General features: G+C 71.5%; 53 protein-coding genes (1 of these 53 only partly in view). 16 read left to right on the top strand and 37 right to left on the bottom strand.

Translation table 11 applies throughout. The features are described from left to right. The 11 genes in view from EFK50_RS08950 to EFK50_RS08900 are tightly spaced (at most 25 nt apart) and all read right to left on the bottom strand, a layout consistent with a single transcriptional unit that may run on beyond the window. Positions 1-53: the beginning of a class I adenylate-forming enzyme family protein gene (locus EFK50_RS08950; protein ID WP_221177337.1), read on the bottom strand. Its footprint begins 1,495 nt before the window's first position; the window shows 53 of its 1,548 coding nt (coding positions 1-53); it begins with the start codon at positions 51-53; its stop codon lies off the left edge, out of view. Beyond that, on the bottom strand, positions 50-1,573 hold the full coding sequence (locus EFK50_RS08945) for a class I adenylate-forming enzyme family protein (RefSeq protein ID WP_123227242.1): 1,524 nt from the start codon (positions 1,571-1,573) through the stop codon (positions 50-52). The genes EFK50_RS08950 and EFK50_RS08945 overlap by 4 nt, the downstream gene beginning before the upstream one ends. Beyond that, the gene (locus EFK50_RS08940; protein WP_123227241.1) at positions 1,573-2,082 is read right to left on the bottom strand and encodes a VOC family protein; all 510 of its coding nucleotides are present in this window, start codon (positions 2,080-2,082) and stop codon (positions 1,573-1,575) included. The genes EFK50_RS08945 and EFK50_RS08940 overlap by 1 nt, the downstream gene beginning before the upstream one ends. 25 nt (positions 2,083-2,107) lie before the next feature. Continuing rightward, entirely contained in the window at positions 2,108-3,022 is a 915-nt protein-coding gene (locus tag EFK50_RS08935; RefSeq protein WP_123227240.1) for an SDR family NAD(P)-dependent oxidoreductase, read from the bottom strand. Then, positions 3,019-4,203 (bottom strand): acetyl-CoA acetyltransferase, encoded by a 1,185-nt coding sequence (locus tag EFK50_RS08930; protein ID WP_123227239.1) that lies wholly within the window; start codon positions 4,201-4,203, stop codon positions 3,019-3,021. The genes EFK50_RS08935 and EFK50_RS08930 overlap by 4 nt, the downstream gene beginning before the upstream one ends. Continuing rightward, the gene (locus EFK50_RS08925; RefSeq protein WP_123227238.1) at positions 4,203-5,618 is read right to left on the bottom strand and encodes a zinc ribbon domain-containing protein; all 1,416 of its coding nucleotides are present in this window, start codon (positions 5,616-5,618) and stop codon (positions 4,203-4,205) included. Before EFK50_RS08925 ends, EFK50_RS08930 begins: the two co-directional genes overlap by 1 nt. 17 nt (positions 5,619-5,635) lie before the next feature. Further along, the gene (locus EFK50_RS08920) at positions 5,636-6,427 is read right to left on the bottom strand and encodes an ABC transporter ATP-binding protein (protein ID WP_123227237.1); all 792 of its coding nucleotides are present in this window, start codon (positions 6,425-6,427) and stop codon (positions 5,636-5,638) included. Further along, complete coding sequence (locus EFK50_RS08915) at positions 6,424-7,326, bottom strand: ABC transporter permease (protein ID WP_123227236.1); 903 nt, start codon at positions 7,324-7,326, stop codon at positions 6,424-6,426. The genes EFK50_RS08920 and EFK50_RS08915 overlap by 4 nt, the downstream gene beginning before the upstream one ends. A gap of 6 nt (positions 7,327-7,332) precedes the next feature. Then, positions 7,333-8,256, bottom strand: a complete 924-nt coding sequence (locus tag EFK50_RS08910; RefSeq protein WP_123227235.1) for an ABC transporter permease — start codon at positions 8,254-8,256, stop codon at positions 7,333-7,335. Beyond that, positions 8,253-9,098 (bottom strand): ABC transporter ATP-binding protein, encoded by an 846-nt coding sequence (locus tag EFK50_RS08905; protein ID WP_123227234.1) that lies wholly within the window; start codon positions 9,096-9,098, stop codon positions 8,253-8,255. Before EFK50_RS08905 ends, EFK50_RS08910 begins: the two co-directional genes overlap by 4 nt. Positions 9,099-9,100: 2 nt before the next feature. Then, positions 9,101-10,621: an ABC transporter substrate-binding protein gene (locus tag EFK50_RS08900; RefSeq protein ID WP_123227233.1), complete on the bottom strand. Its 1,521-nt coding sequence runs from the start codon at positions 10,619-10,621 to the stop codon at positions 9,101-9,103. Between the two features lie 189 nt (positions 10,622-10,810). Between EFK50_RS08900 and EFK50_RS08895 the strand changes: the two genes are divergently transcribed. Next, positions 10,811-11,539: a sulfite exporter TauE/SafE family protein gene (locus tag EFK50_RS08895; RefSeq protein WP_183407742.1), complete on the top strand. Its 729-nt coding sequence runs from the start codon at positions 10,811-10,813 to the stop codon at positions 11,537-11,539. On the opposite strand, the gene EFK50_RS08890 is transcribed toward EFK50_RS08895, so the two are convergent. After that, the gene (locus EFK50_RS08890) at positions 11,529-12,383 is read right to left on the bottom strand and encodes an alpha/beta fold hydrolase (RefSeq protein WP_123227231.1); all 855 of its coding nucleotides are present in this window, start codon (positions 12,381-12,383) and stop codon (positions 11,529-11,531) included. The genes EFK50_RS08895 and EFK50_RS08890 overlap by 11 nt on opposite strands. Positions 12,384-12,470: 87 nt before the next feature. Between EFK50_RS08890 and EFK50_RS08885 the strand changes: the two genes are divergently transcribed. The 3 genes from EFK50_RS08885 to EFK50_RS08875 are packed head-to-tail and all read left to right on the top strand — an operon-like array spanning position 12,471 to position 14,511. After that, a complete protein-coding gene (locus tag EFK50_RS08885) occupies positions 12,471-13,202 on the top strand; it encodes an enoyl-CoA hydratase/isomerase family protein (protein WP_183407741.1) in 732 nt (243 codons plus the stop codon). Next, entirely contained in the window at positions 13,199-13,999 is an 801-nt protein-coding gene (locus EFK50_RS08880; protein WP_123227229.1) for a VOC family protein, read from the top strand. The genes EFK50_RS08885 and EFK50_RS08880 overlap by 4 nt, the downstream gene beginning before the upstream one ends. After that, entirely contained in the window at positions 13,996-14,511 is a 516-nt protein-coding gene (locus EFK50_RS08875; RefSeq protein WP_123227228.1) for a flavin reductase family protein, read from the top strand. Before EFK50_RS08880 ends, EFK50_RS08875 begins: the two co-directional genes overlap by 4 nt. Before the next feature lie 37 nt (positions 14,512-14,548). On the opposite strand, the gene EFK50_RS08870 is transcribed toward EFK50_RS08875, so the two are convergent. The 5 genes from EFK50_RS08870 to EFK50_RS08850 form a co-directional block, all read right to left on the bottom strand. After that, complete coding sequence (locus EFK50_RS08870; protein WP_123227227.1) at positions 14,549-15,178, bottom strand: TetR/AcrR family transcriptional regulator; 630 nt, start codon at positions 15,176-15,178, stop codon at positions 14,549-14,551. 41 nt (positions 15,179-15,219) lie between these two features. After that, positions 15,220-15,684 carry a MaoC family dehydratase gene (locus tag EFK50_RS08865; RefSeq protein ID WP_221177336.1) on the bottom strand — a complete coding sequence of 155 codons (465 nt, stop codon included), beginning with the start codon at positions 15,682-15,684 and terminating at the stop codon, positions 15,220-15,222. A 68-nt stretch (positions 15,685-15,752) separates the two neighbouring features. Then, on the bottom strand, positions 15,753-16,511 hold the full coding sequence (locus EFK50_RS08860; protein ID WP_123227225.1) for an enoyl-CoA hydratase/isomerase family protein: 759 nt from the start codon (positions 16,509-16,511) through the stop codon (positions 15,753-15,755). Further along, positions 16,508-17,464, bottom strand: a complete 957-nt coding sequence (locus tag EFK50_RS08855; protein WP_123227224.1) for a zinc-binding dehydrogenase — start codon at positions 17,462-17,464, stop codon at positions 16,508-16,510. The genes EFK50_RS08860 and EFK50_RS08855 overlap by 4 nt, the downstream gene beginning before the upstream one ends. Further along, on the bottom strand, positions 17,461-18,207 hold the full coding sequence (locus tag EFK50_RS08850) for a nitroreductase family protein (RefSeq protein WP_123227223.1): 747 nt from the start codon (positions 18,205-18,207) through the stop codon (positions 17,461-17,463). Before EFK50_RS08850 ends, EFK50_RS08855 begins: the two co-directional genes overlap by 4 nt. A gap of 82 nt (positions 18,208-18,289) precedes the next feature. On the opposite strand from EFK50_RS08850, the gene EFK50_RS08845 reads away from it, so the two are divergent. The 3 genes from EFK50_RS08845 (at position 18,290) to EFK50_RS08835 (ending at position 20,625) form a co-directional block, all read left to right on the top strand. Next, complete coding sequence (locus tag EFK50_RS08845; protein ID WP_123227222.1) at positions 18,290-18,469, top strand: hypothetical protein; 180 nt, start codon at positions 18,290-18,292, stop codon at positions 18,467-18,469. Continuing rightward, positions 18,462-19,835, top strand: coding sequence for an amidase (locus tag EFK50_RS08840; protein ID WP_123227221.1), 1,374 nt, complete (start codon positions 18,462-18,464; stop codon positions 19,833-19,835). The genes EFK50_RS08845 and EFK50_RS08840 overlap by 8 nt, the downstream gene beginning before the upstream one ends. Before the next feature lie 91 nt (positions 19,836-19,926). Then, entirely contained in the window at positions 19,927-20,625 is a 699-nt protein-coding gene (locus tag EFK50_RS08835; RefSeq protein ID WP_183407740.1) for a GntR family transcriptional regulator, read from the top strand. Here the strand turns inward: EFK50_RS08835 and EFK50_RS08830 are convergent. Further along, complete coding sequence (locus EFK50_RS08830; RefSeq protein WP_123227219.1) at positions 20,570-21,613, bottom strand: L-2-amino-thiazoline-4-carboxylic acid hydrolase; 1,044 nt, start codon at positions 21,611-21,613, stop codon at positions 20,570-20,572. The two genes, EFK50_RS08835 and EFK50_RS08830, sit on opposite strands and share 56 nt — an antisense overlap. 7 nt (positions 21,614-21,620) lie before the next feature. After that, positions 21,621-22,682: an aromatic ring-hydroxylating oxygenase subunit alpha gene (locus EFK50_RS08825; RefSeq protein WP_123227218.1), complete on the bottom strand. Its 1,062-nt coding sequence runs from the start codon at positions 22,680-22,682 to the stop codon at positions 21,621-21,623. A 159-nt stretch (positions 22,683-22,841) separates the two neighbouring features. On the opposite strand from EFK50_RS08825, the gene EFK50_RS08820 reads away from it, so the two are divergent. Further along, positions 22,842-23,573, top strand: a complete 732-nt coding sequence (locus EFK50_RS08820; RefSeq protein WP_123227217.1) for a GntR family transcriptional regulator — start codon at positions 22,842-22,844, stop codon at positions 23,571-23,573. Between the two features lie 4 nt (positions 23,574-23,577). Here EFK50_RS08820 and EFK50_RS08815 read toward each other — a convergent pair whose 3' ends face one another. The 9 genes from EFK50_RS08815 to EFK50_RS08775 all read right to left on the bottom strand — a co-directional run bounded on the left by EFK50_RS08815 (position 23,578) and on the right by EFK50_RS08775 (position 33,838). Beyond that, positions 23,578-24,339, bottom strand: a complete 762-nt coding sequence (locus tag EFK50_RS08815; RefSeq protein WP_123227216.1) for an amino acid ABC transporter ATP-binding protein — start codon at positions 24,337-24,339, stop codon at positions 23,578-23,580. Next, positions 24,336-25,220, bottom strand: a complete 885-nt coding sequence (locus tag EFK50_RS08810; protein ID WP_123227215.1) for an amino acid ABC transporter permease — start codon at positions 25,218-25,220, stop codon at positions 24,336-24,338. The genes EFK50_RS08815 and EFK50_RS08810 overlap by 4 nt, the downstream gene beginning before the upstream one ends. A 35-nt stretch (positions 25,221-25,255) precedes the next feature. Then, positions 25,256-26,101: an ABC transporter substrate-binding protein gene (locus tag EFK50_RS08805; protein ID WP_183407739.1), complete on the bottom strand. Its 846-nt coding sequence runs from the start codon at positions 26,099-26,101 to the stop codon at positions 25,256-25,258. A 244-nt stretch (positions 26,102-26,345) separates the two neighbouring features. After that, positions 26,346-27,638 carry an FAD-dependent oxidoreductase gene (locus EFK50_RS08800; RefSeq protein ID WP_123227213.1) on the bottom strand — a complete coding sequence of 431 codons (1,293 nt, stop codon included), beginning with the start codon at positions 27,636-27,638 and terminating at the stop codon, positions 26,346-26,348. A gap of 107 nt (positions 27,639-27,745) precedes the next feature. Beyond that, a complete protein-coding gene (locus EFK50_RS08795) occupies positions 27,746-29,089 on the bottom strand; it encodes an MmgE/PrpD family protein (RefSeq protein ID WP_123227212.1) in 1,344 nt (447 codons plus the stop codon). Positions 29,090-29,100: 11 nt separating this feature from the next. Next, positions 29,101-29,850 carry an ABC transporter ATP-binding protein gene (locus EFK50_RS08790; protein WP_123227211.1) on the bottom strand — a complete coding sequence of 250 codons (750 nt, stop codon included), beginning with the start codon at positions 29,848-29,850 and terminating at the stop codon, positions 29,101-29,103. After that, positions 29,831-31,702 (bottom strand): branched-chain amino acid ABC transporter ATP-binding protein/permease, encoded by a 1,872-nt coding sequence (locus tag EFK50_RS08785; protein ID WP_123227210.1) that lies wholly within the window; start codon positions 31,700-31,702, stop codon positions 29,831-29,833. Before EFK50_RS08785 ends, EFK50_RS08790 begins: the two co-directional genes overlap by 20 nt. Further along, positions 31,702-32,604 (bottom strand): branched-chain amino acid ABC transporter permease, encoded by a 903-nt coding sequence (locus EFK50_RS08780; protein ID WP_123227209.1) that lies wholly within the window; start codon positions 32,602-32,604, stop codon positions 31,702-31,704. The genes EFK50_RS08785 and EFK50_RS08780 overlap by 1 nt, the downstream gene beginning before the upstream one ends. 34 nt (positions 32,605-32,638) lie before the next feature. Further along, positions 32,639-33,838 (bottom strand): branched-chain amino acid ABC transporter substrate-binding protein, encoded by a 1,200-nt coding sequence (locus EFK50_RS08775; protein ID WP_123227208.1) that lies wholly within the window; start codon positions 33,836-33,838, stop codon positions 32,639-32,641. 218 nt (positions 33,839-34,056) lie between these two features. On the opposite strand from EFK50_RS08775, the gene EFK50_RS08770 reads away from it, so the two are divergent. Further along, positions 34,057-34,782 (top strand): GntR family transcriptional regulator, encoded by a 726-nt coding sequence (locus EFK50_RS08770; RefSeq protein ID WP_183407738.1) that lies wholly within the window; start codon positions 34,057-34,059, stop codon positions 34,780-34,782. Here EFK50_RS08770 and EFK50_RS08765 read toward each other — a convergent pair. The 4 genes from EFK50_RS08765 to fdxA are packed head-to-tail and all read right to left on the bottom strand — an operon-like array spanning position 34,754 to position 38,854. Next, on the bottom strand, positions 34,754-36,019 hold the full coding sequence (locus tag EFK50_RS08765; protein ID WP_123227206.1) for an amidohydrolase: 1,266 nt from the start codon (positions 36,017-36,019) through the stop codon (positions 34,754-34,756). The genes EFK50_RS08770 and EFK50_RS08765 overlap by 29 nt on opposite strands. Positions 36,020-36,021: 2 nt before the next feature. After that, positions 36,022-37,218, bottom strand: coding sequence for an amidohydrolase family protein (locus EFK50_RS08760; protein WP_123227205.1), 1,197 nt, complete (start codon positions 37,216-37,218; stop codon positions 36,022-36,024). 25 nt (positions 37,219-37,243) lie between these two features. Further along, positions 37,244-38,479 carry a Gfo/Idh/MocA family protein gene (locus tag EFK50_RS08755; RefSeq protein WP_148046105.1) on the bottom strand — a complete coding sequence of 412 codons (1,236 nt, stop codon included), beginning with the start codon at positions 38,477-38,479 and terminating at the stop codon, positions 37,244-37,246. A gap of 30 nt (positions 38,480-38,509) precedes the next feature. Then, positions 38,510-38,854, bottom strand: coding sequence for a ferredoxin (gene fdxA / locus EFK50_RS08750; RefSeq protein WP_123227203.1), 345 nt, complete (start codon positions 38,852-38,854; stop codon positions 38,510-38,512). A 105-nt stretch (positions 38,855-38,959) separates the two neighbouring features. Between fdxA and EFK50_RS08745 the strand changes: the two genes are divergently transcribed. The 4 genes from EFK50_RS08745 (at position 38,960) to EFK50_RS08730 (ending at position 43,462) form a co-directional block, all read left to right on the top strand. Further along, positions 38,960-39,904, top strand: coding sequence for an EamA family transporter (locus tag EFK50_RS08745; protein WP_183407737.1), 945 nt, complete (start codon positions 38,960-38,962; stop codon positions 39,902-39,904). A gap of 71 nt (positions 39,905-39,975) precedes the next feature. Continuing rightward, positions 39,976-41,106 carry an NAD(P)/FAD-dependent oxidoreductase gene (locus EFK50_RS08740; RefSeq protein ID WP_123227201.1) on the top strand — a complete coding sequence of 377 codons (1,131 nt, stop codon included), beginning with the start codon at positions 39,976-39,978 and terminating at the stop codon, positions 41,104-41,106. Positions 41,107-41,123: 17 nt separating this feature from the next. Continuing rightward, the gene (locus tag EFK50_RS08735; RefSeq protein WP_221177335.1) at positions 41,124-42,290 is read left to right on the top strand and encodes a CaiB/BaiF CoA transferase family protein; all 1,167 of its coding nucleotides are present in this window, start codon (positions 41,124-41,126) and stop codon (positions 42,288-42,290) included. After that, entirely contained in the window at positions 42,287-43,462 is a 1,176-nt protein-coding gene (locus EFK50_RS08730) for an acyl-CoA dehydrogenase family protein (RefSeq protein WP_123227200.1), read from the top strand. Before EFK50_RS08735 ends, EFK50_RS08730 begins: the two co-directional genes overlap by 4 nt. Positions 43,463-43,466: 4 nt before the next feature. Here EFK50_RS08730 and EFK50_RS08725 read toward each other — a convergent pair whose 3' ends face one another. From EFK50_RS08725 to gabT, 4 genes are read right to left on the bottom strand one after another with little or no spacing between them, the layout of a single operon-like run. After that, the gene (locus EFK50_RS08725) at positions 43,467-43,769 is read right to left on the bottom strand and encodes a WhiB family transcriptional regulator (protein WP_123227199.1); all 303 of its coding nucleotides are present in this window, start codon (positions 43,767-43,769) and stop codon (positions 43,467-43,469) included. Further along, positions 43,766-45,244 (bottom strand): NAD-dependent succinate-semialdehyde dehydrogenase, encoded by a 1,479-nt coding sequence (locus EFK50_RS08720; protein WP_425454379.1) that lies wholly within the window; start codon positions 45,242-45,244, stop codon positions 43,766-43,768. Before EFK50_RS08720 ends, EFK50_RS08725 begins: the two co-directional genes overlap by 4 nt. Before the next feature lie 9 nt (positions 45,245-45,253). After that, positions 45,254-46,525, bottom strand: coding sequence for a Glu/Leu/Phe/Val family dehydrogenase (locus EFK50_RS08715; RefSeq protein WP_123227198.1), 1,272 nt, complete (start codon positions 46,523-46,525; stop codon positions 45,254-45,256). Further along, positions 46,522-47,850, bottom strand: a complete 1,329-nt coding sequence (gene gabT / locus EFK50_RS08710; protein ID WP_123228589.1) for a 4-aminobutyrate--2-oxoglutarate transaminase — start codon at positions 47,848-47,850, stop codon at positions 46,522-46,524. Before gabT ends, EFK50_RS08715 begins: the two co-directional genes overlap by 4 nt. 70 nt (positions 47,851-47,920) lie before the next feature. Here gabT and EFK50_RS08705 point away from each other — a divergent pair, with 70 nt between their 5' ends. Both EFK50_RS08705 and EFK50_RS08700 read left to right on the top strand, forming a co-directional pair. After that, positions 47,921-48,820, top strand: a complete 900-nt coding sequence (locus EFK50_RS08705) for a LysR family transcriptional regulator (protein ID WP_183407736.1) — start codon at positions 47,921-47,923, stop codon at positions 48,818-48,820. Between the two features lie 93 nt (positions 48,821-48,913). Beyond that, positions 48,914-51,421: an Ig-like domain-containing protein gene (locus EFK50_RS08700; RefSeq protein ID WP_123227196.1), complete on the top strand. Its 2,508-nt coding sequence runs from the start codon at positions 48,914-48,916 to the stop codon at positions 51,419-51,421. Here the strand turns inward: EFK50_RS08700 and EFK50_RS08695 are convergent. Continuing rightward, positions 51,418-53,847, bottom strand: coding sequence for a helix-turn-helix domain-containing protein (locus EFK50_RS08695; protein WP_123227195.1), 2,430 nt, complete (start codon positions 53,845-53,847; stop codon positions 51,418-51,420). The genes EFK50_RS08700 and EFK50_RS08695 overlap by 4 nt on opposite strands. Positions 53,848-54,104: 257 nt before the next feature. Here EFK50_RS08695 and EFK50_RS08690 point away from each other — a divergent pair, with 257 nt between their 5' ends. Next, positions 54,105-55,316 carry a pyridoxal phosphate-dependent aminotransferase gene (locus tag EFK50_RS08690; RefSeq protein WP_123227194.1) on the top strand — a complete coding sequence of 404 codons (1,212 nt, stop codon included), beginning with the start codon at positions 54,105-54,107 and terminating at the stop codon, positions 55,314-55,316. Positions 55,317-55,437: the final 121 nt, after the last annotated feature.

Raw genomic sequence — 55,437 nt, 5'->3', positions numbered from 1 at the left:
CGCACCGCGTTCAGGGTGATCATCCGGGCCAGGTTCGCGGTCGGCGCACTCACGCGGTGACCTCCTGCTCCCGCAGCCGCTTCTTGAGCACCTTGCCGGAGTCGTTGCGCGGCAGCGCCTCGACCACGTCGATGTGCTTGGGCACCTTGTACTTGGCGAGGTTCGCGATGCAGTGCTCGCGGAGGTCCTCGGCGGTCGCGGCACCGGGGTCGCGCAGGATCACGAAAGCCTTCGGCACCTCGTCCCACTGCGCGTCCGGTACGCCGATCACGGCCACCTCGGCGACCTGCGGGTGCTGGGCGATCACCCGCTCGACCTCGGCGCTGGCGATGTTCTCGCCACCCGACTTGATCAGGTCGGTACGACGGTCCACGAACCAGAGGTAGCCGTCCTCGTCGATCCGGGCGACGTCGCCGGTGAGGAACCAGCCGTCCCGCCGGGTGCGCTTGTTGGCCTCGTCGTCGTTCCAGTACCCCGGCGAGATCTTCTCGCCGCGGACGATCAGCTCGCCCTCGGCGCCGGGCCGGACCTCGCGGAAGTCCTCGTCGACGATGCGCAGGTGCACCCCGGGGAACGGCGCGCCGAGCGCGCCCATCTTCGACTCCTCGTGCGCGGCGTCCATGTAGCAGACCCCGTTGCACAGCTCGGTCATCCCGAAGGTGTCGACCAGCCGCACGTGCGGCAGCAGCGCCTTGACCTGGCGGCGCACGCTCGGTGCGACCCCGGCGAAGAGCAGGTACCGCAGCGTGCTCAGGTCCGGGGCGGGGTCGAGCTCCATCATCGCGAACAGGATCTGGGCGGCGAGCACCATCCCGGTGATCCGCTCCTCGGTCGCGATCCGGGCGATGTCCTCGGCCTTGAAGGTCGGGGTCAGCACCATCGTCGCGCCGGCGACGAACACCGCCAGACCGGGCGCCTCCAGCCCGCTGACGTGGAAGAGCGGCGCCGAGACCAGGATCCTGTCCTCCTGGGTCAGCTCGAGCTCGAGCACCTGGGCGCGGTGGTTCGCGGTCAGGTTGCCGCAGGTGTGGATGACGCCCTTCGGGTGCGCGGTCGTGCCCGAGGTGTAGAGCAGCCGGTGGATGTCGTCCGCGTCCTTCTCCGCATCCGGGACGCGGACACCGGCGGGCTGCCGGTCCAGCAGGTCGGCCAGCCGCTCGGCGCCGGCGATGACGTCGTCGCCGTTCGCGACCGCGATCCTCAGTCCGGTGCCGGCCATCAGCTGGCCCGCCTGCTCGCTGAACTGGTCGTCGTACAGCAGGCAGCTGATCCCGGCCTGCTCGATCACGTAGGTCTGCTCGTTGGTGTGCAGCCGCCAGTTCAGCGGCACCGAGATCGCACCGATCCGGCTCAGCGCCAGCAGCTCCAGCACGTACGTCGCCGAGTTGCCGCCGAGGACCCCGACCAGGTCGTTGCCGCCGATCCCGGCCGCCAGCAGCGCCGCCGCGTGCCGGTCCACCGCGGCGTCCAGCTCGGCGTAGGTCCAGCGCCGGTCGCCGTCGACCAGCGCCTCGCGATCGGCGCGCCGGAGCGCCTGGCGGCGGAGCGTCTCGGAGAAGTTGCTGGTGGCCATCAGCTGGTCGCCCCGTTCTGGGACTCACCGCTCCTGAACGCCCGGATCTCCTCGCGCGACGGCAGCGAGACGAACTCGAGCAGGTTCCCGTCGAGATCCCGGGCCGCGAACGCGGTGATGTAGCCGTAGTTCTGGAGCAGCACCCGGTTCGGCGGCGAGAGGCACTCGGCGCCGAGGTCGGTCATCCGCTGGTGCAGCTCCTCGATCTCGTCGAGCGGCACCTGGAAGCTGAGCAGGAAGGTGCCGAGCTCGAGGTGCCCGGCGGTCGCCGTACGGGTCTTGGTGCCGTTCCACTCGATCAGCTCGAGCTGGCCGATCTGGGACGGGCCCTGCAGGTACTGGACCTTGCCGGTGGTGCCGGCCGGGAGTCCGAGCGACTCCTCGATGCCGGGCCCGCCGACGTCCGAGCGCAGCGTCTTGGTGTAGCCGAGGGCCTTCTCGTAGAAGTCCGCGGCCCGCTCCACGTCGGAGACCGAGATCGCGACGTGGTGAACCTCGCTGACAGCCATGGTTGATTCTCTCTCTTCGAAACGGTCAGGCCGAGGGACCGGCCAGGACCTTCTGGATCAGGGCGATCTCGTCGGCGCCGCCCTCCGGGACGATGTAGTCGTCCAGCGAGCAGATCTCGTCGATCGCGCCGAGGACGTCAGTCGGCGAGGCCGGGTCCGGGCCGGAGTACCAGCCCGGGGTGACGCCGAGGAAGATCCGGCCCACCCGACCGCCGCCGACGGTGAGGATCTGCCGGCTCAGCTCGCACTGCTCCGAGGCCAGGTACGTCGCCACCGCGGCCACGTGCTCGGGCTCGAACCGGTCGGCGAGGTCGCCGAGCAGACCCTCGGTCATCCGGGTTGCCGCCGTCGGCGAGAGCGCGTTGACCAGGATCCCGTGCCGGGCGCCCTCCAGGGAGAGCACGTTCATCAGCCCGATCAGGCCGGCCTTCGCCGCGCCGTAGCTGGACTGGCCGAAGTTGCCGAGCAGCCCGGAGGACGAGCTGGTCAGCACGATCCGGCCGAAGCCCTGCGCGACCAGGTGCGGCCAGGCCGGCCGGAGCACGTTGAACGCGCCGCCGAGGTGGACGTCGAAGACCGCGGTGACGTCGTCGTCGGTCATCTTCGCGAAGCTCCGGTCCCGGAGGATGCCGGCGTTGTGGATGATCGCGTCGACCTGCCCGAAGGCGTCGATCGCGGTCCGCACCAGCGCGGCGCCGCCCTCGACGGTCGCGACCGAGTCGGTCGACGCCACCGCCGTACCGCCGGCCGCCTCGATCTCGGCGACGACCGCCGCCGCGGCACCGGACGAGCCGGTCCCGTCGACCGATCCGCCGAGGTCGTTGACGACGACGCGGGCGCCGTGCGCGGCCAGGGTCAGCGCGTGCGCCCGGCCGATGCCGTTGCCGGCGCCGGTGACGATCGCGACCCGGCCGTCGAAGGCGACCTGCCCGGCGCTCATCGCTCGTTCCCCAGCACCGCGACGAACGCGACGCAGGAGCCCGGCTGTCCGCCGAGGTTCTGCGCCACCGCGAGCCTGGCGTCGGCGACCTGGCGGTCACCGGCCTCACCGCGCAGCTGGGTGAAGCACTCGAACATCATCCGCAGGCCGGTGGCACCGATCGGGTGCCCGAACGACTTCAGTCCGCCGTCGCTGTTGACCGGCAGCGCGCCGTCGAGGTCGTAGCGCCCGTCGAGGACGTCGCGCCAGCCCTTGCCGCGCTCCGAGAAGCCCAGGTCCTCCATCAGCACCAGCTCGGTGGGCGTGAAGCAGTCGTGCACCTCGGCCAGCGAGATCTGGTTCGCCGGGTCGGTGACGCCCGCCTGCTCGTAGGCCTGCGCGGCGGCGGTGACCACCTCGGGGAAGGTGGTGAAGTCGTAGCCGTCCGAGGCGAGCCCCTCACCGGCACCGGCGACGAAACCCATCCCCTTCAGGAAGATCGGCTTGTCGGTGTACTTGTAGGCGTCCTCGGCCCGGACCAGGATCGCCGCGGCGGCGCCGTCGGAGACGCCCGAGCAGTCCATCACCCCGAGCGGCCCGGCGATCTTCGGCGACGACTCGACGACCTCGGCCGAGATCGCCTTCTGGAACTGGGCGCGCTTGTTCAGGGCGCCGTTGGCGTGGTTCTTCACCGCGACGTGCGTCAGCGTGCTGCGCATGTCCCGGTCGCCGACGCCGTACGCACCCTGGTACGCCGGAGCCAGCAGCGAGAAGCCGGCCGGAGCCGTCCAGTCGACGTCGGTCCCGTCGGACGGCGGGTAGACCGCGGAGAGCCCGGACTGCGAGCTGTCCTTGAGCTTCTCGACACCGGTCGCCATCACCATGTCGTAGGCACCGGAGGCCACCGCGAAGGCGGCGTTGCGGAACGCCTCCGAGCCGGTGGCGCAGTAGTTCTCGACCCGGGTCACCGGCTTGCCGACCAGCCGCAGCGGCCGGGCCAGCGTCTGGCCGGACATCCCGGATCCCTGGGTGCCGACCCAGAACGCGTCGACGTCGGTGATCGCGACGTCCGGCAGCTGCTCGAGGCACTCGCCGACGGCATCGACCAGCAGGTCGTCGGCCGAGGAGTTCCAGTGGTCGCGGAACGGGGTGCAGCCCATCGCGACGATTGCGACGTCGTGGGCCATCCGGTGATTCGCCATCAGGGGGTGTCCTTGTCGAGCACGGCCGTCGTGGGACGGAGCTTCCAGAAGTAGTTGTGGATCGCGTCGGTGGTCCAGAGCCGCCGGAACGTCGGCGTCATCTCCATCCCGACGGCGACGTCCTCGGCGGGGACGTCGGCCGCGTACGCCGACAGCCGGCCGCCGCCCTCGACGTCGGCGATCACGATCGCCACCGAGGCCTCCGGCATCGTGGTCAGGTGGTCGGTGGTCACCGAGACCACCGTGGCGACCCGGTCGCGCAGCGAGACCTTGCTCGGCGAGTCCGTCGAGGTCGGGATCCCGCAGGAGACGCAGATCCGTCGCGGCGGGGTGGTGACGCTGCCGCAGGCGTCGCAGCGGCTGCCCTCGAGGCGGAACTTCCAGCCGGCGCGCCGGTTCATCGGCGGTGCCGCCGGGGCCGGAGCGGCCGGGCGGGCGGGACCCTGGACGTCGAGCAGGCCGCGCCAGCGCAGGAACCTGCCGTACCCGAGCTGCTGCTGCGCGGCGAGCTGGTCGCGCACGGTCGGCCCGGTGCGGGCCGTCCGGATGTCGTCACCGACCCGGAAGACGAACGCGTCGGCCCCCTCGGTCGCGGAGAGCAGCAGGACGGTCTGGCCGGGTTCGGCTAGGTCGAGGCAGGCCGCCAGCAGCAGGCCCGGGTGGGCCGCGCCGGTGAAGCCGGTCGCCCGCTCGATCATCGCGTCCTGGCCGTCGCCGCCGAGCGCCCGACGCAGCGTCGCGGCCGCGCGAGCGTTGGAGGAGGAGACCACCACGTGGTGCACGCCGGAGAGCCCGGCGTCGGCGAGCGCCCGGGTGGCGGCGGCCTTGCCGGCCTCGACCAGCACCTCGGCGGTGAAGCGCTCGTCCCAGACCCGGTCGTGCTGCTCACCGGGAAGCCGCCAGCGCTCGAGCACCTCGGTCGTGTGCGCGGCCCGGGCGACCAGGGTCGCGGCCCGAGGAGACGTTCCGCTGCCGCCGATGAAGGCCGCCGCCGCGTCACCCTGGGCGAGCTCGTCCGGAGCGCCCGGCCGGGTCGTCCGGACATCGGCGAGCGCGGCGCAGGCGCCGGCGCGGGTGACCAGGTCGAGCGCCGCGGCACCCGAGCGGTGGCCGCGCAGGTCGACCGCGGAGACGCCCGGGTCGAGGCCGAGCGCCTCGTGGACGATGCCGGCCGACGTCTTGGCGTCGTACGGCGCGCTGGTGGTGGCGAGCAGCAGCTGGCGACCCCAGCCGGTCGGCTCGGCCAGGTGGCGGAGGGCCTCGACGGCCATCGTCACCGAGTCCTCGTCGTACGCCGCGACGCTTCTGGTCGGTCCGCCGGAACGGGGCGCCGTGGTGGCGTCGAGGCGGTTGTCGGCGAGCACGTAGGCAGGCAGGTACGCCGCGTACGCGTCGATCCCGGGCTGATCGGGCATCGGTCGGATCTCTCCTTCTAGTTCCAGGCGGGGATCGCGGCGAGCAGGCGCCGCGTGTAGTCCTGCTCGGGGCTCTCCAGGACGTGCAGGGCGGTCCCCTGCTCGACGACGCGGCCGCTGCTCATCACCGCGATCTCGTCGCAGAGGTCGCTGGCCAGCATCAGGTCGTGGGTGACGAAGAGCAGGCCGATGCCGAGCTCGTCGACGAGCGTCCGGAACAGCTCGACCACCTTGGTCTGGGTGGTCACGTCGAGCGCGGTGGTGCACTCGTCGGCGATCACCAGCGAGGGTCGGGTGACCACGGCGAGGCCGATCGCGACCCGCTGCCGCAGGCCGCCGGAGAGCTGGTGCGGGTAGCTGTCGAGGACCCGGGCGGTGTCGGTGATCCGCATCTGCTCGAGCACCTCGACCGAGCGCCGGCGCACCTCGTCCTTGTCGATGCCGGGGACGTGCCGGTGCAGCACCTCGGCGAGGTGCGCCCGCACCTTCATCAGCGGGTTCAGCGACCGGGACGCGTCCTGGAAGACCATCCCGACCTGGCCGCCACGGACCCCGGCGGTCAGGTCGACCCCGGGCGCGACGACCTGCTCGCCGGCCAGCGAGATCGACCCGCCGTCCACGCGCACGTTCTTTTCCAGCAGGCCGACCACCGAGCGCGCCAGGGTGGTCTTGCCGCTGCCGGACTCCCCGACCACGCCGACGATCTGGCCGCGTCGTACGGCGAGGTCGACGTCGTCGAGCAGCCGCAGGTCGCAGTCCGCGAGCCGGGCCGAGATGGAGAGCCCGGAGATGGTGAGCAGCTCGGTCATCGGCGCCTCTTCCTCGGGTCGTTGTGGGTGAGCAGGGCGTCGCCGATCAGGTTGACCAGCAGCACCAGCACGGTGATCGCGAGACCGGGGAAGAAGGCGATCCACCAGGAGTGACTGAGCTCGTCCTGGCCGGCCGCGAGCATCGAGCCCCAGCTCGAGTGCGGCGGCACGACACCGAGGCCGAGGAAGCTGAGCGCGCTCTCGACCAGGATCGCGGTGCCCACCTGGAGTGTCGCCAGCGCGACCACGGTGCCGGCCAGGTTCGGCAGCACGTGCCGGAAGACGATCCGGGCCTCGGAGGCTCCGGCCGCGCGCAGGCCGAGCACGAACTGGCGCTCCCGGATGCTCAGCGTCGCGGACCGGGTGACCCGGGCGCAGCTGGCCCAGCCGGTGAGGGCGAGGACCAGGAACAGCACCGGCAGCGAGCTACCGCGGTTCGCGATGATGGCCAGCGCGATCAGGATGAACGGCAGCGCGAGCTGGGCGTCGATCAGGATCGAGATGGTCTTGTCGACCCAGCCCCGGCAGTAGCCGGCCAGCAGGCCCAGCAGCGTGCCCGGTCCGATCGCCACCAGCGCGCCGACCAGGCCGATCATGATCGTCAGCCGGCCGCTCTCGACCAGCTGGGTCAGTCCGTCCTGGCCGAGCTTGTTGGTGCCCAGCGGGTGCGCCCAGGTGCCGCCGTCCAGGAACGCGGGCGGCAGCCGGGTGGCGGTGAGGTCCTGGCCGCCGTCGGGCAGCAGCCCGGTCAGCGGCAGCACGAAGACCAGGAAGGTGATCACGCCGAGCGGCAGGCCCAGCCAGAACACCGACGTCCGGCTCGTACGGCGGCGCCGGTCCTTGGCCGGCTTCAGCGGCTCGCCGGCGTGCGGGGCCAGCTCGATCTCGAGCTCACTCATGGCGGATCACCTCACCCGGGGGTCGACGACGGAGTGGAGCAGGTCCACGACGAGATTGAGGAGCACGAAGATCACCGCGGCGAAGACGACGATCGCCTGGACCAGCGGGAAGTCGCGGAACTGGATCGACTGCAGCGCCAGCTGGCCGAGGCCGGGCCAGGAGTAGACGTACTCGATCGCGACGGCGCCGGACATCAGCACACCGGTCTGCAGCACGATGATCGTGAGGATCGGCATCATCGCGTTCTTGAACCCGTGCCGCCAGACGACCCGGGTGGTGCTGATCCCGCGGGCGCGCGCCGAGTCGATGAACGGCTCGCGGAGCGCGTCGCTCATCGAGGCGCGAGTCAGCCGGGCGATGTGCGCCATCGGGTAGAGCGCCATCGTGACCGCGGGCAGGATCAGGTGCTTGAGCGACCCGGACTGACCGGCCGGCAACCAGCCGAGCTTCACCGCGAACAGGACCACCAGCATCATCCCGAGCCAGAAGACCGGCACCGACTGGCCGAGCAGCGCCAGCGTCGAGGCGCCGCGGTCCCACCAGGTGCCCTCGCGGGTGGCCGCCAGGACGCCGAGCGGGATCCCGATCAGGATCGCCAGGCTCATCCCGGCCGCCACCAGCTGCAGGGTGAACGGCAGCCGGTCGAGGATCATCGTGGTGTTGGACTGGTAGAACTGCAGCGAGTCGCCGAGGTCGCCGGTGAAGACGCCCTTGAGGTAGTCGAAGTACTGCACCAGCAAGGGCTGGTCGAGGCCCAGCTGGTGGCGCAGCGCCTCCCGCTGCTCGGGCAGCGCCATCGGGCCGAGGATGGTCGCGGTCGGGTCGCCGGAGAGGCGGCCGAGCGCGAACGCCATCGTCAGCGCGATCAGCAACGACGCCAGCAGGGTCGCCACCCGGGCACCGATCCTTCTCAGGGTGGTCGCTTTCATCGGCGTGCCCTCCAGCGGGCGCCGGGCATCGCGTCCAGCAGCTCGCGGGTGTACTCGTTCGTCGGATTCTTGAACACGGTCTCGCAGGGCCCGGACTCGACGACCTTGCCGCGGAACATCACGTGCACGGAGTCGCAGACCGAGCGGACCACGGCCAGGTCGTGGCTGATCATCAGGAGCGCGGCGCCGGTGCTGGCCTGCGTCTCCTGGAGGAGCTTGAGGACGTCGGCCTGGACCGAGACGTCGAGGCCCGAGGTGGGCTCGTCGGCGACGATCAGCCGCGGGCGCATCAGCAGGGCCCGGGCGATGCAGACCCGCTGGGCCTGGCCGCCGCTGAGCTGGTGGGGGTACCGGTCGAGCATGTCGGGGGTGAGCCGGACCCGGTCGAGCAGGCCGTCGTCGTCGATCCACGAGGTGCGCTCGCGCTGCAACCCGCGCAGCTCGCGCAGGCCGGACCGGACCGACTGCCGCGGGTCGAGGGAGCCGTGCGGGTCCTGGAAGACGACCTGCACCTCGGGACGGAGCTCACGCAGCTGCCGCCGTCCGATCGAGGCGAGCGAGTGCCCGAGCAGCTGGATGTCGCCGCTGCCCCGGACCCCGAGCCCGGTCGCCGCCATCGCCAGGGTGGTCTTGCCGGAGCCGGACTCCCCCACGACCGCGACGCTCTCGCCGGCGTCGATCCGCAACGAGACGCCGTCGACGGCTCGGAACACTTCCCCCGTGGTCCGGTTCCGGTGCTCGACGACGAGGTCGTCGACGTCGAGCACCGGGGTGGATTCCTCCGGGGCACGGAGGCGCCGGCCGTGGTCGGCCGACACCTCCGTCTCCAGGATCTCGGACATCGTCAGCGCGTCGCCTTCGTGAAGTCGTAGGCGCCGAGTGCGTCGTACTGCACACCGCTGACGTTCTTCTGGGTGCCGTAGTTGAAGATCTGGCGGTACAGCGGCACGAAGCAGTGGTTGTCCACGACGCCGAGCGTGTTGAGCTCGTCGTAGACCGGCGCGGCAGCAGCCGCGTCGTCCTGCTCCAGGGCCTTCTGGACCAGCGCGTCCGCCTTCGGGTCCGGGCAGTTGCCGGTGATCGAGACGGTCTTCATGAAGCCGCTGGCGAAGAAGTCCGGGACAGCGACGTTCGGGACGCCGGCGAACATGTAGATGCCGTTCAGCTGGCGGCCGACGACCTGCTTGACCAGGGTTCCGTAGTCGAGCGGGTTGTACTTGACCTTGAAGCCGGCCTTCTCGAGGCTGCCGCCGATGGCCTGGGCGACCTCTTCGATGTTGGTGTACTGCCCGGCCGGGTAGGAGATCGGCACGGTCACGCTGGTACCGCCGACCAGCTCCTTGGCCTTCGCCGGGTCAGCCGTGACGGACTCGCCGGGCTCGGAGCCGGGGACGATGTTGAGCAGTCCGGCGTCAGCCTTGGCGTGGCCGTCGAAGATGCCGTCGACGATGGCGTTCCGGTCGATCGCCAGGGCGGCCGCCTCACGCAGCTTCGGGTCGTTGAACGGAGCCGTCGGGGCGTACAGGAACGCGACCAGCTTGACCGCGGTCTCGGTGCTGGTGACCTCGAGGCCGGCCTTCTTGGCGTCCGCGGCCTGGGTGTAGCTCAGGTCGAAGGCGACGTCGACGCTCTTGGACTGCAGCAGCGCCAGCCGCTGGGACGGCTCGTTGGACCAGCTGAAGTCGACGCCGGTGTTCTTCGGCTTCTCGCCCCAGTAGTCGGGGTTGAGCTTGACCGAGATGCTGCGACCGGCCTGGACCTTGTCGAGCACGTAGGGTCCCGTGCCGACCGGAGCGGCGGCGAAGCCCTCGGAGCCCTTCTCCTTGTAGTAGGCCGGCGGCAGCAGGAAGACGTTGGTCAGCAGGTTCGGGATGTTGTACTGCGGGGTCTTCGTCTTCAGCACCACGGTGGTGGCGTCGGGCGCCTCGACCGAGGCGACGTTGCCGAAGTACGACTTCAGGATGCCGGCCTCGGTGTCGCGGTTGAGCAGGATCGAGTTGGCGACCGCGGCAGCGTCGGCCTTCTCGCCGTTGCTGAAGCTGATGCCTTCCCGGACGGTGAACGTCCAGGTGGTCGGGTCGTCGCGCTTCCAGTCCGTGATGACGCCGGTGTTCTCCGGGTCGAACTTCGCGTCGGTGTTGATCAGCGGCTCGAGCATCGTCCCCCACACCGGCTGGCCGGAGCGCGGTCCCACGATCGGGTCCAGGGTGGTCGGCTGCGCGTTCAGCAGCGCGCGGATCGGGGCGTTGCTCGAAGCGCCGGACTTCTCCGAGTCGCTTCCACAAGCAGTGAGGCCGAGTCCTGCCATCGTGAGCGCGGCGGCAACGGCAACCAGCCGCCGTGCTCCCAAGCGGTTCTTGATCATGAGGTCTTCCTTCACGCAGTGAGATGTGATGACGCGCGACGTGGTTCCGTGACGCTCAACACAACGTACCGACCAGCCGGTATCAAGTCAATGACTTGCATAGATGGTCTTTTCAAGCCCTGTTTTCCTAGAGTCTGTCTGACGCTCACAAACATACCCACTGGTCGGATTGGGCCTACACTCCGCCGCATGACCGTCGACAACGCCGCCCTGGCACCGCTCCTCGTGGGCCTGTGCGTCTTCTTCGCGGCGTCCTACGTGCAGGCCGTCACCGGCTTCGGGGCGGCCCTGGTGGCGGTGCCGCTGCTGCTGTTCTTCACCGACCCGGCGACTGCCGTCTTCGCCAGCACGCTGGCAGGCGTCTTCATCTCGGGTTGGGCGTCCTGCGTGGATCGCCACCATGTATCTCGCCCCCTCGTCGCCCGGCTCAGCGGCTGGGCCCTGGCCGGCATCCCCGTCGGCCTGGTGCTGATCACGGTCCTCCCGGACCGCGCTCTCCAGCTCATTATCGTCCTCGTCGTGCTGACCGCGGCAGCGGCCGAGATCCTCGGCGAGCGGCTGCACCCGACGGGCCGCGGGATCGATGCCTGCGGGTTCGGCGCCGGCGCGCTGCTCGCGTCCACCGGCATCAACGGACCACCGCTGGTGGCGGCGCTCCGCGGCCTGGCGCCGACCGCCTACCGGGCGACCCTGCAGGCGACCTTCCTGCTGCAGGACCTGGTCGTGGTGGTGGCGCTGGTGCTGATCGGGCACGCGTCGACGACCGGGCTGCTGATGGCCGTGGCCGGCCTGGCCGCGATCCCGCTCGGCTGGCGGATCGGCAGCCGGACGTTCACGTCGCTGACTCCGGCGCAGCTGCGGTGGGCGATCGTGATCGGCCTGCTCGCAGCTGCCGCCGGAGTCCTCGTCACGGGGTGAGCAACCAGCCCGCGACGACCTCGATGAACTCGTCGTGCTCCTCGACGTACGGGAAGTGCCCGGAGTCGGCGAACTCGTGGTAGCTCGAGCCCTCGATCAGCCGGTGCGTACGGCGGGCGCCGACGTCGAGCGGGAACGTCCAGTCGCGAGCGGCGCCGAGGACCAGCGTCGGCACCGTGATCGAAGCGACCCGGTTGCTGAGGTCGGAGTTGTCCCAGACCCGGAGGGTCGCGTTGAAGGCGGCAGCGCTCCCGCCGCTGGGCATCTGCACGTCCCGTCCCAGGAAGTCGGGGTCCGCGAAGTACGCCGACCGCACCTGGCTGGTGACCCGGTCGAACTCGGCGTCGCTGGTCATCGGAGTGAACAGCGCGCCCGCGATCGCCTCGTACTGCTCGTCGCTGTGACTGGCGATCCGGGCGAACCGCAGCGACTCGTCCATGTGGTCCATGATCGACGTCGAGCAGGAGATCACCAGCGAGTCGATCTCGTCCGGGTGGTCGAGCGCGTAGGACTGCACCACGTAGCCGCCGAAGGAGTGTCCGAAGACGCTCCAGGTCTCCAGGCCGAGCCCGACGCGCAGCTGGTGGAGCGAGTCGGAGAGCCGGTCGACGGTGCTCCACTGCTCGTAGTCCGCCGGAGTGCCGCTCTTGCCGTTGCCCGGCAGGTCGACGTAGATCACTGTCCGGCTGTCGCCGAGCGCGTCGAGCCACGGTCGGAAACCACCGTGCCCGTAGCCCATCCCGCCGTGCACGACCAGCAACGGCGGGCCGGAACCGATCACCGCGCAGTGCAGCTGGTATCCGCCGACGTCGACGAAGTGCGAGCCGTTCTCAAGCATGCGCATCCACCTATTCTTCCGGGACGCCGTTCGGCGTCCTCTGGTCCTTGTCGGGAGTTTACTTCATACCGACTGGTATGTATGATCTTACTCATGTCCACCACCCTGGAGCGCGAACGCGGCGGTCGTGTCGCGCGCGTGACCTACGACAACAGCCGGCGGGGGAACTGCTTCGACCAGGCCCTGCTCACCGAGCTGGCCGACGTCCTCGAGGAGGCCGCCGCCGACCCCGCATGCGCGGTGATCCGGCTGGAGCTGGCCGGCCGGAACTTCTGCGGCGGCTGGGACACCTCGTCGTTCGAGGCGCTGGCGGCCGCCGGTACCGACGCCGTCGCGGCGGACCTCCGGACCAGCGACGAGAGCCTGGGCCGGATCCGTCGGCTGCCGGTCCCGGTGGTGGCCGCCGTACGGGGTCAGGTGATCGGCTTCGGTGCCGGCCTGCTCGCCGCGGTGCACCTGCCGGTGGCGGCGAGCGACGTCCGGCTCTCGCTGCCCGAGGTCCGGTACGGCTTCGCGCCGGCCGGCGTCGGGCACACCGTCGCGCAGGCCCTGCCGCGGGCGCAGGCCTACGCCCTCCTCACCGGTACGACGGCCACCGCGGCCCAGCTGCTGGCCTGGGGCCTGGTCGCCAGGGTCGTCACCGAAACCACCCTCGACGCCGAGGTCGACGAGCTCGTCGAGAGCCTCGCGGCCGTCCCCGGCGATGCCCTGCGCGCCGTGGTCGAGGTCGTCGAGAGCAGCATCGCCACCGGGTCACCGGCGGCCGCCTACGAGATCTCGGCCCGCACGATCGTGCGGCCGCCTGCCGAAGGAGCAGACCGATGAACCGACCCTTCCAAGCCGGCGAGGCGGTGTGGGTCGAGCTCTGCTCGTCCGACCCGGCCGCCTCCGAGGAGTTCTACTCGGCACTCCTCGGCTGGACGGTGCGCCACGAGCGGATCGGCAGCTCCGTCTACCGGATGTGCAGCCTCGCCGGACGCGACGTCGCCGGCATCTCGGACGGTCTGCACGGAGGACCGCGCGGCTGGATCACCTACTTCGCGGTCGACGACATCGACGCCGCCGCCGAGCAGGCCGTGACCGCGGGCGGCGAGCTCGTCACCGCGCCGCGCCACCTGCCGGCCGCCGGCTCCGGCGCGACCGTGGTCGACCCGTTCGGTGCCGTCTTCGGCCTCTACCAGGGCGAGCTGCGCGCGGGCGTCGAGGCGCTGAACGAGTCCGGCGCGCTCTGCTGGAACGAGCTCGACACCGGTGAGCCGGAGCAGTCGATCGCGTACTACCAGGCGCTGTTCGGGTTCGACACCGAGGTGCAGAGCTCGCCGACCTCCCAGCCGTACACCGTGCTGAAGCTCGGCGAGGTCGCCGTCGCCGGCGTGCTTCGGCTCGACAACGACTGGCCGAACCTGGTGCCGTCCACCTGGATCACGTACTTCAGCGTCGCCTCCCTGGACGACGCGATCAGCCGGGTCACCGAGCTCGGCGGCACGCCGAGCGTCGGCCCGTTCGAGAGCCCGCACGGCAAGCTGCAGCTGATCCGCGACCCCGAGGGCCACACCGTGTGCCTGGTCGAGCTGCAGAGCCGCCTCCGTCCCGACAACTTCTCCTCGGCGGTGACCGCATGACGACCGAGCCCCTCTTCGACTCCGGTGACTTCCGCAAGGTCTGCGGGCACTTCCCGACCGGCGTCACCGCCGTCACCGCACGCACCGCCGACGGCCGGGTCGCGGCGCTGACGGTGAACTCGTTCACCTCGGTCTCGCTGGAACCGGCGAAGGTGCTGTTCTGCCTGGCGACCACCTCGTCCAGCTACCCGGTGCTCGCCGAGGCCGAGCGGATCGCGATCCACATCCTCGGCGCCGACCAGGAGGACATCGCCCGCCGGTTCGCGACCTCGGGGCTCTCCGGCACCGACAAGCTCGACGGCATCGGCTGGACCCCGGGACCGGACGGGGTGCCGCTGATCCCGGGTACGCCGGCCGTCCTCGCCGGCCGCACCGACCAGGCGATCAGCAGCGGCGACCACATCATCTTCCTGGTCGACGTGGACCACGTCGGGCTCAAGGAGTCCTCGACGCCGGCGCTCTCCTTCTACCGGGGCCGCTTCTCCGCCCCGGTCGCCGACCTGGCGGAGTAGGGCGGGTCGCCGCGCGGGCGGCGGGCGTCCGCAGGGACTAAGCCAGCAACCCGTCGAGCACCAACGCGCAGAACTGCTCTGCCACCTCGTCGATGGTCAGGGTCCCGTCCGGGTTGAACCACTGGAACGCCCAGGCGCACATCCCGAGGATGCCGAAGCTGACCACCCTTCCGGACATGTCGGCGCGGAAGGTGCCGGCGCCGATGCCGCGCTCGACGGAACCGCGGAACACGGCCTCGAGCTCGTTGCGCTTCTCGGTGACCGCGGCCAGCCGGTCACCGGTGAGGTGGCGGCGCTCCTGGTAGAAGATCGCCACGTGCGCGCGGTAGGTCGCCACCCCGCTGAGGCTGAGCCGGATCAGCTCGCGGAGCTGCTCGACGGTGTCGGTCTGGGTGGCGACGATCGCGTTGGCGGCCTCGATCTGGGTGTCCAGGTACTCGTTCTGGATCTGCGAGAGCAGGTCTTCCTTGCTCTCGAAGTGGTGGTAGAACGCACCCTTGGTGAGGTTGGCGCGGCTGACGATCTGCTGGAGCGTGGTCCGGTCGAAACCGTCCTTCTCGAACAGGTGCAGGGCGCTGTCGACCAGCTCACGACGGGTCCGCGGCGGGTCGTAGCCGTCGGGCCAGCGGCGCCGTCCGGACGGTGTCGTGTCGGCGGGCTCAGTCATGGTGCTCCTCGGTCTCGCATCTCTGGCACTGCGGGTCACGTTCAGGCGTAGTAGCGGAACAGGATCTCGGCGACGCAGCAGGTCTGTGACTCGTCCGCGAACTCTACGACCACCGATGCCTTGGCCTGCACGCCCTCGCGCGGGTCCTTCTCGGTGGCGACGATCGGCTCGGCCGACACCAGGGTCGCGGTGCCCTGGATCTCGGTGCCCGGCGGCAGCGGGCGGATGAAGCGGACCCGGTCCAGGCCGTAGTTGACGCCCATCGAGAACTCGGAGACCTCGAGGATGTCCTCGAGCAGCCGCGGCACCATCGCCAGGGTCAGGAACCCGTGCACGATCGTGGTCCCGAACGGGCCGGTCTTCGCGCGCTCGACGTCGACGTGGATCCACTGGTGGTCCTTGGTGACGTCCGCGAACGAGTCGACGTCCTCCTGGGTGACGACGCGCGGCTCACTGGCGCCGAGGTCCTGCCCGACCAGGTCCAGCAGGTCCCGGGGCGTGGTCACGGTGGTTCGCTTGATCGTTCGCACGGTCGTGGTGCTCCATTCCGACTAGTCGCTATGCACTTTAGGGGTCAGCGGCCGCGCAACGCGGCGGGAAGCGGGTTCGCGCCGGGATCCGGCTGGCCGGCGAGGTGCTCGGCGAGCGTCGCGGCCTCCCGGTTCCAGGCGGCTTCGTCGTCGTCGGGGCGCGCGACCCGCAGCATCCGCCGGACGGCGTCGGGGTCGTGGGCGGCGATCCGCTCGACCAGCGCGGCGACCGCACCGTCGAGCTCCTCGTCCGCGACCACCTCGCTGACCAGGCCGTGGCGCTCGGCCTCGGCCCCGGTCCAGGTCTCGCCGGTGAGCAGCAGCCGGCGGGCGAGCACCGGTCCGACGGCGCGGGGGAGCATCACGCTGGAGCCCCAGCCGGGCACCTGGCCGACGGAGATGTGCCGGTCGCCGATCCGGGCCGAGCCGGCCGCGACCGCGACGTCGCAGGCCAGCAGCAGCTCCAGACCGCCGCCGAAGGCAGCCCCGTTGACCGCGGCGATCGTCGGCACGCCGGCGTCGCGGACCCGGCGCACCAGGGCGCGACCACGGTCCAGGAAGGCGCGCAGGGCGGGCTGGTCACCCAGCAGCGCGGTCGCCTCGGCGAGGTCCGCGCCGGCGCAGAAGCTGCGCCCGGTGCCGGTCAGCACCAGCGCCCGCACCTCCGGATCGGCCGCCCCGGCGAGCCATTCCTCGAGTCCCGCCATCACCTCGGAGCTGCAGGCGTTGCCGGCCTCGGGCCGGTTGATCCGCGCCTGGAGCGCGGGCCCGACTCGGGTGAGGACGACCGGCGCGCCGCTCATCGGAGCTGCACGCAGAGCTTGCCGAACCCGTCCCCGGCGACCATCCGCTCGACCTGACGGCGGACGTCGTCCAGGTCGACGACGCTGTCCACGACCGGGCGGACCTGGTGCTTCCCGACGAAGCCGAGCAGCGCCCGGAACTCCTCGAGGGTGCCGGTCGTCGATCCGTGGATGCTGATCTCGCGCGCGAAGAGGCGCGCCAGGTTCACCTCGACCACGAAGCCGGTGGAGGCGCCGCAGGTGACGATCGCGCCCCCGGCGCGGGTCGACATCATCGAGTGCTCGAAGGTCGCCGGCCCGACGGTGTCGACCACGACGTCGACCAGGTCGGGGACCCGCGCACCGGGCTCCAGCGCCAGGTCCGCACCGAGCTCCCGGGCCCGGTCGCGCTTCTCCGCGGAGCGCGAGGTGACCAGGACGTTCGCACCAGCGGCACGGGCGAGCAGCAGCGCCGCCGTGGCGACACCACCGCCGGCGCCTTGGATCAGCACGCTCCCGCCGGCCCGCAGGTCGCCCTTGGTGAACAACATCCGGTACGCCGTCAGCCACGCGGTCGGCAGGCTCGCGGCTTCGGCCCAGGAGAGGTGCGCCGGCTTGGCGACCAGGTTCTCGCGCGGCACGACCGCCTGCTCGGCGAGCAGCCCGTGGCCCTGGTCGCTGAGCAGGGTGGCGTGGCCGACGGTCCTGCCGGACTCGGTGGCGGGCAGCACCGGGTAGATCACGACGTCGGTGCCGTCGTACCGGCCGGCGCCGTCGCTGCCCAGCACGTACCGGTCGACTCCCGGCTGCTGGGCGACGCCGCGGAGCATCCAGACGTCGTGCATGTTCAGGGCGCCGGCGTACAGGTCGACCTGGGCCCACCCGTCCGGTCCGGCCGGTGCGTCGAGCTCGCCGACGACGACCGCGGCGGCCGGGTCGGTGGCCGAGGGCTGCTCGACGTACGCCGCCCTCATCCGAACGGCCGCTCGTCGTAGGGGAGCGGTGTTCCCCAGCCGTCCAGGTAGGCGACGTCGGCGACCGGCTTGCGCGCGGCCACCTTGAAGTCGGTGCCGAGCGTGTAGGCGATCGGCAGCATCGTGATCTGGACGGCGTCGTCCGGGATCCCGAGGAGTGCCGCCGCCTGCTCGGCGTGGTGCAGGTGCAGCGAGGTGATGCAGGTGCCGAGACCGCGCGCCCGCAGCGCCAGGTTGAACTGCCAGATCGCCGGGTAGAGCGATCCGTAGAACGCCGAGGTGGTCCCGGCGCCGCCCTTGGCCGGGTCGGGCCGGGTCGCGCACGGGATCACCAGGTACGGCGCTCGCCCGATGTTGCGGGCCAGGTGGTCGGCACCGTCGAGGATCCGCTGGGTCCGCGGGTTCACCGACCCGTCGGCCGCGACCCCGCCGAGTCGGCCGGCGACCGCTTCGTCCTCGGTCCCGGCGGCGCCGTGCAGCGGTTGGTAGACGTACTCGTCGTACCCGGCGAAGTAGAGCGCTGCGAGCTCGGCCTTCAGCGCCGGATCGGCGACGACCAGCCAGCGCCAGTCCTCGGCCGCGCCTCCGGTGGGCGCCTGCAGCGCGAGCTGGAGGCACTCGCCGACGACGTCGAGGGGGACCGGACGGTCGTAGTCGAGCCGGAGCCGCACCGACCGGGTCGTGGTGAGCACCTGGGTGAGGTCGGTCAGGACGGTCGTCCCCGATCGGGCCTGGCTGGTCACGAATTCTCCTTCATACCGACTAGAAGGTATCTATCATGGCAGAGTGCCGCACGCCAAGGCACCGCGAACGAAGGAGAACGGCATGTCTGTTCAGGATCAGCTCGCCGCCGCCGGCCTGGAGGTACCGCCGGACGAGCTCGACGGCATCGTCGCCTGGATCGAGGGCTCCCGGGCGATGGCCCAGGTCCTGTACGCCGACCCCCAGCTCCCGCCGCCGTGCTCACCCGGCCGGATCGCGTGGACGGGGGACTCGGATGACTGAGCAGCTCCCCGACTCGATCGCCGAGGCCGCGGCCGCCCTCCGCGCCGGGACGACGACGGCCGTCGAGCTGGTCGAACGGTCGATCGCCCGCGCCGAGGCCGTCGACGGCGCGTCGAACCCCGACCGTCTCGGCGCCTACATCCTGCGCTTCGACGACCAGGCCCGCGCGGCCGCCGCCGTCGCCGACCAGGAGCTCGCCGCCGGCCAGGACCGGGGACCGCTGCACGGCATCCCGATCGCGGTGAAGGACCTGCTGACCACGAGCGAGGGACCGACCACGGCGCAGAGCTCGGCCCAGGATCCCGAGTGGGGCGACCGCCAGGACGCGGCCGTCGTCTCCCGGCTGCGCCGGGCCGGTGCGGTGATCACGGGCAAGACCAGCCTGAGCGAGTTCGCGTGCGGCTTCCCGGACCCCGACAAGCCGTTCCCGGTGCCGCGCAACCCGTGGGACCTGAACCGCTGGGCGGGCGGGTCCAGCGGCGGCAGCGCCAGCGCGGTCGCGGCCGGCCTGGTCCTCGGCGCGATCGGCACCGACACCGGCGGCAGCGTCCGGATCCCGGCCGGCTTCTGCGGCGTCACCGGCCTGAAGACCACCTGGGGAGCGATCAGCACCGACGGCTGCCTGCCGCTGGCGTGGTCGTTCGACAGCATCGGCCCGATCGCCCGGAGCGCCGAGGACTGCGCGCTGGTGCTCGCCGCGATCGCCGACGACGCGACCGCCCCGGCGACCATCGATCTCCGCGGCCTCCGGATCGGCGTCGACCGGCTCGACACGATGACCGCCGCGACCGACGACGGCCAGCCCGACGCCTTCGCGGCCGCGCTGGCCGTGCTGCGCGATGCCGGCGCCGAGATCGTCGAGCTGCCACTGCCCGACTACGTCGAGGTGACCGCGGCGAACTACGTGATCATGCTGAGCGAGGGCTACGCCTACCACCTGCCGGCACTGCGCTCGAGGTGGCAGGAGTACGGCCGCTCCACGCGCACGCTGCTCTCCGGCGGGCTGGCCTACACCGGAGCCGACTACGTCCAGGCGCAGCGGGTGCGGGCGCGGTCGTGGCAGCGGGCCCGGGCCCTGTTCACCGAGGTGGACCTGCACGTCAGTCCGATGGCCACCGTCGGCGCACCGACCCTGCACGACCTGCTCGAGGGCGACCAGTCACTCGTCTTCGGGTCGCTGCACACGCCGTACTGGGCGACCGTGGGCTGCCCGACGGCCGCGGTCCCGATCGGGCTGACCAGCGCCGGGATGCCGCTGTCGCTGCAGATCGCCGGGCCTCCGGGACAGGATGCCGGCGTGCTCGCGGCCGCGGCGGCGTACCAGCGGGAGACGGGGTTCCACCGGCTCCGGCCGGCGCTGGGGTAGGGCCGTCTCATTTGCCTCGGGAATGTTGTTGGATCCAATAGCCACTTTCCGGGAGACTGGTCGCACCCACCTACCCGCCGAAGGATCCGCCATGGTGCGCAGGCTCGAACCGGTCCCCACCAGAACCGAGGCCGTGCTCGCTGCGCTGCGGGACGCGCTGCTGGCGGGGGACCTGGAGAACGGCACCCAGGTGAACATCGAGGAGCTGTCGCGCCGCTTCGGGGTGAGCCGCGGCCCGCTGCGGGAGGCGCTCAACCAGCTCGAGGGCGAGGGCCAGGTCGGGCACGTGGCGCGGCGCGGGTTCGTGATCCCCGGCATGACCACCTCGGAGCTCTACGAGCTCGACCGGATCCGCACCCTGCTCGAGGCCGAGGCGGCGCGCAGCGCGGTGCCGGTGCTGCGCGCCTCGGACCTCGACGTGATGCGGGCCGCCGCCCGGGAGAACCGTGAGGCCCTGGTCGCGGGCGACCGGATCACCGCCGCGCACGCGAACCGCCGGTTTCACTTCGCGCTGTTCGAGGCATCGGGCAAGTACCACCTGCTCGACGCGATCGTCCGGTCGTGGAACACCGACGGCTACCGGTCGCTGTACTTCGCGGACCTGACCGCTGCGCTCCGGGTCACCGCCGACCACGACGCGATCCTCGAGGCCGCCTCGGCCGGCGACGCCGACGAGGTCGTCCGGCTCCAGGACCGGCACCGGGCCAAGGAGCTGGCGCTGGTGATGATGGCGATCAGGAGGCGCGGCGGAGGACCACTTCCCGTAGTGCGGGGGTCGCGGTCTCGGTGACCGTGACGCGGCACTCCAGGGTCGGGTCGAACGCCTTCACCAGGATCGGGAAGGCGTCCCAGAACATCGCCGCGTACTTGCCCGCGTCGTAGTGCCGGAACAGGTCGTCCATCGGCGTCCCGTGCACGATCAGCGCGGTGCAGTCGTCGTTCTCGACCGCGACGCCGTACCGCCACACCGCCAGCGGGGCCAGGTCGAGGTTGGTCAGGAAGCTCGCCGCCGAGCGGCCGACCAGGTCCTTCGCGAGCAGCTCGCCGCGCTGGGTCGCCCACCGGCGGAGGCCTTCGACCAGGGCGCTCTCCGGCACCCCGTGCTCCTCGGCAGCCCGCGCCCAGGTGAGGAACCTTCCGGCGATCAGCCGACTGGTCCGGGTCTGCGCCAGCCGCATCCCGGTCTCCTCGTCGGTGTCCGCCGCCGGGTAGAGCTCGGCCAGCTGCCGGCCGAGGTCGGTCACCGGCTGGTCGACCTTCGCGGCCGTCGGCGGCAGCACCCAGCGGAACTGGCAGTGGCTGTCGCCCTTCATCAGGTTCAGCGGGATCACGACCACGCCGTCGGGGTGGTAGCTGGACGCGATCGACTGGTGCACCTCGTCGCAGTACACGTGCCCCCACCGGTGGAAGCCGGCTTCCTTCCAGGCCAGCGAGGCCGGGCAGTAGTGCACTTCGAACTGGACGTCGCCGGGGGAGTAGACGCCGTCGGCCTCCAGCTCGTCCTTCACCACGTAGGTGCTCGCGCTGTCCCACCGCTGCATCAGCGTCTGCATGTCGATGTCGCCGCCCAGCGCCGCGTGCGCCTGACGCATCTCCTCGCCGCGCCAGGAGCCGTACCCGCGCAGGTGCGCCCGTACGGCGGCCTCCGCGGTCGGCACGCCGGTCTCCAGGGTGGCGTCGGCGATGTGCATGTAGATCCGCGCACCCGCCTGCAGGATGGAAGTCAGCTGGGCCCGGGCCGAGAGCTCGGGCCGGGTCCGGATTCCGTGGATCGACATGCCGCCCTCAGATCTGCGGAACGCCGAAGCGCTCGGCCATCTTCTGGAACTCGATCAGCGGGACGTCCTCCGGGCGGACGTAAAGGATCATCTGCGCCTTGAGCGGCGGCAGCAGCCACGGCTGCTGGCTCTCGACGATGGCCTTGTCCTCGTTCTTCACGCCGAGGTTGAACGCCTCGATCTCGGCGTCGAACCGCGGGTCCTTGTCGTAGGTCCGGGAGAGCTGGGTGAAGGTCAGCGTGCGGTTGTAGGAGATCGGCAGGTAGACGTTCCAGGTGACCGAGGTGCCGTGCTCGGAGATCAGCACGTTCTTCATCGAGTTCACGGTGGCGGTGTTCACGAACTCCACCGCGGCGACCTCGACCTCGGTCGCGACCGCCTGGTCGCCCTCGGTCTCGTCGGCCATGATCCCGGCGAGCGGGCCGGCCGGGAGCACCGTCCTGTAGCGCGAGTGCAGCTCGGCCCCGTCGACCCTGACCGGGATGTCGCCGACGCGCTCGGGCATCGTCGGCTGGCCGGCGACGCCGAGGGTGCCCGGGTGCACCCACGAGAAGTGCGTGTCGTCGAGCGCGGCCATCACCAGGCGCGGTGCGCTGGCCGCCCACTCCTCGTGCACCAGGAGCTCGTTCTTGTAGTAGTCCTCGTCGTCGAACTCCGGGTACGGCGGCAGGTCGGCGGCCGGCTCCTCCGAGAGGCACACCCAGACCAGCCCGTAGCGCTCCTGGGTCTGGTAGCGCTGGACCCGCGCCTGCGCCGGGATCTTCTCGCTGGCCCGCAGCGGGATGTCCACGCACTGGCCGGACTTGTCGTAGGACCAGCCGTGGTAGCGGCAGCGCAGTGCCTGACCGCCCTGGACGACGTCGCCGAGGGAGAGCGCCGCGCCGAGGTGCCGGCACACGTCCGGGAACGCGGCGACCTCGTCGCCGAGGCGGACGACGGTCACGTTCTGGTCGAGGAGCACGACCTTCACCGGCTGGTCGAGCAGATCCACCGATCGGATCACCGGGTGCCAGAAGCGCTCCATCGCGATGCGGTACCGCTCGATTGCCTCAGGGTCGGGCTGCGTCATTCGTTCCTCCAGAATCCAGTATTGGATCCACGATGCAATAACCAATCGAAAGTGTCAAGGCGCACACCGACAAATCGGCAACCACGCTTACCGCAAGGTGTTCCCCGAGGGGCGCGCGCCGGTAGTGTGGCTTGGATCCAGGATGAAGAGGAGTGACGAGTGACCGACGCCGGTTCGTTCCAGAAGCCCCTGACGACCGTCGAAGCGGTCCTCATCGAGCTGCGGCGCGCCCTCCTGGAAGGCGAGTACCCAGCCGGCGCACGGATGAACGTCGACGCCATCTCGAAGCAGCTCGGCACCAGCCGGGCACCGGTGCGCGACGCGCTCCGGATCCTCGAGGGCGAGCAGCAGGTGGTGTACGCACCGCACCGCGGCTACATCATCCCGGAGATGGCACTGGAGGACCTGTTCGACCTCTACCGCACCCGTGAGCTGCTGGAGGCCGAGGCCGCCGCGATCACCGTGCCCCAGCTCAGCGACGAGACCATCGCCGGCCTGCGGACCGCGGTCACCACGATCGACAAGGCGCTCGCCGCCGGCGACCGGATCACCGCCACCTACGCCAACCGCGACTTCCACTTCGCGCTGTTCAAGTCCCCGGGCCACGAGCAGCTGGTCAGCTCGATCACCGGCACCTGGAACGCCGACGCCTACCGGTCCTTCTACCTGCGCGACCTGGGCGCCGCCGCCGAGCTGGCCAAGGACCACGCCGGCATCGCCGAGGCGGCCGCCGCCAAGGACGTCGCCGCGGTCATCGACCTGCAGAACAAGCACCGCGACGGCGAGCTGGCCAACCTGCTCCAGCTGCTGCGCGACAAGTTCGACGTCGACGCCCACCTGAAGGCGAAGCCCTGGCACTCCCGCCTGAAGTACCGGCCGCGGGCGCGCTGACCTCTCAGAGCACCCGGCCCAGGAACTCCTGGGTGCGCGCGTGGGTCGGGTTCGCGATGACCTCCGCGGGCGGACCGCTCTCGACGATCACGCCGCCGTCCATGAAGACCAGCTCGTCGGCGACCTCGCGGGCGAACCCGATCTCGTGGGTCACCACGACCATCGTCATCCCGGACACCGCGAGGTCCTTCATGACGGCCAGCACCTCGCTGACCAGCTCGGGGTCGAGCGCCGAGGTCGGCTCGTCGAAGAGCATCAGCTCGGGGCGCATCGCCAGCGCCCGCGCGATCGCGACGCGCTGCTGCTGACCGCCGGAGAGCTGCGACGGGTAGGCGTGCTGCCGGTGGCCCAGCCCGACCCGGTCGAGGAGCTCGACGGCCCGCGCGGTCACCTCGTCGCGCGGCTCGCCCTTGACCCGCACCGGCGCCTCGACGACGTTCTCGAGCACGGTCCGGTGCGCGAACAGGTTGAAGTTCTGGAACACCATGCCGACCTTGCGCCGCTGGCGGGCGACGTCCTTCTCGCGCATCTCGCGCAGGTGGCCGTGGTGCCGCTCGTACCCGATCAGCTCGCCGCAGACCTCGATCCGGCCGGCGTCGATCTTCTCCAGGTGGTTGAGGCAGCGCAGCAGCGTCGACTTTCCGGAGCCGGACGGTCCGATGATGCAGAGGACGTTGCCCTTCTCGACGGTGAGGTCGATGCCGGCCAGCACCTCGTGGGCGCCGTAGCTCTTGCGAACGCCGGTGACCTGGACGAGCGCGCTCATGCGGGCACTCCCTTCGTACGACGGCCGCGACTCAGCGACCGGTTCCGGGACTTCTTCTCGGTGCCCCTGCTCCGCGCCAGCCGCCGCTCGATGCGGCTCTGGACGAACATCAGCACGGTGGTCAGCGCGAGGTACCAGATGGTGATCGTGAAGAGCAGCTCGACGACCTTGAAGTTCATCGAGTAGATCCCGGTCGCGCTGCTGAGCAGCTCGGAGTAGGACACCGCGAACGCCAGCGAGGTGTACTTCGTCATGTTGATGATCTCGTTGCCGGTCGGCGGCACGATCACGCGCATCGCCTGCGGCAGGATCACCCGGCGCATGGTCTGGCCCTGGGTGAACCCGAGGGCCTTGGCGGCCTGCGCCTGGCCCGGGTCGACCGAGAGGATGCCGCTGCGCACGATCTCACCCATGCTGGCGCCCTCGGAGAGACCGAGGCCCAGGACGGCGGCGATCAGCGGCGTCACCAGGTCGTTGGTGGTGCCCTCGTAGAGCGGCGGCAGGTTCACGTCCTTGATGACCAGCGCGATGTTGAACCAGATCAGCAGCTGCACCAGCGCCGGGATCCCGCGGAAGAACCACAGGTAGAAGGAGGCAGCGCTGCGCAGCACGATGTTGTCCGACAGGCCCATCACCGCGACCGCCGTACCGACGACGATGCCGACGACCATCGCCAGGACGGTCAGCCAGATCGTCCCCCAGAGGCCCTTGAGGATGGCCTCGGAGGTCAGGTAGTCGGGGATGATCCCCCAGTCGATGTCCGCGGTGGCGAACTGCCGGACGATGACCGCGGCGAGGGCGAAGATGAGAACGGCAGTGATCCATCGCCCGTAGTGCTTGCGTGCGATGACCTTCTCCCCGGAGGGGGACGGTTCGTTCATGGCGTTCACCTCTTCAACCCTCGCCTCGGTCGTCATCACGGAGTCGGTGCCTCAGTGGTCGCGTTGGTGATCTGGCTCTGGCTCAGACCCCACTCGGTCGCAATCTTCGCGTACGCGCCGTCGTCGATCATCGACTGCAGCGCCTTCTGGAAGGGCTCGACCAGGTCGGAGTTCTTCTTGAACACCATCGCGTAGGTGGCCTTGTCGTAGTCGATGCCGGGCACCGTCTCGAAGTCGCTGTCGCCGATGTGGGTGGCGTAGTCGGCGACCAGGCGCGCGGTACCGGTGGCGTCGGCGCGACCCTGCTTCATCAGCAGCACGTGGCCGGCGGCGTCGTTGTAGTTCACCAGCTTCATCGCCGGCTGACCCTTGTCGGTGCAGTTCTCCTTCGAGAGCTTCTCGACGGCGTCCGGGTAGATGGTGCCGGTCTGCACGGCCACGTTCTTCCCGCACAGGTCAGCGATCGAGGTGATGCCCTCCGGGTTGCCCTTCGAGACCAGCATCGTGGAGGAGTCGCCGAAGTAGTTCAGCAGGCTGAACTGCGCGGCGCGCTCCTCGTTGTAGAAGATGCCGTTGATGGCGATGTCGTAGCGACCCGCGTTGACGCCCGGGAGGATCGTCTCGAACTTGGCGGCCGTCCACTCGAGCTTCACGCCGAGGCGCTTGGCGATCTCCGCGAGGATGTCGGGCTCGTAGCCCTCGATGGTCTTGCCGTCGGAGCCGAACACCTCGTACGGCGCCAGGCCGACGGACGTCGCGATCCGGACCTCACCACCGACGTACTTCGCGGGCAGGCCGAACTCGCCGGCCGCCTTGGCGCCGTCGTCCTTCGAGTCAGAGTCGTTGCTCCCGCAGGCACTGAGGAACGCGGCTGCGCTCACCAGGGCGGCCGCAACGGCGACTGAACGACGAAGTCGTGAACCTCGCATGCAAAACAACTCCTTAGTCATGGATATGTCCGAGAGTTCGATCACACAATCATAGATTGGATCCAAGATGCAAGCGTGGATTCTGATCACGCGGGCCGGAGCCCGGGTTGCCCCCTGGTCCTGATTGTCCTACTTGCGCGGGCCGGAACCCAGCTGGGCCATTTCGGGCCGCGGAGTACCGAAATCCGCGGCGGAATCAGGCGTTGCCGGCCGCGACGGCGCGCAGCTCGGGCAGCCGGGTGAGCTTCACCCGGGGACGGTCGGTGTCCTCGGCGGCGGCGACCTCGGCCGCGTCGATGGCCCGCCACCCGGCGAGGGTGACCACGGAGACGTCCCGTTCGGCGAGCAGGTCGTCGATCTCGCCGGCCGCCGAGCCGGGGACCAGCCGGCCCGCGGCGAGGTCGCCGAGCAGGGTCTCGACCGTCTCGATCGCGTCCTTGCGGTTGGTGCCGATCACCCCCGACGGCCCGCGCTTGGCCCAGCCGGCGACGTAGACCCGGTCCTCGACCCGGCCGTCCTCGTGCGACACCACCCCGCGGCCGTCGACCGGCAGGCCGTCGGGGCCGCGGACCGCGAACCCGACCCCCGGGACGACCAGGGCGCAGTCGAGCACCTGGCGGTCCTCGCCACGGACCCAGGTGCCGTCCCGCTGATGGTGCGACGCGATCTCGAGGCCCGTGACGCGGTCGTCGCCGACGACGGAGACGGGCACCGCGCGGAACCGGAAGACCAGCCGCTTCCGGCGGCCCTCGGCCGGGCGAGCGACGTACTCGCGGAGCAGCTCGACCCCGGGCTCGTCACCGACCAGGTCGCCGGGGTCGGCGACGATCCGCACGTCGTCCAGCTCACCGAGCTCGCGGAGCTCGACCAGCGAGAACGACGCCTCGGCGGGACCGCGGCGCCCGAGCAGCACCACCTCGTCGATCCGGCTCGCGGCGAGCGCGTCGACCGCCCGGTCCGCCGCGTCGGTGCGGCGCAGCCGGTCGACGTCCTGGATCAGCATCCGGGCGCAGTCGAGGGCCACGTTCCCGTTGCCGACAACCACGGCCCGGGTACGGCCCGGCGGCAGCGGTGCGGCGTCCTCGGCGTCCGGGTGCCCGTTGTACCAGCGCACCAGGTCGAGGGCCGGTACGACGCCCTCCAGCGTCTCGCCGGGGATGCCCAGCATCCGGGGTGCCTCGGCGCCGAGGGCGTAGACGACCGCGTCGTAGGCGGCGAGCAGGTCGGCATGGGTCACGGTGACCCCGACCTCGACGCCGCCGAGGAAACGGACTCCGGGGCGGTCGGCGATCCGCTCGAAGACGCGGGTGACGCTCTTGATCTGCGGATGGTCCGGCGCGACGCCGGAGCGGACCAGGCCCCACGGGGTCGGCAGCCGGTCGATCAGGTCGACGGCGACCGGGTGCTCCAGGCCGGCCTTGAGGAGGGCCTCGGCGGTGTACGCCCCGGCAGGGCCGGCACCGACGATCGCGACGCGCAGTGAAGTCATGACGTTCCTTGCTCACGGTTCAAGATTGGATCCAATGTACAGGATTCAGGATCCGCGTCAAGATGTCCGGACATCGAGCCTGTCGGGATGCCCGCACCCGCCCGGGGTCAGCCGGCGATCAGCGCCCAGAGCGCCGCCGTACCCCCGTCCCGGTCGAGCTCGTCGGCCAGCGCCGCGGCGGAGCCGCCCAGCACCGGCTCGGCGCAGAGCAGGAACTTCGCCCGGAGCTCGTCGTCGGTCAGCGGGCGGGTGACGTCGCCGCGCGCGTCCAGGCGGGGTCCGCCGTCGATCACGGTGCCGTCGACCAGGCGCACCTCCAGCCGGGTCGCGTAGTGGTCGGGGAGGTGGGCGTCGAGGGCAGGGTCGTGCACCACCTCGATCCGGTCGGCGAAGCCGAGCACGGCCTCGTCGGCCAAGGCCGCCTCGGTCATCTCGGCCGGCGTGATCCGGCCCTTGGCGAGCAGGGTGCCGAGCGCGAACGGGTAGCTGTACTGCGCGTGCTCCAGGCTCGGCGGGCGCCGGTAGTCCAGGAAGGTCGCCCACCGGTGGGTGCGGACCGTGATCGCCTCGACCTGGTCGACGGCGACGTCACCGGCCAGCAGCTCGGTGAGCACGTCGACCGCGGTGTGCGTGTAGCGGCAGGCGGGGTACGGCTTGAGGTAGGACCGCTCGATCTCGAAGACCGACCCGAGCGAGGTGACGAACGGGTCGCCGGCCGCCCGGGGCTCGTCGAACGGGGTCGGCGGGAAGATCGCCGGAGCGTCCGGGGACTGCCCCGGCACCGCCGCCGCCATGAACCCGGCCTCGCCGAGGACGACGGCATTGAGGGCGGTGGCGCTCGACCAGCCGATCGCCTCCTTGACCATCGGCCACTGCAGCGCCGCCATCGGGGCGTGCGCCCAGGCGGTCTGCATCGCCCGGCGGATGCCGTCCTCATCGGCACCGCGCACCTTGGCGGCACCCGCCGCCGCGCCGACGCAGGCGGCGGTGCCGGTGCAGTACCAGCGGTCGGTCGCCTCGTCCGCCGGCCAGAGCAGGTGCGCCAGCCGCACCGCCACCTCGTACGCCGCCACCTGGGCGACCAGCAGCTCCTCGGTGCTCGCCGGGCGGTTCGAGGCCGCCACCAGGATCGTCGGCACGATCACCGAGGACGGATGGATCGCGCCGCCCTGGTAGTGCCCGTCGTCGAAGTCCAGGGCGCTCGCCGCCAACGCGCTGCGGAAACCGGCCGCGGTCGCGGTCTGCGCCGGCGCCCCGGGAGCGAGCGTCCGGAACGGCCCGGCGTCCTCGGCGAACGCCGCCGCGGCGGTCGCGGCGGCACGGGTCGCCGAGCCGGCCAGCGCCGTCCCGATCGTGTCCCGGAGACCCTGGCGCGCGCGGCGCACGGTGTTCTCCGGGAGGTCGGCGAAGGTGAGCTGGGACGCGAAGCGCGCCACGTCTCGGATGGTCACGGTGAACCTTTCTACGCCTCGGCTGCCTCGGACTCGAGCTCGTCCGACCCACCACCAAGGTAGGTCGCCTCGATGCGCTTGTCGGCAGCGAGTTCCTTGCCGGTGCCCGTGAGCACCACCCGGCCGAGCTCGATCACGTAGGCGCGGTCGGCGATCCGGAGCGCCTCCCGGACGTTCTGCTCGACCAGGAGCACGGCGGTCCCCTGCGAGGCCAGGTCGGAGGCCACCCCCAGGATCTCGTGCTGCATCCGCGGCGACAGCCCCAGCGACGGCTCGTCGAGAGCGAGAACGCGCGGCCGGGTCACCAGCGCACGGCCGACCGCGAGCATCTGCTGCTCACCGCCGGACAGGGTGCCGGCCAGCTGCTCGCGGCGCTCGCCCAGCACCGGGAAGAGGTCGTAGACCTCCTTGACCCGCTCCGCGATCAGGGACGGCTTCTTCCGCAGCGAGTACGCCCCGAGCCGCAGGTTCTCCTTGACCGAGAGGGTGCCGAAGACGCGGCGGCCCTCCGGGACGTGCCGGAAGCCCTCGGCGACGACGTGGTGCGCCGCCCGGCCGGCCAGGTTCTTGCCGTCCAGGACGATCCGGCCGCGCTTCGGCTTCAGCACGCCGGAGATGCCGTTCATCGTGGTGGTCTTGCCGGCACCGTTCGGTCCGAGCAGCGCGACCACCTCGCCCGCGTTCACCTCGAAGGTGAGTCCGTGGACGACGGTCAGCTCGCCGTAGCCGAGATCGACGTCCTCAACGCTGAGCAGCGCCATGACGAGTACCTCCTTCGAGTGCGGTGGGGGCGCCGAGGTAGGCCTCGATCACCTGCGGCAGGGCCAGCACCTCGTGCGGGTCACCAGTGGCGATCACCCGGCCCTGGTCGAGGACGACCACGTCCTCGGCGACCGAGGTGACCAGCGGCATGTCGTGCTCGATCAGCGCGATCGCGACCCCTTCGGCGGCGATCGCGCGCAGCAGCACGACCAGCTCCTTCTTCTCGGCCGGGTTCATGCCGGCGGCCGGCTCGTCGAGGATCAGCAGCCGCGGACTCATCATCAGCGCGCGGGCCACCTCCACCCGGCGCCGGTCGGCGTAGGAGAGCTCGGGCGGACAGATCTCGGCCAGCTGGTCGATGCCGACGCGTTCGAGCACGGTCAGCGCCCGGGCCGCGGCAGCGGCGTCGTACCGGCGGATCGCGCGGGGGGAGAGGAGTGCGTGCCGCAGGCCCAGGTTCGACCGGGCGTAGTCGGCGACCAGGACGTTGTCGAGCACGGTCAGCTGGTCGATCAGCCGGGCGGTCTGGAAGCTCCGGCTCACCCCGCGCCGCGCCACCCGGTGGGCGATCATCGCGGTGACGTCGACCCCGTCGAGGAGGACCGTGCCGCTGGTGGCGTGGTGCACGCCGGTGATCGCGTTGACCAGGGTGGTCTTGCCGGCGCCGTTCGGACCGATGATCCCGACGATCCGGCCCGCGGTGAGGGTCATCGAGACGTCCTCGAGCGCGGTCAGCCCGGAGAACTTCTTGGTGACGCCGCGGACCTCGAGCAGCGGTGCGCCGTCCACGGCGGCGGCCGCCGGCTCCTTGACGGTCAGCCGACCCACGTCCACCTTCTCGGTGTCCCGAGCGGCGCGGGCGCCGGCCTTCGGGATCCTGGTCGCGACCCGTTCCGGGATCATCCCCTGCGGCCGGAACTCGACCAGGGCGATGACGGCCACCGAGAAGAGCAGCAGCCGGTAGTCCTGGAACTCGCGGAGCCACTCGGGCAGCCCGACGAAGATCACCGCCGCGATCAGCACGCCGCTGGTGCTGCCCAGTCCGCCGAGGACGACCACCATGATGATCTGGACCGAGAGCAGCAGGGTGAAGTTGGTCGGGTCGACGGCGACCGACCTCGCCGCGAAGATCGCCCCGGCCAGCGCCCCCATCGCACCCCCGGCGATGTAGGCGCCGATCTTCAGGCGCAGCGTCGGCAGGCCGAGGGACTCCGGCACGATGTCGTCGGAGCGGATCGCCCGCCAGGCGCGGCCGATGTGCGAGCGGCCGAGCCGGTTGCAGAAGACCACCGCGACCCCGAGCAGCAGGAACGCCAGCAGCGCCTGCTGGATCGGCGTCATGAACTGGTAGCCGCCGATGCTCGGGATCGGCAGCGGGTACAGCCCGCGCGAGGCGCCGACGTAGTCCCAGTTGTTGGCGACCGTGCGGATGAGCTCGCCGAACCCGATGGTCACGATGGCCAGGTAGTCGGGCCGCAGCCGCAGCGTCGGGTAGCCGATGATGATGCCGGCGATGCCGGTGACCACCACCGCGATCGGGATGGAGAGGAAGAAGTTCAGCTGGAAGTGGATCCCGCAGATCGCCGAGGCGTACGCCCCGATCGCGAAGAAGGCGGCGTAGCCCATGTCCAGCAGGCCGGCGTACCCCATCACGATGTTGAGGCCGAGCCCCAGGGCGGCGTACGTGGTGATGCCGATGGCGATGGTGGTGACGTAGTCGGAGCCGTAGAGGTCCAGTGCCCCGACGATCAGCAGGCTGACGCCGAGCATCGCGAGCAGCGAGGTCGACGCCCGGTCACCGAGGTCGCGCAGCGGGGAGTCCGTGAAGGCGCTCTTGATCCGGTTCGTCATCAGGCACGCTCCGCCACTCGCTCGCCGAGGATTCCGCTCGGCCGGATGTACAGCACCAGGATCAGGGCGCCGAAGATCACCGCGTCGGACCAGGCACCCGCCAGGTAGCCCTGGACGAACGCCTCCAGGAGCCCGATCGTCAGACCGCCGAGGACCGCGCCGCCGATGTTGCCGATGCCGCCGATCACCGCGGCGGTGAAGGCCTTCAGCCCGAGGGCGAAGCCCATGTCGAACGAGACCCGGCCGTAGTAGGTGCCGCTGAGGATGCCGGTGATCGCGGCCAGCGACGCCCCGATCACGAACGCCGCCGCGATCAGGAAGGAGACGTTGATGCCCATCAGGCGGGCCGCGTCGTGGTCGACCGCGAGGGCCCGCATCGCCGTACCGGTGATGGTGCGGTGCGCGAACCAGATCATCCCGACCATCAGCGTCCCGGCCAGGCCGATCACGACCAGGTCCATGCCGTTGACCGCGACCCCGCCGATGTCGATGGTCTCGCTGCTGAGGTCGTTGGGCGGGTAGTACTTCTGCTGGGCTCCGAAGATCAGCTTGACGATCTCCTCGAGCGCGAAGGCCACGCTGAGGGTGACCAGCATGAAGCCGAGCGTGGACCGGCCGATCAGCCGGGTGTACAGGGTCCGCAGCAGGACCAGCGCGAGTAGTGAGGTTCCCACTACCGCGCCGGCCCCTGCCACGATGAGTCGCGGAAGCATGGGCATGCCCTCGATCCAGTCGAGCTGGAGGAGCGCCCACCCGAAGAAGGCGCCGACCATCACGAGATCGCCGTGGGCGAAGTTGATCAGTCGGACGATGCCGTACACCATCGTGTAGCCCAGCGCGACGAGCGCGTAGAACGAGCCGATGGTGAATCCGGTCAGCACGACCTGGATGAAGGTGTCCATACCTGCGCGAGCCCCTCTGTCTTCCGGTGTCGCGTTAGTTGGTCGCGGCCCAGCCGGAGTCCGGCGAGTACGAGTACGCCGGCGCGAACTTGCCGTCGACGCTGCGGACGGCGAGGAACGGGAACGCGTTCCGGTCGCCCTGGTCGTCGAAGGAGATGTCCCCGGTGATGCCCTCGAACGAGACGTCGCGGAGCCGCTTGATCAGGTCCTTAGCGTCGAGCTTCTTCGGGTCGGCCTTCAGCGCCGCGACCAGGCCCTGCATGGCGTCGTGCTGGAAGATGCCGAACTGGCCCGGGTCGGCGTCGTACTTCGCCTTGTACTCGGTACGGAACTCGTCGGCCTGCGGGTTCTGGATCAGCGACGCCGTCGGGTACGAGATGATGCTGAGGTCCGGCAGCGTGACCGCGTCCGGGGCGGCGGTGAGCACGGTGGCGTCGATCGAGGACGCCCCGCCGACCAGCCGGTAGCCCGGCTTCAGCTGAGCCCACTGCTTCGCCAGGATGCCGAACTCGGGGTAGAAGCCGGTGTACACCAGGGTGTCGGCGCCGTCGCGGGCGACGCGGCCGAGCGCGGCGCGGTAGTCGTTCTGACCGGGCTGGATGGCGTCGTCGTAGACGATCTCGACGGTGCCCTTCTTCTCGATGTTCTCCTTGAGCGACTTCGCCACCGCCCGCGAGTACTCGGTGTTGTCGTTCATGATCGCGACCTTCTTCGACGCGAGCAGGTCGGCGACGTAGTCCGCGGTGACCGGGGCCTCCTGGTCGTCACGACCGATGTAGCGGGTGATGCCCGGGTACTTGGCGTCGGTCAGCTTGGGGTTGCTCGACACCGAGGCGACGAACGGCAGGTCGCCGTTGCGGTGGAAGACCTCGCTCGCCGGCAGCGCGGCCGAGGAGCAGAACCCGCCGACCACGGCGACGACCTTGTCGGTCACGAGCTTCTGCGCGGCCTGGGTGCCCTGCTGGGCCTCGCAGGCGTCGTCGGCGACGACGAGCTCGATCTTGCGGCCGTCGATGCCGCCGTCGGCGTTCACCTTCTCGACCACGAGCTTGGAGGCGCGGACCATGTCCTCGCCGTCCGCGGAGACGCTCCCGCTCATCGGAGCGAGCACGCCGACCTTGATGGCCCCGGATCCGCCGCCGGCGTCGTCGCTACCGCAGGCCGCGAGGCCGAGGAGCGACGTGGACACCGCGAGACCGAGGGCGCCGAGTCGTACGGCACGGTTGCTGTTCATTGAAAGGCTCTCCTCTTGGTTGATCGATCTCGCCAGGCTTTGCAGGTGCTCTGGTCCCGAAAACCAAGGCTTCAGATTGGCGATTGGATCCAAAATGCAGGATGTCGGCTCATCTGTCAACGGTTTCGGTGAGACTGGTCACAGGCTTTACGTCCCTGAAACAGTTCCGCGGTGCTAGGCTCCGCTTCGGATCCTGGATTCAATCTCAGAGGAGTTCGATGAACCCCGGCGTCTTCCAGAAACCCCCGACCCAGGTCGAGGCGGTGCTGCTGGAGCTGCGACGAGCACTGCTGGAGGGCGAGTACGTCGTCGGCTCCCGGCTCAACGTCGACGCGATCTCCAAGGAGCTCGGGGTCAGTCGCGCGCCGGTCCGGGACGCGCTGCGGATCCTCGAGGGCGAGCAGCAGGTCGTCTACGAGCCGCACCGCGGCTACGAGATCGCCGCGATGAACCTGGACGACCTCAGCGACCTCTACCGGATCCGGGAGCTCCTCGAGACCGAGGCGGTGGCGATCGCGGTGCCGCGGCTGACCCCGGCCCAGCTCGACGTGATCCGGCGCGCCGCCGAGGAGACCGCGCAGGCGCTCGCCGCCCACGACCGGGTCGCGGCGACGTACGCGAACCGCGCCTTCCACTTCGAGCTCTTCACCGCGCCGGGTCACGAGCAGCTGGTGGACACGATCCGGCAGACCTGGAACGCCGACGCGTACCGGTCGCTCTACCTCCAGGACGTGGAGAGCGCCACCGCCAGCGCGGCGGAGCACTTCGCGATCGCGGACGCCGCTGTCGCCGGTGACGTCGCCCGGGTGGTCGAGCTGCAGAACGCGCACCGCGACGGCGAGCTCAAGTCGCTGCTCCGGGTGGTCGGCGACAGCCTCGGCCGGCCGGCCGGCGAGGAGATGCCCTGGCGGGCGGTCACCTCAGCGGCGAACGGCCCCTGCTAGCCGGGTCGCGCACCAGTCGTTCGAGGAGGTCGACGGCGATCGTCAGCGAGCGCTCGTCGAGGTCGAACCGGTCGCTGTGGTGCCCGGACGGCAGGTCCGACCCGACGACCAGGTAGGTGCCACGACCGCCGGCGTCGCGGACCGCGTCGATCAGCCAGGACGCGTCGTCGCTGCCGCCGTCGTGCAGGAGCGCATCGGCCCGGTCCACGCCCGGTACGCCGGTCGCGACCTCGGCGACGTGCCTGACCAGCTCCGGGTCGCAGACCACGGACGGCGCCTTGCCGGTGGTCTCGACCTCGCAGCTCACACCGAACATCGCCGCCGCGGCGTCCAGGGCTGCCCGGGTGCGGGCCTCCAGGTCCTCGCACGCCGCGGTCTCGCTGGCACGGACCTCCAGGCGGAGCTCGGCCAGCGGAGCGATCACGTTGGTGGTGCCGGGCGCCACGAAGGAGCCGACGTTGACCCGGGTGTCGGCGGTGCCGTGCTGGACCAGCGCGTGCACGGCGAGGGTGGCGTGCGCCGCGGCCAGCAGCGCGTTGCGACCCGTCTCCGGCGCGAGTCCGGCGTGCGCGGCCCGGCCTCGGAAGGTCGCCCTCAGCTTGGTGGACGCCAGCGAGCCGTGCACGCCCCCGAAGACGGCACCGCTCGGCGCCCCCATCCCGAGGTGGAAGGTGTAGAGGTCGTCGACCCCGTCGAGGTTCTCGGGAATCGCCATCGCCCGGGCGCCCCGGAGTCCCTCCTCGGCGGGCTGGAAGATCAGCCGGACCGACCCCGGGAAGTCCCGCGACGCCAGCCGGTGTGCCAGCTCCAGCCCGATGGCGACGTGGCCGTCGTGGCCGCAGGCGTGCATCACCCCCGGCCGCTCCGAGACGAAGCCGGCCGCACTGGGCAGGTGGTCGGTGGCGGCCTCCCTGATCGGCAGCGCATCCAGGTCGGCCCTGATCGCGGTCGTGGGACCCGGCCGGTTGCCGTCGAGGCGGGCCACCACGCCGGTCATGCCGCCGCGCATGTGGTCGAGCGCGGCCCGCGAGTAGCCCTCTTCGACGGCCGCCCGCCACTCCGACTCGGTGTCCTCGGGGACTCCTAGCCGGGCCTCGCGGTCGAGCACCCGCTCGCCGACCCGGACGTCGAAGCCGAGGCCCTCGAGGTGCTCGGCCACGACCGAGGCGGTGCGGTACTCCAGGAAGCCGAGCTCGGGCCGTTGGTGCAGCTGCCGCCGCCAGGCGATGACGTCCATGCTCAGCGGTTCCGGTCGGGGCGCTCGTTGGCGGCCTGGTCGCTGACCAGCGCGGTCCCAGCGTCGAGGACGCGGCGACCGGCCAGGTAGAACTGCTCGAGACGGTGCGAGGACCGGTCCATCAGCAGGACGTCGGCGCGCGCGCCCGCGGTCAGCGCACCGGCGTCGGCCAGCCCGAGCCGGGCGGCCGGGTTCGCGCTGAACACCCGGACCAGCTGCTCGACCGGGACCAGGTCGGTCTCCAGGGCGCGGACGAAGGTGTCCAGCAGGAGGCCCGGCTGGTGGGTGAGCAGGGTGCCGTCGCCGATCCCGTGGTTGCCGCCGGCATCGGAGGAGATCGTCACCCGGTCCGGATCGACCTCGTCGAGGAGCCGGCGGATCGCCTGCTCGGGGGCGATCGCCCCGGGGAAGTAGTCCGGCCGGATGCAGGCCGTGACATCGAGGTTCACCCCCAGGCCGGCGAGGTGGATGCCCTCGGCCAGCACCGCCTCGTTCCAGTTCACGTGCGTGACCGTCACCGTGGTCGGGTCGACGTCGCCGCGGCTGATCGCGCGGCCGACGAGGGCGATGCTGGTCAGCGCGGGCTCGACGTGCAGGTGCAGGACCGGAGCGCGGCCGGCGGTCCGGGCTCCGCGGGCGGCCTCGCCGGCGAGTGCGGCCAGCTGGTGCCGGGTGGTGATGCTGCCGATGCCGCCGACCGCGGCCTTGACGCCGCGGACCTCGTCGAGCAGAGCCAGGTCGCGGCGGATGCTGCCGGTGACGGTCTCCGGCGGGTAGCCGATCTCGCCGGTGTACAGGTGCGCGCCGAACCCGTGCCGGCGGAGCCCCTTGACCCGGGCGAGGAGCGCTTCGGGTCGGCGTACCACCGAGTCGTTGCCGAGGCAGCCGACGACAGTGCCGACGCCGGCCTCGACGAAGCGCTCGACCGGGATCGGGAAGCCCTGGGTCTCCGGTCCGCCGCCACCGCCGCCGCCGATCGGGTGGCAGTGCTGGTCGACGAAGGCCGGGATCGCGCGGTGGCCCGAGGCATCGACCTCCACGGGCCCGAGCGCGACGGCGGCGCCCAGGTCGCCGCCGACCGCCGCGATCCGGTCACCGACCAGGAGGACGTCGCCCTGGTCGGTGATGCCGTGAGGAAGGACCAGCTCGGCCCCGCGGAGCAACGTCATCGGTGCGGTGTCGGGGGTGGCGTTCGGCATGGCGGCCTCTCCGGGTGCGTCGGGGTCAGATCAGGTGGGCGTCGTGCAGCCGTTCGTCGAGCGGGTCCTGCCACGCGGTCACGGTGCCGTCGGCGACGTCGGCCACCGAGACCGGCCCCCCGGCGAGGGAGGACTCCAGCAGCGCGATCGCGGCGGCGAGGTCCGCCGTACCCTCGGGTCCGCCGACCTCGGGGCTGGTGCCGCTGTCGACGGCGCGGGCGAAGTCGAAGATCTCGTAGGCGACGCCGTACCGGACCGGGTCGGTGATGTCGAGGGTGAGCGCAGCCGGGTCCCAGGTGCCCTCGGGCAGCCAGAGCTCGCGCTCCTGGGCGGACAACCCGTCGACCCAGGCGGCGATCGTCGCCTCGACCGGGACCCGCTCGCCGTCGTCGGGGGTGAACCAGCCGTCCTGCCAGCCTTCCCAGCAGGCCGACGAGACGCTGCCCCGGGAGCCGACCACGAACCGGCTGCCGACGGGTTCGCCGTGCCCGGCCATCGTCAGCGTCACCTGCGCGCTCAGCTTGTCGTCGAAGTCGACCCGGGCCAGGCAGGTGTCCTCGCTGGTGACGTGGGTGACGCTGCCGTCGTCGCCGACGATCTCCGGCTCGTAGGTCCGGACGGTCGCATCGACGGTGCGGGCCGGCCCGAACCAGTACTGCAGCAGGTCCATCTCGTGCACGCCCATCTCGAGCGCGACCAGCGAACCGGCCATGCTCTGGTCGCGGTACCAGGCGCCGCCGCCGGTCGGGTGCAGCATCGCGGAGGGGATCGAGAGCGTGCTCAGCGTGAAGTACGGCGTGCCGATCTCGCCGTCGCGGATCAGCGACCGGAAGGCGCGGTTGCCCGGCACCCGGCGGAAGTTCTCGGCGACGGCCAGGACCAGGCCGGCCCCCTTCGCCGCCTCGGTCATCAGCGTCGCGGACCGGACGGTGAGCGCGATCGGCTTCTCCACCAGCACGTGCAGGCCGCGGTCGAAGGCCTCGAGCGCGAGCGGCAGGTGCAGCGCGGTCGGGACGGCGACGTCGACGCCGGCGACGCCCGGGACGGACTCCAGCTCGCTCATCGACGCGACTGCCGGGACGGTGTCGCCGGTGAGCTCGCGGTACAGCGCGACGGCCTCGGTACGACGGACCAGGTCGCTGTCGCAGATCGCCGCCAGGAACGGGCCCGGCACCCCCCGGTTGCGGAGCGCCGCGAAGCCGCGGAGGTGGCGGAGGCCCATGCCACCGCATCCGACGAGCGCGATTCCGACTGGGTTCACCAGGTCACTCCCTTGTTCGTGTGGGTGCTGCTACGGAGTCGCCACCGGAAGGGCGGCGACGAGCTCGGTGTCCACGCCGATGCGTCCGAGCGGAGCGGCCTCGCCCGGCGAGCCGATCGGCTCGGTGCGCCCGGGCAGGACCTGGGTGAAGAAGACCTCGTTGTCGAGGGCGATCACGCGCTCGGAGTCCGGGACGTCCTCCAGCCGGACCACGGCGTTCATCGGGCACTCGGTCATGCAGGCGCCGCAGTCGATGCACTCGTCGGGGTTGATGTAGAGCTTCCGGTCGCCCTCGTAGATGCAGTCGACCGGGCAGACCGCCACGCACGAGCGGTCCCGGACGTCGACGCATCCTGAGCCGATCGCAAACGTCATCGCGGGCCTTTCCGGGCGTACCTGAATCGCTGTAGCATGGAGATTGGATCCAAGATACACTGCCCGCAAGGGTTGTCAACCGGAGTCCTCGCGATCGGAGCAGCGGTGTTGTCACGGCATCCGGCGACCGGATACCTGGCGGCGGTCAGCTCCGCGGTGACCTTCGGTCTCTCCGGCCCGGTCGCCCAGCCGTTGCTGCTGTCGGGGTGGTCCCCGGCGGCCGTCGTCCTGGCCCGGATCGTGCTCGGCACGACGATCACGCTGCCGTTCGCGCTCCGGATCGCACCGCCGCTGCGCACCTGGACCTGGCAGGAGGTGCGCGCGATCCTCGTCTACGGCGCCGTCGCGATCGCCGGCACCCAGTTCTGCTCCTACTCGGCGGTGGCGCGGATGGAGGTCGCGCCCGCGCTGCTGATCCAGTACTCGGCGCCGATCGCGATCCTGGCGTGGCTCTGGTTCCGGCACGGGCACCGCCCGCCGCCGCTCGCCTTGGGCGGCTGCCTGGTCGCGTTCGCCGGTCTCGCGATGGTGCTCGGGCTCTTCTCCGGCGTGCAGCTCGACCGGGTCGGAGTGATCTGGGCGAGCCTGGGGATGGTGGGCACGGCCATCTACTTCCTGGAGTCGAGCAACACGAGGACCTCGTTGCCACCTCTGGCACTGGTCTCCTTCGGGCTGGTGCTCTCGTTCGTCGTACTCGGCGGAGCCGGGCTGGTCGGCGCCGTTCCCCTGGAGGCGAGCACGAGCTCGGTCACCTACCTCGGCACCGAGGTCGCGTACTGGGTACCGCTGGTGACCCTGGGCATCCTGGCCTCGGGCTTCGCCTACGTGACCGGGGTCGTCGCAGCGCGCCGCCTCGGAGCCCGGACGGCGTCCTTCGTCGCCCTGCTCGAGGTCGTCTCGTCGCTGGCGTGGGTCACCGTCCTCTCCAGCCAGGGACCGACCACCCCGCAGTGGGCGGGCTGCACGCTGATCCTCGCGGGGATCATCCTGATCAAGCTGGTCGAGCCGGTCGTCGCGGCGGAGGAGCCGGCGCTCGGCCCGCACTCCTGATCGGGCCGGACTGGACGTATCCTAGGATTGGATCCATAATCCAATCAGGTCGATCTGATCCAAGGAGAACGATGAGCAACGCGGGCACCGTGATCGTCGGCGGCGGGATCGCCGGCGTCGCACTCGGCTACTACCTGGCCGCCCAGGGCGAGACCGGCATCGTGGTGCTCGAGTCCAAGCAGCTCGGCTCCGGGTGCACGGCCGGGTCGTTCGGCGGCGTGCGCCAGCAGTTCAGTACGCCGGCCGCCGTCGAGTTCGGCCTCCGCGGCCTGCGCTTCTGGAAGACCTTCGAGGAGACCTTCGACTGGGCCTGCCCGTTCCACGAGGACGGCTACCTGATGGTGACCGGCAACCCGGCGAAGTGGGACGCCCTGACCCGCGCGGCCGAGGTGCAGCGCGCAGCCGGTGCCCCCGACGTCCACCTGGTGCCCGCCGCCGAGCTGACCACGGTGGTGCCGTGGCTCGGCACCGAGGGCCTGATCGGCGGCAGCTGGTCGCCGGGCGACGGCCGGGTGAACCCGACCGACGGCCTGCAGGGCATCGTGCGCGCGGCGCGACGGCTCGGCGTCACCTTCCGCCAGGGGCAGCCGGTCAACAGCATCATCAGGACCCCGGCCGGCTGGCTCGTGGACGCACCGGCGCCCGTGGTCGCGGACCGGGTGGTGATCGCGGCCGGCCTCGGCACGCCGGCCCTCGCCCGCGCCTTCGGCCTCGACCTGCCGATCACCCCGATGACCGTGCACACCGGCTTCACCACCCCGATGCTCGGCGACCAGCCGCTGCCGCTGACCATCGACCTGGACAAAGGGTTCGAGGTCGAGCGCGAGACCGACGGCGCCTGCTTCACGATCGTCTCCGGCCGGTCCCCGGAGAACTACTCGGCGACCGACATGCTCGAGGAGTTCGGCGAGGCGGCGATGGTCCGGGCGCCGGTGTTCGCCGAGGCCGGCATCCAGACCACGATCACCTCGTACGCCGACGAGACCGGCGGCGACGGCCAGCCGTTCGCCGGGCAGGTCGAGGACGGCCTCTGGGTGCTCGCCGGCTTCGACGCGCACGGCACGATGATGGGCCCGTCCTTCGCCGAGTTCCTGGCCCGGTTGATGGCCGGCCACGCGGACCCGGTCGTCGACGCCGCGACGTACGACCCCTGGCGGACGCCGACGACGGTCGAGTGGATGCGTTCGGGGAGCCACCACTAGGCATGGAGAGCGGGTCGATGAGCACCGAGGTCGCGATGCCGCTGGACGGCATCCTGGTCGCCGACTTCAGCCGCGTGCTCGCCGGACCGCTGGCGACCGCGACCCTCGCCGACCTCGGCGCGACCGTGGTGAAGGTGGAGCGACCCGGGCAGGGCGACGACACCCGGCACTGGGGCCCGCCGTGGACGGAGAGCTCGTCGAGCTACTTCGAGTCCGCGAACCGGTCGAAGCACTCCGTCGAGCTCGACCTCGCCGATCCCGGCGACCGGGCGCTGGCCGCCGAGCTGGCTGCCCGTGCCGACGTGGTCATCGAGAACTTCCGGGACGGGGCGCTCGCGCGCCACGGTCTCGACTACGACGCCGTACGAGCCGCCAACCCCGCTGTCGTGTACTGCTCGATCACCGGCTTCGGCAGTGCCGGCGGCGCCGCACTGGCCGGGTACGACTTCCTGGTGCAGGCGGTCGGCGGACTGATGAGCATCACCGGGGAGGCCGACGGCCAGCCGGTCAAGGCCGGGGTCGCCCTGGTCGACGTGCTGACCTCGAAGGACGCGGTCGTCGGCGTGCTGGCCGCGCTGCGGTCCCGGGACGTCGACGGGGTCGGGCAGCGCGTCGAGGTGAACCTGCTCTCCTCGCTGCTGGGCTCGCTGGTCAACCAGGCTTCGGGCCACCTGAGCACCGGCGCGGTGCCGACCCGGATGGGCAACCGGCATCCGTCGATCGCGCCGTACGAGACCTTGGCGTGCGCCGACGGACCGGTCGCGATCTGCTGCGGGAACGACGCGCAGTTCCGGGCGCTCGCCGCCGAGGTCGGCGCACCCGGCCTGGGCACCGATCCCCGCTTCGCCACCAACGCCGCCCGGGTCGAGCACCGCTCGCTGCTGATCGCTGCGCTCGAGGAACGGCTCGCCACCGCTGACGCCGCCGAGTGGAGCGACCGGCTCCAACGGGTCGGCGTCCCGGCCGGCCGGGTCGGCGACCTGGCCGACGCCTTCGCCCTGGCCGAGCAGCTCGGGCTCGACCCCACCGTCGACGTCGGTCGCGGCACCCCTCAGGTGCGCAGCCCGTTGCGGTTCTCGGCCACCCCGATCACCCGGTACGACGCCCCGCCGCGCCTCGGCGAGCACAACACCCAGGTCCGCCAGTGGTTGGCGGACGACGACAGCAAGGAGATGCACCCGTGAACGCGCTTTCCAGGATCGACGAGCTCGCGAACCTCGACCACCTGTTCTCCGCCGACGAGCTGGCGGTCCGCGCGACGGTGCGCCAGGTCTGCGCCGACAAGGTCGACCCGTACGTGGCGACCTGGTTCGAGACCGGCCAGCTCGACGACGTCCGCGGTCTGACCAAGGAGTTCGGCAAGCTCGGGCTGCTCGGGATGCACCTGACCGGCTACGGGTGCGCCGGCATGTCGGCGACCGAGTACGGGCTGGCGTGCCTGGAGCTCGAGGCGTCCGACTCCGGGATCCGGTCGCTGGTCTCGGTGCAGGGATCGTTGGCGATGACGGCGATCTGGAAGTGGGGCAGCGAGGAGCAGAAGCAGCAGTGGCTCCCCGGGATGGCGGCTGGCGAGCTGATCGGCTGCTTCGGCCTGACCGAGCCGGACGTCGGGTCCGACCCGGGCAGCATGCGCACCCGGGCCCGCCGCGACGGCGCCGACTGGGTGCTCGACGGCCGGAAGATGTGGATCACCAACGGCAGCGTCGCCGACGTCGCCATCGTCTGGGCCGGCACCGAGGAGGGAGTCCGCGGGTTCGTCGTACCGACCGACACTCCTGGGTTCTCCGCTCCGCTGATCAAGCACAAGCTGTCGCTGCGGGCCTCGGTCACCAGCGAGCTGGTCCTCGACGGGGTACGCCTTCCGGCGGACGCGGTGCTGCCCGAGGTCACCGGACTCCGCGGCCCGCTCGGCTGCCTGAACGAGGCCCGCTACGGCATCGTCTGGGGCGCCCTCGGCGCCGCCCGTTCCTCGATCGAGGCCGCACGCGCGTACGCCGCCGACCGGGTGCAGTTCGGCCGGTCGATCGACGGGTTCCAGCTTACCCAGCAGAAGCTCGTCGAGATGACGCTGGAGTACACCAAGGGCGTGCTGCTGGCGGCCCACCTCGGCCGACTGAAGGACGCCCACCTGAGCCGTCCCGAGCAGGTCTCCCTGGGCAAGCTCAACAACGTCCGGGCCGCCCTGGAGATCTGCCGGACCGCCCGCACGATCCTCGGCGCGAACGGGATTTCGCTGGAGTACCCGGTGATCCGGCACATGAACAACCTGGAGTCGGTGCTGACCTACGAGGGCACCGTCGAGATGCACACACTGATCGTGGGGGAGAAGCTGACCGGGCAGTCGGCGTTCCGCTGACCGGTCAGTCCTCGTAGTAGTACCGCGGGTTGCGCCGCCCGGTCATCGCGCGGCGCTCCCGCGGCGAGGTCGCGCCCCACATCCCGTCGGTGACGCCGACGTCCAGGGCGAACTGGAGGCAGGGCTCGACGACGGGGCAGCCGAGGCAGACCGCGCGAGCCAGCTCCAGCTGGGCCGGAGCGGTCCCCTTCTCCCCGACCGGGAAGAAGAGCTCCGGGTCCTCGTCCGCGCAGGCTGCGGCCTGCGTCCAGTCGGAGTCCTCGGGGACCCGGAGCCGGGACGCGACGGGTGCTGCGGTCGCGGTCACGCCCAGTCGACGCTGTAGTACTGCGTCTCCTGGAAGGCCTTGATCCCTTCGCTGGCGCCTTCGCGGCCGAGACCGCTCTGCTTGGTGCCGCCGAACGGAGCGGCCGGGTCGGAGACGATGCCCCGGTTGATGCCGACCATGCCGGTGTCGAGGCGCTCGGCGATCTGGAGCGCGTCCCGGACGTCGCGGGAGAAGACGTACGACGCCAGCCCGAGCTCGGTGCTGTTGGCCTGCTCGATCAGCTCGTCCCGGTCCCGCCAGGTGATGATCGGGGCGACCGGACCGAAGATCTCCTCGGAGACCAGTGCCGCGTCCGGGCGGACACCGGTGAGCACCGTCGGCGGGTAGTACCAGCCGTGCTCGGGGACGTGCGCCCGGTGCGCGATCGTGGCACCGTCGGCGACGGCCTCGTCGACCAGGCGACCCACCCCGGCGACGGCGCGCTCGGAGACCAGCGGGCCGACCTGGGTGTCGGGGGCGTAGCCGGGACCGACCCGCAGCGCCTCGACGGCGGCACCGAAGCGGGCGGTGAACTCGTCGGCGACCGCGTCGTGGATGTAGAGCCGGTTGGCCGCCGTACAGGCCTGGCCGCCGTTGCGGAACTTGGCGAGCATCGCACCGCGGACCGCGGCGGCCACGTCGGCGTCGCCGGTCACGATGAACGGCGCGTTGCCGCCGAGCTCCATGGTCGTGTTGAGGACCCGGTCGGCGGTCTGGCGCAGCAGGGTGCGCCCGACCGCGGTGGAGCCGGTGAAGGAGAGCTTGGTGACCCGCTCGTCGGTCAGCCAGGTGGAGACGACCCCGGCCGGGTCGGTGGTGGCCACGATGTTCACCACGCCCGCGGGGGCGCCGGCCCGGGTGAGGATGTCGCCGATCACCAGGGCGGTGAGCGGGGTCTCCGCCGCCGGCTTCAGCACCACCGTGCAGCCGGCCGCCAGCGCCGGTGCGATCTTCCGGGTCGCCATCGCGGCCGGGAAGTTCCAGGGCGTCGCCAGGGCGGCGACGCCGACCGGCTTCTGCGTGACCAGGGTGCGGGTCCCCCCTGCCGGCGCGACGCCGTAGTCGCCGTCGATCCGGACCGCCTCCTCGCTGAACCAGCGGAAGAACTCGGCCGCGTAGGTGACCTCGCCCCGGGCGTCGTCGAGCGACTTCCCGTTCTCCAGGCAGATCAGCGCGGCGAGCTCCTCGCGCTCGGCGATCATCAGCTCGTACGCGCGACGCAGCACCTCCGACCGCCCGCGCGGCGGCGTCTGCGACCAGGCCGGGAAGGCGGCTGCCGCAGCGTCGACCGCACGGGCGGCCTCGCCGGTACCGCCGTCGGCGACCTCGGCGATCAGAGCCGTCGATGCCGGGTCGTGGACCGCGAACGTCGTCGCGGTGCCGACGAACTCCCCGTGGATCAGGACTCCGGTGGGAAGGTCGGCCGGCAACACCAGGTCGGCGGGGACGGCGTGCTCAAGGGTGGTGGTGTTCAACGATGGTCCTTAGGGGTAGAGCCCGCGCTGCAGGTGCGCTTGGGCGACTCGTTCGACGGCGAGGCAGGTGGCGGCCGTGCGGAGCGGTACGTCGAGCTTGAGGGCGTGCTCGCTGACCCGCTCCCAGGCCGAGGTCATCCGCTGCGCGAGCCGGCTCTCGACCTCGTCGACGGACCACCAGTACGCCTCCTTGGCCTGGACCCACTCGAAGTAGGAGACGATCACGCCGCCGGCGTTCGCCAGGATGTCCGGGACGACAAGGCGGTCCGCCGCCTGCAGGATCGCGTCGGCCTCCGGGGTCGTCGGGCCGTTGGCGCCCTCGACGATCACCCGGGCCCGGACCCGGTCCGCGTTGTCGGCGCGCAGGACGCCCTCGACCGCGGCGGGGACCAGCAGGTCGACCTCGAGGAACAGCAGCTCCTCGGCGTCCATCGGCTCACTGCGGGCGAAGCCGACCACGCTGCCGGTGGCGTCGACGTGGTCCTCGAGGGCCGGGATGTCGAGCCCGGCGGGGTCGCCGATCGCGCCGTACTGGTCGGAGACCGCGGTGACCCGGGTGCCGGCCTCGGCGAGGAAGCGCGCGGCGTACCGGCCGACCTTGCCGAAGCCCTGGACCGCGGCGGTCGCCGAGGCCGGGGTGATCCCGCGGGACTCCATCGCGGCGAGGGCCACGTGCACGACGCCGCGGGAGGTGGCCGTGCTGCGGCCGAGCGATCCGCCCAGGCTGAGCGGCTTGCCGGTGGTGACGCCGAGGACGGTGTAACCCTGCTGGACGGAGTAGGTGTCCATCAGCCACGCCATCGTGCGCTCGTCGGTGCCGATGTCGGGAGCCGGGATGTCGCGCTCGGGACCGATGATCGGGCTGATCTCGCTGGTGTAGCGGCGGGTGACCCGCTCCAGCTCGGCCTGCGAGTAGTTCCGCGGATCGATCCGGACCCCACCCTTGGCGCCGCCGTACGGAACGTCCAGCAGGGCGCACTTCCAGGTCATCCACATCGCCAGCGCGCGGACCTCGTCCAGGTCCACGTCCGGGCTGTAGCGGAGACCGCCCTTGGCCGGACCGCGGGAGAAGTTGTGCTGCACCCGGTGACCGGTGAAGAGGTCGATGGTGCCGTCGTCGCGTCGCAGCGGGATGCTGACGGTGACTTCCCGGCGAGGAGTCGCGAGCATCTTGAAGACGCCCTCCTCGTAGCCGAGCAGGTCGGTCGCGTCGCGCAGCTGGGTGCGGGCGTCGTGGAGCGGGCCCGCGGGGACCTGGAGCAGGTCGGCCGTCGCGGTCATGCCCGGGTCTCCGCGAGTACGGACTCGAGGACCTCGAGGCCGGTGGTGAGCAGCTCGTCGCTGATCGAGAGCGGCGGCAGCAGCCGGAGCACGTTGCCGTAGGTGCCGCAGGTCAGCACGATCACGCCGCGCAGGTGCGCCGCCGCGGCGACCTGCTTGGTCAGCTCGGGGTCGGGGGTGCCGGCGGCGTCCTTCACCAGCTCCACGGCCACCATCCCGCCGCGGCCGCGGACGTCACCGATGCGCGGGTCGGACTCCTGCGCCTTCCGGAGACGGCCGAGGGCCAGCTCGCCGATCTCGCGCGCGCGGGCGACCAGGCCGTCGGCCTCGATGGTCTCGATCGCAGCCAGGGCCGCGGCGCAGGCGAGCGGGTTGCCGCCGTAGGTGCCGCCGAGGCCGCCGACGTGCGCGGCGTTCATGATCTCGGCGGTGCCGGTGACCGCCGAGAGCGGCAGGCCGCCGGCGATGCCCTTCGCGGTGACGATCAGGTCGGGGACGATGCCCTCGTGGTCGCAGGCGAACAGGTCGCCGGTCCGGGCGAAGCCGGTCTGCACCTCGTCCGCGATGAAGACCACGCCGTTCTCCCGGCACCACGCGACCAGCGCAGGCAGGAAGCCGGGCGCGGGCTCGACGAAGCCGCCCTCGCCCTGGATCGGTTCGATGATCACGGCGGCGAGGTTGCCGGCGCCGACCTGCTTCTCGATCAGGTCGATCGCGGTGCGGGCGGCCTCCGGACCGCTGACGCCACCGTCCCGGTACGGGTACGAGGCGGGGACCCGGTAGGTCTCGGGCGCGAACGGACCGAAGCCGGACTTGTACGGCATCGACTTCGCGGTCAGCGCCATCGTCAGGTTGGTGCGGCCGTGGTAGGCGTGGTCGAACGCGACGACCGCCTGGCGCTTGGTGTGCGCGCGGGCGATCTTGACGGCGTTCTCGACGGCCTCGGCACCGGAGTTGAAGAGCGCGGTGCGCTTCTCGTGGTCGCCCGGCGTCAGCCGGTTGAGCGCCTCGGCGACCTCGACGTAGCCGTCGTACGGGGTGACCATGAAGCAGGTGTGCGTGAACGCGGCGACCTGGGCGGTGACCGCGTCGACGACCCGCGGCGCGCTGTTACCGACGGTCGTGACCGCGATGCCCGAGCCGAGGTCGATCAGCGAGTTGCCGTCGACGTCGACCACGACCCCGCCACCGGCAGCGGCGGCGTAGACGGACAGGGTGGTGCCGACGCCGTCGGCGACGGCAGCGGCCTTGCGGGCGGCGAGGGCCTGGGACTTGGGGCCGGGGATGGCCGTGACCAGGCGGAGTTCCTGCGGAAGATCGGTCATAGGAGAATCCTGGATCCAATTATCCATGCTGTCCAATGCTCATTTCGATCAACCTCTATGCTTTACAGGCATGATCGAGATCCGCTCGCTGCGCTACTTCCTGGCGGTCGCCGACGCCGGCTCCGTCACCGCGGCCGCCGACCTGGTGCACGTCACCCAACCGTCGTTGTCCCGCCAGATCCGGGCCCTGGAGCGGCTGCTCGGATTCGACCTCTTCGACCGGTCCGACAAGCGCCTGGTGCTGAACTCCGCCGGCCGGCAGTTCCGCGGCGCCGCCGAGGAGCTGGTCGCCCGGTTCGAGCTCGTCGAGCGGACCGCCGCCGACATCGCCAGCGGCAAGCTGACCTCCGTCCGGCTGACCGCGACCCGGACGACGATGCGCGACGTGATCGCCCCGTTCCTGGCTGGCTGGGGACCGGAGGACCCGATGCCCACCTTCCAGGACGAGCTGCCCGCCGACATCTACGAGACGCTGACCCACGGCGCCGACCTCGCCATCGGCACCGAGCGCCCCAGTGACGCGCTCGAGTGGATCCCGATCGCACGGCTGCCGGTCTGGGCCTTCGTGCCGGCCGGCCACCCGTGGGCCGGTCGCGATCGGGTCCGGCTCGCCGACGTCCTGGACGAAGAGCTGCTGGTCCTCTCCGAGGAGCACCAGTCGCGACGGGCGCTGGACGCCGCCGTACGGGCTGCGGGTCTGGGGTACCGCGAGCAGCCGGTCGAGCTCTCCACCCCCGAGGTCGCGCAGGCGATGGTTGCCGCCGGCCGCGGCGTCACCGCGCTCTCCGACGACCCGCGCTTCGGCCTGGTCCCGGTGCCGATCGGCCCCCGGGACGACACCGTCTCGGTGCGCCTGTACGCCGCCTGGGCGCGGGACCACCACGCCAGCGCGGCACTCGGCGCGATCGCCGCACGGCTGCGCGAGTTCTGCATCGGGACCTACGGACCCGAGGCCGCCTTCGACCGTTGAGACCTCTTGAGTAGTCACTACTCAAGCCACCGCCCGGGTTCCAGGTCTAGCGTCGGTCTGCTCTGCGACCCGCCGCCAATCTTGGGAGGCCCCATGCCCGTCCGCCGTCTCGTCTCCGCCCTCGCCGGGGTCCTGGTGATCGGGGCGGTCACCGTCGCCCCGACCACGCCGGCCGTCGCGGCGAGCCCGGTCGCGGAGAGTGACCAGTTCAGCATCCTGGAGAACGAGACGCTCCTGATCCCCTTCGACCAGCTGCTCCAGAACGACTACGACCTCGACGACGACACCTTGTCGGTGACCGGCGTGCAGGGAGCCGTGAACGGCCAGCTCACCTTCGAGACCGGGCGGGTCATCTTCCGTCCGACGCTCGACTTCCACGGCGCCGCCCAGTTCCAGTACCTCGTCAGCGACGGCGACGTCACCGAGCTCGGACTGGTGCAGATCGACATCGCCGACGCGCCCGACTGCGGACACCTGACCGGTGCTCTCGACGGCGCCGCCATCGTCTCGGGTTCCTGGCCGCGGTGCGCCGACGACTCGTCCACGCTCGACGCGCACGCCGAGCAGAGCCTGATCCCGACCGCGCTCCCCGAGATCAACGGCTCGGTGGCGCTGATGACCACCGGGCTGGCGGCCTCGGCAGCCACCCCCGGCGGCCCGGACACCGGTGAGGTCTGGGGGAGCGTCGGCGTCACCGAGGGACACGGACTGGCTCGGGACGTCTCGACGTACAAGCTCACCGTGGACGTCCCGGACGACAAGAACTGCCTCTCCTTCGACTACGTGATCGGCTCCGACGAGTTCGTGCCGGAACCGGGTTTCTCGCCGGCGGCCGACGGCTTCGTGGCACAGCTGGACTCCGACGACTGGTCGCAGAGCGGGTCGGGCGCCGACGGCCTCGGCGGACAGGACGCCTTCGTGGTCGACTCCCTCGGCACCGGCAGCCCGCTGCTCGCGCCGGCGCAGTGGACCGGTGACCCCAACGGCACCGGGTACGCCGGGCTGACCGGGCTGCGCACCGCCACCGTCGGCGTCACCCCCGGAGTGCACCACCTCTACCTCTCGGTCTTCGACGGCCCGCTCTCCGCCAACGCCGACGCCGAGGTCGACACGGGAGTGTTCCTCGACAACCTCCGGCTGCACGCGGACGAGCACGGCTGCGCCTCCCGGATCAACGCGCTGCCGACCGCGGTCAACGACTCGCTGCTGGCCTACGTGGACACCAGCAACCCGCTGGCGCTCACCGCGAACGACACCGACCCGGACGGCAACAGCCTGCAAGCCGTCGCGATCACCGTCGCGCCCGAGCACGGCACGGCCACCTGCGCCCACGGCAGCTGCCGCTACACGCCGGCGCCCGGGTACACCGGCCCGGACACGCTGACCTACCGGATGACCGACGGCCGCGGCGGCTACGACACCGCCACGGCTGAGATCGAGGTGGTCGCGAACCCGGTCGCCGGGATCGACCCGACCGGCATGACCAGCACCTCGGTGTCAGCGGTCGTGACCCGGCTCTCCGGCGACCTCGCGGTGGGCGAGCAGATCCAGCTCCTGGTCGGCCCGACGGAGGCCACCCAGGTGGTGGTGGACACCGACACCAGCGACGCAGCCGGGCTGGTCCAGCTCTCCCACACGCCCACCCAGGCCGGTACCTTCCTGGTCAGCCTGCGCAGCGTCAGCAACCCGGACGTGCTGGTGCCGCTCGGGTCGGTCAGCTACGACCCGGACCCGGTGGCGTCGGTGACCGTCGAGGGTCCGCAGTTCGTGCGCTGCGACGGGTCGGCGTCGTACCAGGTGCGCGCGAAGCGCCAGTCCGGGGCCCCGGTCACCACCGGGCAGGTGGCGCTGGAGGCATCCTGGCTACCCGACCCCACCACGAACACGGTCTTCAGCACCGGCGAGTTCTCCGCGGCCGGTGTCGCCACCGTGGTCTTCACGCCGGGGACGTGCGGCCCGTTCGAGGTCACCTTCAGTCGCGGCTCGGCGTCCTTGGTCCGGACGGTCGTCGCGACCCCGAGCGTCGTCACCGCGGTCGGCATCACCGCGCCGCGAACCGTCGTGTGGCCCGCGGTCCCGACCGTCAAGGGCACCCTGACCGGCACCGACGTCGACCTGACCACCGCCCTCACCGAGCTGCGCCGCGGCCCGACGAACCCGCCCGTCCCGGTGCTGGCCGGCGGGCTCGTCCCGACCACCGCGGGCGCCGTCAGCCGGGTGCTGCCGCGGCCGTCGGCGCGGGCGTTCTACCGCTGGTGGGTGCCGGCGTACGCGCGCGGCTCGGCGACCGTGGCGATCGACGTCCGGCCGCTGGTGTCGATGGCGGCGCGCAAGAGCGCCAGGAAGGTGGTAGTCACCGGCCGGACCACCCCGGCCCGCGCCGGTACGCCGGTGCTGCTGCAGCGCCGGATCGGCACCGGGGCCTGGAGGACCGTGGCCCGGACCCGGACCCGGACCGCGACGCTGGCCCTCACGGTCGCCGCCGGGGCGTCGTACCGGTTCGTGGTGAAGGCCACCAGGAAAGGTGCCTCCTACCGGGTGCTGATCCCGGCGGACGCCGGCCGGGTGCCGGCGACCAGCGCGGTCCGGAAGGTGCGCTAGTCGGAGCGGACGTCGAGCGAGCCGTCGAGCTGGGCCCGGGACTCGATGCCGAGCTTGGCGTACGCCCGCGCCAGGTGGTTCTCGACCGTGCGCAGCGAGAGCGTCAGCCGGGTGGCGATCTGGGCGTTGGACTCGCCGGCCGCGGCGGCCTCGGCGATCAACCGCTCGCGCGGGCTGAGCGGGTCCGCGGCGATCCCGCGGAGCAGCGGCGTCACCGGGGAGCCGACCCGGGCGGCCTCCGCCGCCGCCCGCCGGCGTAGTGCCGCGGCCGGGCGGCCGGCCGCCGCCCGGGCAGCGGTGGCGTAGGCCTCGGCCGCGAACAGCCGGGCGCCGAGCGCCGCGAAGGCATCCCCGGCGGAGCGCAGCAGCTCCGCGTCCGCATCGGCAAGACCAGCGGCCAGCAGGTGCCGGGCGCGCGCCAGCGGCGCTCCGGTGGCCAGCTCCCCGAGCCGGTCGTCCAGTCGGGTGGGATCCCCCATCCGCAACCGCTCGTGGATGATCCAGGACTCGCTGCTGACCGCGTCGTCCGCGGCGGCGCGGTCCTGCCCGGCGCGCAGCAAGTCCAACGCCGTCGCCCGGGCACCGCGTGCGTAGGCGGCCCAGGCCAGCCCGATCGGGAGCTGGTGCAGCAGGAACCCGACCCCGTCCGGGAGGGTCCGCAACCGTTCCACCAGGTCGGCGTCCGGCTCGCGACCGCGGCTGCCGTCGCAGACGCAGAGTGCCCCCAGCGCCAGCCGTTCGCAGTCGACCATCCCGGCCGAGGTCGCCGCGACCAAGCTCCGTTGCGCCCAGGTGGCGGCGGCCTCCAGGTCGCCGGCCTGCAGCAACCCGGCCGCGACGTTGAGCGCCGCCCAGGCCCGGCCGACCACGATGCCGTCGGCGAGCGCCAGCGCGTGCGCCCGTTCGGCGTACTCGATCGCCTCGGGGATCCGGCCGTGCTCGCGGAGCGCGTGGCTCGCGATCACCAGGTGCTTGCTGCGGGAGCCGGGGACGCTGGACTCGAGCAGCTCGACCAGCTGCTCGTGGGCGCCGGTGGCGATGGTGATCGCCTCCGCGGTCCGGCCCAGCAGCGTGGTCGCGTGCGCCCGGCTGGTGGCCAGCATCGACGCGAGCGGCGGCGGCAGCTCGGCGGCGGGGACCGAGTCGAGCAGCCGGACGGCGTCCCCGGCCCGGCCCGCGTAGGCGAGTCCGTCCGCCTCGGCGATCGCGAATGCCTCGGTGACGAACGGCGCTCCGTCCGGGTACCGGCGGGCTTCGGCGTGCAGTGCCGCGGCCGCGCCGGGCTGGTCGAAGCGGCCCCAGAGCCGGACCTCGTGCAGCGTCACCGCGAGCACGATCGCCGCGGGGCCGGGTTCGGTCCGGGCCAGCGCGCCGAGCAGGGTGTCGGTCGCCGCGTCCAGCAGGCCGAGCTCGGCCTGGGCTCCCGCGAGCAGCCCGGCAGCCGCAGCCACCTGGTCCCCGGTGCCCGCGGCCAGCGCCGCCTCGGCCAGCCGGCAGGCGGACTCGGCGTTGCCGGCCGCGTTGGCCAGCCGGGCCGCCACCAGCAGCGAGCCGGGGTCGGCCGGCTCACCGGCGCCGAGACCCAGCACCGCCAGCCGTACCGGATCCGGTGCTGCGCTGCCGGCTTCCAGGGCGAGCTGCTCGCGCAGCACCGCGCGGCGGCGCAACGGCGAGAGCGGTTCCCAGACGACCTCGGCGTAGAGCGGGTGCACGAAACGGAGGACGTCCTGGTCCCACCGCGCGACGCCGGCCGCGCTCAGCGCGTCGAGCCCGGGGGCGTGTCCGGAGCGTTCGGCGGCCTCGACCGTCAGCGCGTCCGAGCCGGCGAGCAGCTCGGCCGCCGCGACTCCCGCCGCGGACAGGCCGTCCAGCCGGACGGCCAGCTGCTGGCGCAGGCCGACCGGCACCATCAGCGGCGCGGTCAGGAACCACCCGGAGGCGGACCGCTCGATGACTCCGCGGCTGCGGGCCTCGTTGACCAGCTGCGCGGCGAAGAGCGCGATTCCGCCGCTTCGCCGGCACACTTCCGCGGAGAGCCGTGCGTCCACCGCGCCGCCGAGCAGCTCGCCGACGAAGGCCTCCATCTCGGCACCTGTGAACGGCTCGACCACGACCACGACGACCCCCGGGTCGTAGCCGAACGCGGCGATCTCCTCGGGGAACCGACCGGCCTCGGTGCGCACGGTGGCGACCAGGGTCTGACCCGGCTCGCGGGCGGCCGTCAGTGCAGCGGCGCGGGCGTGGTCGTCGTACCGGTGCAGGTCGTCGACGACCACGAGACCCGGCTCCGCACCGACCAGGCCGAGCAGGTGCGACTTGCCGACACCCGCCTCGCCGGCGATCAGGATCACCGAGGTACCCGGGTCGTCCAGGGCGACGCGGACCACCTGGAGGGTGTCGTCGCGGCCGGTCGTCCCGAGAGGCATCTGCCGATTGTGACGGAAAGCCCCGGTCGTCGCCCACCCCTCCGCCGACGATCACCTCAGCACGTTCCGGCCGGCTCGCTGAGCACGACCTGGACGGTGTCTACGTTGCGGGCGCTCATCGGGTTCGCCGGTTCATCACGACCAGCACGCTCCTGCTCGGACCATCCCGCGATACGGGGATGCGAGGGGTGCCGGAACGAGCGTCCGACCAGCGGTCCGCTCACTGAGCCGACGCGTGCCGCACCTAGGATTGGTGCATGAGTTCCAGCGCCCCGGCCCCCCGTCGCATCTCCCACCGAATCGGCTCCATCGGCGAGTCCGCGACCCTCAAGGTCGACGCGAAGGCGAAGGGTCTCAAGGCCCAGGGGCGGCCCGTGATCGGCTTCGGCGCGGGCGAGCCGGACTTCCCGACGCCGGCGTACATCGTCGACGCCGCGGTCGAGGCGTGCCGCGACCCGAAGAGCCACCGCTACACCCCGGCCGGCGGCATCCCGGAGCTCAAGAAGGCGATCGCCGAGAAGACCCTGCGCGACAGCGGGTACGTCGTCGACCCGGCCCAGGTGGTCGTCACCAACGGCGGCAAGCAGGCGATCTACCAGGCCTTCGCCGCACTGCTCGATCCCGGCGACGAGGTCATCGTGCCCGCGCCGTACTGGACGACGTACCCCGAGGTCATCAAGCTCGCCGGCGGCGTCCCGGTGGAGGTCAGCGCCGACGAGACCACCGACTACAAGGTCACCGTGGAGCAGCTCGAGGCCGCCCGCACCGAGCGCACCAAGGTGCTCCTCTTCAACTCCCCGTCGAACCCGACCGGCGCGGTCTACTCGGCCGACGAGATCCGCGCGATCGGCGCCTGGGTCGAGGCCTCCGGGCTCTGGGTGCTGACCGACGAGATCTACGAGCACCTCGTGTACGACGACTTCGAGACCGGCTCGCTGCCGGTGCTCTGCCCCGAGCTCGCCGACCAGTGCGTGATCGTCAACGGGGTCGCGAAGACCTACGCGATGACCGGCTGGCGGGTCGGCTGGATCATCGGCCCGCCGGACCTGGTGAAGGCCGCGACCAACCTCCAGTCGCACGCCACCTCGAACGTCGCCAACGTCTCCCAGTGGGCAGCGGTCGCGGCGGTCGGCGGCGACCTCCAGGCGGTCGCCGAGATGAAGGTGGCGTTCGACCGCCGCCGCAAGACGATCGTCGCGATGCTCAACGAGATCGACGGGCTGGTCTGCCCGGAACCGAAGGGTGCGTTCTACGCCTACCCGTCGGTCAAGGGGATGCTCGGCAAGGAGTACGACGGCCGCGTGATCGAGACCTCGGCGGAGCTCGCCGAGTACATCCTCGACACCGTCGAGGTCGCGCTCGTCCCCGGCGAGGCGTTCGGCTCCCCGGGCTACCTCCGCCTCTCCTACGCCCTCGGCGACGACGACCTCGTCGAGGGAATCACCCGCCTCCAGAAGCTCTTCGCCTGATTCGTCGAATGGGCCCGAAAAGCCCGTTGAATAGGCCCAAGAAGGGCCTGTTCAACCGACAGTGACGGCCTATTCAACGTGCCTGTTGGGCCTGTTCAGCGGGGGGTGGGGTGCCCGTAGG

The sequence above is a fragment of the Nocardioides marmoriginsengisoli genome, from assembly GCF_003725695.1.
GTDB classification, from domain to species: Bacteria; Actinomycetota; Actinomycetes; order Propionibacteriales; family Nocardioidaceae; genus Marmoricola; species Marmoricola marmoriginsengisoli.
Note: the sequence above shows the minus strand (reverse complement) of the source record. Positions and strands in the feature narration are given on the sequence as shown.

What these genes read in the sequence shown, in the direction of transcription:
- EFK50_RS08930 (WP_123227239.1), bottom strand. Translation starts at nt 4,203, where the DNA reads ATGGCGAATCACCGGATGGCCCACGACGTCGCAATCGTCGCGATGGGC.
- EFK50_RS08790 (WP_123227211.1), bottom strand. Translation starts at nt 29,850, where the DNA reads ATGGCGCTGCTCAGCGTTGAGGACGTCGATCTCGGCTACGGCGAGCTG.
- EFK50_RS08785 (WP_123227210.1), bottom strand. Translation starts at nt 31,702, where the DNA reads ATGACGAACCGGATCAAGAGCGCCTTCACGGACTCCCCGCTGCGCGAC.
- EFK50_RS08700 (WP_123227196.1), top strand. Translation starts at nt 48,914, where the DNA reads ATGCCCGTCCGCCGTCTCGTCTCCGCCCTCGCCGGGGTCCTGGTGATC.
- EFK50_RS08915 (WP_123227236.1), bottom strand. Translation starts at nt 7,326, where the DNA reads ATGAGTGAGCTCGAGATCGAGCTGGCCCCGCACGCCGGCGAGCCGCTG.
- EFK50_RS08735 (WP_221177335.1), top strand. Translation starts at nt 41,124, where the DNA reads ATGAGCACCGAGGTCGCGATGCCGCTGGACGGCATCCTGGTCGCCGAC.
- EFK50_RS08935 (WP_123227240.1), bottom strand. Translation starts at nt 3,022, where the DNA reads ATGAGCGCCGGGCAGGTCGCCTTCGACGGCCGGGTCGCGATCGTCACC.
- EFK50_RS08845 (WP_123227222.1), top strand. Translation starts at nt 18,290, where the DNA reads ATGTCTGTTCAGGATCAGCTCGCCGCCGCCGGCCTGGAGGTACCGCCG.
- EFK50_RS08900 (WP_123227233.1), bottom strand. Translation starts at nt 10,621, where the DNA reads ATGATCAAGAACCGCTTGGGAGCACGGCGGCTGGTTGCCGTTGCCGCC.
- fdxA (WP_123227203.1), bottom strand. Translation starts at nt 38,854, where the DNA reads ATGACGTTTGCGATCGGCTCAGGATGCGTCGACGTCCGGGACCGCTCG.
- EFK50_RS08815 (WP_123227216.1), bottom strand. Translation starts at nt 24,339, where the DNA reads ATGAGCGCGCTCGTCCAGGTCACCGGCGTTCGCAAGAGCTACGGCGCC.
- EFK50_RS08860 (WP_123227225.1), bottom strand. Translation starts at nt 16,511, where the DNA reads ATGAGCGGCGCGCCGGTCGTCCTCACCCGAGTCGGGCCCGCGCTCCAG.
- EFK50_RS08690 (WP_123227194.1), top strand. Translation starts at nt 54,105, where the DNA reads ATGAGTTCCAGCGCCCCGGCCCCCCGTCGCATCTCCCACCGAATCGGC.
- EFK50_RS08910 (WP_123227235.1), bottom strand. Translation starts at nt 8,256, where the DNA reads ATGAAAGCGACCACCCTGAGAAGGATCGGTGCCCGGGTGGCGACCCTG.
- EFK50_RS08760 (WP_123227205.1), bottom strand. Translation starts at nt 37,218, where the DNA reads ATGCCGAACGCCACCCCCGACACCGCACCGATGACGTTGCTCCGCGGG.
- EFK50_RS08920 (WP_123227237.1), bottom strand. Translation starts at nt 6,427, where the DNA reads ATGACCGAGCTGCTCACCATCTCCGGGCTCTCCATCTCGGCCCGGCTC.
- EFK50_RS08765 (WP_123227206.1), bottom strand. Translation starts at nt 36,019, where the DNA reads ATGGACGTCATCGCCTGGCGGCGGCAGCTGCACCAACGGCCCGAGCTC.
- EFK50_RS08800 (WP_123227213.1), bottom strand. Translation starts at nt 27,638, where the DNA reads ATGACTTCACTGCGCGTCGCGATCGTCGGTGCCGGCCCTGCCGGGGCG.
- EFK50_RS08875 (WP_123227228.1), top strand. Translation starts at nt 13,996, where the DNA reads ATGACGACCGAGCCCCTCTTCGACTCCGGTGACTTCCGCAAGGTCTGC.
- EFK50_RS08885 (WP_183407741.1), top strand. Translation starts at nt 12,471, where the DNA reads ATGTCCACCACCCTGGAGCGCGAACGCGGCGGTCGTGTCGCGCGCGTG.
- EFK50_RS08715 (WP_123227198.1), bottom strand. Translation starts at nt 46,525, where the DNA reads ATGACCGCGACGGCCGACCTGCTCCAGGTCCCCGCGGGCCCGCTCCAC.
- EFK50_RS08880 (WP_123227229.1), top strand. Translation starts at nt 13,199, where the DNA reads ATGAACCGACCCTTCCAAGCCGGCGAGGCGGTGTGGGTCGAGCTCTGC.
- EFK50_RS08770 (WP_183407738.1), top strand. Translation starts at nt 34,057, where the DNA reads ATGAACCCCGGCGTCTTCCAGAAACCCCCGACCCAGGTCGAGGCGGTG.
- EFK50_RS08840 (WP_123227221.1), top strand. Translation starts at nt 18,462, where the DNA reads ATGACTGAGCAGCTCCCCGACTCGATCGCCGAGGCCGCGGCCGCCCTC.
- EFK50_RS08870 (WP_123227227.1), bottom strand. Translation starts at nt 15,178, where the DNA reads ATGACTGAGCCCGCCGACACGACACCGTCCGGACGGCGCCGCTGGCCC.
- EFK50_RS08855 (WP_123227224.1), bottom strand. Translation starts at nt 17,464, where the DNA reads ATGAGGGCGGCGTACGTCGAGCAGCCCTCGGCCACCGACCCGGCCGCC.
- EFK50_RS08905 (WP_123227234.1), bottom strand. Translation starts at nt 9,098, where the DNA reads ATGTCCGAGATCCTGGAGACGGAGGTGTCGGCCGACCACGGCCGGCGC.
- EFK50_RS08810 (WP_123227215.1), bottom strand. Translation starts at nt 25,220, where the DNA reads ATGAACGAACCGTCCCCCTCCGGGGAGAAGGTCATCGCACGCAAGCAC.
- EFK50_RS08695 (WP_123227195.1), bottom strand. Translation starts at nt 53,847, where the DNA reads ATGCCTCTCGGGACGACCGGCCGCGACGACACCCTCCAGGTGGTCCGC.
- EFK50_RS08740 (WP_123227201.1), top strand. Translation starts at nt 39,976, where the DNA reads ATGAGCAACGCGGGCACCGTGATCGTCGGCGGCGGGATCGCCGGCGTC.
- EFK50_RS08705 (WP_183407736.1), top strand. Translation starts at nt 47,921, where the DNA reads ATGATCGAGATCCGCTCGCTGCGCTACTTCCTGGCGGTCGCCGACGCC.
- EFK50_RS08835 (WP_183407740.1), top strand. Translation starts at nt 19,927, where the DNA reads ATGGTGCGCAGGCTCGAACCGGTCCCCACCAGAACCGAGGCCGTGCTC.
- EFK50_RS08895 (WP_183407742.1), top strand. Translation starts at nt 10,811, where the DNA reads ATGACCGTCGACAACGCCGCCCTGGCACCGCTCCTCGTGGGCCTGTGC.
- EFK50_RS08945 (WP_123227242.1), bottom strand. Translation starts at nt 1,573, where the DNA reads ATGGCCACCAGCAACTTCTCCGAGACGCTCCGCCGCCAGGCGCTCCGG.
- EFK50_RS08830 (WP_123227219.1), bottom strand. Translation starts at nt 21,613, where the DNA reads ATGTCGATCCACGGAATCCGGACCCGGCCCGAGCTCTCGGCCCGGGCC.
- EFK50_RS08780 (WP_123227209.1), bottom strand. Translation starts at nt 32,604, where the DNA reads ATGGACACCTTCATCCAGGTCGTGCTGACCGGATTCACCATCGGCTCG.
- EFK50_RS08775 (WP_123227208.1), bottom strand. Translation starts at nt 33,838, where the DNA reads ATGAACAGCAACCGTGCCGTACGACTCGGCGCCCTCGGTCTCGCGGTG.
- EFK50_RS08925 (WP_123227238.1), bottom strand. Translation starts at nt 5,618, where the DNA reads ATGCCCGATCAGCCCGGGATCGACGCGTACGCGGCGTACCTGCCTGCC.
- EFK50_RS08825 (WP_123227218.1), bottom strand. Translation starts at nt 22,682, where the DNA reads ATGACGCAGCCCGACCCTGAGGCAATCGAGCGGTACCGCATCGCGATG.
- gabT (WP_123228589.1), bottom strand. Translation starts at nt 47,850, where the DNA reads ATGACCGATCTTCCGCAGGAACTCCGCCTGGTCACGGCCATCCCCGGC.
- EFK50_RS08940 (WP_123227241.1), bottom strand. Translation starts at nt 2,082, where the DNA reads ATGGCTGTCAGCGAGGTTCACCACGTCGCGATCTCGGTCTCCGACGTG.
- EFK50_RS08890 (WP_123227231.1), bottom strand. Translation starts at nt 12,383, where the DNA reads ATGCGCATGCTTGAGAACGGCTCGCACTTCGTCGACGTCGGCGGATAC.